52 protein-coding genes, 4 tRNA genes, 1 other RNA gene and 1 riboswitch (2 of these 58 only partly in view) are annotated in these 57,671 nt (G+C 31.7%); of the genes, 24 read left to right on the top strand and 33 right to left on the bottom strand.

Annotated elements, in window-relative coordinates; genetic code table 11:
• The 3 genes from B3578_RS04615 to B3578_RS04605 all read right to left on the bottom strand — a co-directional run.
• Window positions 1-391, bottom strand: partial view of an adenosylcobinamide-GDP ribazoletransferase gene (locus tag B3578_RS04615; RefSeq protein WP_221854148.1) — the 5' portion only. The gene continues 386 nt to the left of window position 1, outside the view; 391 of the gene's 777 nt are visible here — the first part of the coding sequence; its start codon is at window positions 389-391; its stop codon lies beyond the left edge, outside the window.
• Window positions 385-1,404 (bottom strand): nicotinate-nucleotide--dimethylbenzimidazole phosphoribosyltransferase, encoded by a 1,020-nt coding sequence (gene cobT / locus B3578_RS04610; RefSeq protein WP_291047138.1) that lies wholly within the window; start codon window positions 1,402-1,404, stop codon window positions 385-387. Before cobT ends, B3578_RS04615 begins: the two co-directional genes overlap by 7 nt.
• A 102-nt stretch (window positions 1,405-1,506) precedes the next feature.
• Window positions 1,507-1,620, bottom strand: a riboswitch (cobalamin riboswitch).
• Window positions 1,616-2,035: a hypothetical protein gene (locus B3578_RS04605; protein ID WP_291047137.1), complete on the bottom strand. Its 420-nt coding sequence runs from the start codon at window positions 2,033-2,035 to the stop codon at window positions 1,616-1,618. Its footprint overlaps the riboswitch before it by 5 nt.
• Before the next feature lie 344 nt (window positions 2,036-2,379).
• On the opposite strand from B3578_RS04605, the gene B3578_RS04600 reads away from it, so the two are divergent.
• From B3578_RS04600 to B3578_RS04585, 4 genes are read left to right on the top strand one after another with little or no spacing between them, the layout of a single operon-like run.
• A complete protein-coding gene (locus tag B3578_RS04600) occupies window positions 2,380-6,303 on the top strand; it encodes a response regulator (RefSeq protein ID WP_291047136.1) in 3,924 nt (1,307 codons plus the stop codon).
• Window positions 6,304-6,314: 11 nt separating this feature from the next.
• Entirely contained in the window at window positions 6,315-6,671 is a 357-nt protein-coding gene (locus B3578_RS04595) for a response regulator transcription factor (protein ID WP_291047135.1), read from the top strand.
• Window positions 6,672-6,675: 4 nt separating this feature from the next.
• A complete protein-coding gene (locus B3578_RS04590; RefSeq protein WP_291047134.1) occupies window positions 6,676-7,740 on the top strand; it encodes a HEAT repeat domain-containing protein in 1,065 nt (354 codons plus the stop codon).
• A gap of 2 nt (window positions 7,741-7,742) precedes the next feature.
• Window positions 7,743-11,171 (top strand): sulfatase-like hydrolase/transferase, encoded by a 3,429-nt coding sequence (locus B3578_RS04585; RefSeq protein WP_291047133.1) that lies wholly within the window; start codon window positions 7,743-7,745, stop codon window positions 11,169-11,171.
• Here the strand turns inward: B3578_RS04585 and B3578_RS04580 are convergent.
• The 8 genes from B3578_RS04580 to B3578_RS04545 form a co-directional block, all read right to left on the bottom strand.
• Entirely contained in the window at window positions 11,168-12,415 is a 1,248-nt protein-coding gene (locus B3578_RS04580) for a YaiO family outer membrane beta-barrel protein (protein WP_291047132.1), read from the bottom strand. The two genes, B3578_RS04585 and B3578_RS04580, sit on opposite strands and share 4 nt — an antisense overlap.
• 89 nt (window positions 12,416-12,504) lie before the next feature.
• Window positions 12,505-12,588 (bottom strand) — tRNA-Leu (locus B3578_RS04575).
• Window positions 12,589-12,612: 24 nt separating this feature from the next.
• Window positions 12,613-12,685, bottom strand: a tRNA-Gly gene (locus tag B3578_RS04570).
• Between the two features lie 29 nt (window positions 12,686-12,714).
• Window positions 12,715-12,798 (bottom strand) — tRNA-Leu (locus tag B3578_RS04565).
• Window positions 12,799-12,833: 35 nt separating this feature from the next.
• Window positions 12,834-12,906: transfer RNA gene (locus B3578_RS04560), tRNA-Gly, on the bottom strand.
• Between the two features lie 88 nt (window positions 12,907-12,994).
• A complete protein-coding gene (gene accD / locus B3578_RS04555; protein WP_115001651.1) occupies window positions 12,995-13,843 on the bottom strand; it encodes an acetyl-CoA carboxylase, carboxyltransferase subunit beta in 849 nt (282 codons plus the stop codon).
• A gap of 43 nt (window positions 13,844-13,886) precedes the next feature.
• Window positions 13,887-14,954, bottom strand: a complete 1,068-nt coding sequence (gene fbaA / locus B3578_RS04550) for a class II fructose-bisphosphate aldolase (protein ID WP_115001650.1) — start codon at window positions 14,952-14,954, stop codon at window positions 13,887-13,889.
• 37 nt (window positions 14,955-14,991) lie between these two features.
• Window positions 14,992-17,595 (bottom strand): BamA/TamA family outer membrane protein, encoded by a 2,604-nt coding sequence (locus B3578_RS04545; protein WP_291047131.1) that lies wholly within the window; start codon window positions 17,593-17,595, stop codon window positions 14,992-14,994.
• A 4-nt stretch (window positions 17,596-17,599) separates the two neighbouring features.
• On the opposite strand from B3578_RS04545, the gene B3578_RS04540 reads away from it, so the two are divergent.
• The 4 genes from B3578_RS04540 to B3578_RS04525 all read left to right on the top strand — a co-directional run bounded on the left by B3578_RS04540 (window position 17,600) and on the right by B3578_RS04525 (window position 20,823).
• Complete coding sequence (locus B3578_RS04540; protein ID WP_291047130.1) at window positions 17,600-18,343, top strand: TrmH family RNA methyltransferase; 744 nt, start codon at window positions 17,600-17,602, stop codon at window positions 18,341-18,343.
• Between the two features lie 88 nt (window positions 18,344-18,431).
• Complete coding sequence (locus tag B3578_RS04535) at window positions 18,432-19,700, top strand: serine hydrolase domain-containing protein (RefSeq protein ID WP_291047129.1); 1,269 nt, start codon at window positions 18,432-18,434, stop codon at window positions 19,698-19,700.
• Window positions 19,701-19,845: 145 nt separating this feature from the next.
• On the top strand, window positions 19,846-20,229 hold the full coding sequence (locus B3578_RS04530) for an HU family DNA-binding protein (protein WP_280045253.1): 384 nt from the start codon (window positions 19,846-19,848) through the stop codon (window positions 20,227-20,229).
• 180 nt (window positions 20,230-20,409) lie between these two features.
• Entirely contained in the window at window positions 20,410-20,823 is a 414-nt protein-coding gene (locus B3578_RS04525) for a GxxExxY protein (RefSeq protein WP_286494745.1), read from the top strand.
• A 448-nt stretch (window positions 20,824-21,271) separates the two neighbouring features.
• On the opposite strand, the gene B3578_RS04520 is transcribed toward B3578_RS04525, so the two are convergent.
• Window positions 21,272-22,384, bottom strand: coding sequence for an ABC transporter permease (locus tag B3578_RS04520; protein ID WP_291047128.1), 1,113 nt, complete (start codon window positions 22,382-22,384; stop codon window positions 21,272-21,274).
• Window positions 22,384-24,456: a carboxy terminal-processing peptidase gene (locus B3578_RS04515; RefSeq protein ID WP_291047127.1), complete on the bottom strand. Its 2,073-nt coding sequence runs from the start codon at window positions 24,454-24,456 to the stop codon at window positions 22,384-22,386. The genes B3578_RS04520 and B3578_RS04515 overlap by 1 nt, the downstream gene beginning before the upstream one ends.
• A gap of 193 nt (window positions 24,457-24,649) precedes the next feature.
• On the opposite strand from B3578_RS04515, the gene surE reads away from it, so the two are divergent.
• The gene (gene surE, locus B3578_RS04510) at window positions 24,650-25,417 is read left to right on the top strand and encodes a 5'/3'-nucleotidase SurE (protein ID WP_219033704.1); all 768 of its coding nucleotides are present in this window, start codon (window positions 24,650-24,652) and stop codon (window positions 25,415-25,417) included.
• 82 nt (window positions 25,418-25,499) lie between these two features.
• Here the strand turns inward: surE and B3578_RS04505 are convergent, their stop codons facing one another.
• The gene (locus B3578_RS04505) at window positions 25,500-26,696 is read right to left on the bottom strand and encodes a tetratricopeptide repeat protein (protein ID WP_291047126.1); all 1,197 of its coding nucleotides are present in this window, start codon (window positions 26,694-26,696) and stop codon (window positions 25,500-25,502) included.
• A 3-nt stretch (window positions 26,697-26,699) separates the two neighbouring features.
• Complete coding sequence (gyrA, locus tag B3578_RS04500; protein WP_291047125.1) at window positions 26,700-29,273, bottom strand: DNA gyrase subunit A; 2,574 nt, start codon at window positions 29,271-29,273, stop codon at window positions 26,700-26,702.
• Window positions 29,274-29,637: 364 nt separating this feature from the next.
• Between gyrA and rpmH the strand changes: the two genes are divergently transcribed.
• From rpmH to B3578_RS04480, 4 genes are all read left to right on the top strand, one after another.
• Window positions 29,638-29,796 carry a 50S ribosomal protein L34 gene (rpmH, locus tag B3578_RS04495; protein WP_019974979.1) on the top strand — a complete coding sequence of 53 codons (159 nt, stop codon included), beginning with the start codon at window positions 29,638-29,640 and terminating at the stop codon, window positions 29,794-29,796.
• Window positions 29,797-29,879: 83 nt separating this feature from the next.
• Window positions 29,880-30,572: a cell division ATP-binding protein FtsE gene (locus B3578_RS04490; RefSeq protein ID WP_291047124.1), complete on the top strand. Its 693-nt coding sequence runs from the start codon at window positions 29,880-29,882 to the stop codon at window positions 30,570-30,572.
• A gap of 112 nt (window positions 30,573-30,684) precedes the next feature.
• Window positions 30,685-31,767: a glycosyltransferase gene (locus B3578_RS04485; protein WP_291047123.1), complete on the top strand. Its 1,083-nt coding sequence runs from the start codon at window positions 30,685-30,687 to the stop codon at window positions 31,765-31,767.
• 10 nt (window positions 31,768-31,777) lie between these two features.
• On the top strand, window positions 31,778-32,599 hold the full coding sequence (locus B3578_RS04480; protein ID WP_291047122.1) for a 2OG-Fe(II) oxygenase: 822 nt from the start codon (window positions 31,778-31,780) through the stop codon (window positions 32,597-32,599).
• A gap of 13 nt (window positions 32,600-32,612) precedes the next feature.
• Here the strand turns inward: B3578_RS04480 and B3578_RS04475 are convergent, their stop codons facing one another.
• Complete coding sequence (locus B3578_RS04475) at window positions 32,613-33,731, bottom strand: glycosyltransferase (RefSeq protein ID WP_291047121.1); 1,119 nt, start codon at window positions 33,729-33,731, stop codon at window positions 32,613-32,615.
• An 18-nt stretch (window positions 33,732-33,749) separates the two neighbouring features.
• Complete coding sequence (locus tag B3578_RS04470; RefSeq protein WP_052217635.1) at window positions 33,750-33,983, bottom strand: hypothetical protein; 234 nt, start codon at window positions 33,981-33,983, stop codon at window positions 33,750-33,752.
• Window positions 33,984-34,059: 76 nt separating this feature from the next.
• On the opposite strand from B3578_RS04470, the gene kdsA reads away from it, so the two are divergent.
• The 4 genes from kdsA (at window position 34,060) to B3578_RS04450 (ending at window position 37,486) form a co-directional block, all read left to right on the top strand.
• A complete protein-coding gene (gene kdsA / locus B3578_RS04465; RefSeq protein ID WP_115001635.1) occupies window positions 34,060-34,869 on the top strand; it encodes a 3-deoxy-8-phosphooctulonate synthase in 810 nt (269 codons plus the stop codon).
• Window positions 34,870-34,942: 73 nt separating this feature from the next.
• Window positions 34,943-36,304: an oxygen-independent coproporphyrinogen III oxidase gene (hemN, locus tag B3578_RS04460; RefSeq protein WP_291047120.1), complete on the top strand. Its 1,362-nt coding sequence runs from the start codon at window positions 34,943-34,945 to the stop codon at window positions 36,302-36,304.
• 60 nt (window positions 36,305-36,364) lie between these two features.
• On the top strand, window positions 36,365-36,901 hold the full coding sequence (gene hpt, locus B3578_RS04455) for a hypoxanthine phosphoribosyltransferase (protein ID WP_291047119.1): 537 nt from the start codon (window positions 36,365-36,367) through the stop codon (window positions 36,899-36,901).
• A gap of 6 nt (window positions 36,902-36,907) precedes the next feature.
• Complete coding sequence (locus tag B3578_RS04450) at window positions 36,908-37,486, top strand: adenylate kinase (RefSeq protein WP_246034222.1); 579 nt, start codon at window positions 36,908-36,910, stop codon at window positions 37,484-37,486.
• Between the two features lie 202 nt (window positions 37,487-37,688).
• On the opposite strand, the gene B3578_RS04445 is transcribed toward B3578_RS04450, so the two are convergent.
• From B3578_RS04445 to B3578_RS04435, 3 genes are read right to left on the bottom strand one after another with little or no spacing between them, the layout of a single operon-like run.
• Window positions 37,689-37,991, bottom strand: coding sequence for a hypothetical protein (locus tag B3578_RS04445; protein WP_291047118.1), 303 nt, complete (start codon window positions 37,989-37,991; stop codon window positions 37,689-37,691).
• Between the two features lie 7 nt (window positions 37,992-37,998).
• Window positions 37,999-39,030, bottom strand: coding sequence for a quinone-dependent dihydroorotate dehydrogenase (locus B3578_RS04440; protein WP_286494736.1), 1,032 nt, complete (start codon window positions 39,028-39,030; stop codon window positions 37,999-38,001).
• Between the two features lie 45 nt (window positions 39,031-39,075).
• Window positions 39,076-39,669, bottom strand: a complete 594-nt coding sequence (locus B3578_RS04435; RefSeq protein WP_286494735.1) for a hypothetical protein — start codon at window positions 39,667-39,669, stop codon at window positions 39,076-39,078.
• A gap of 398 nt (window positions 39,670-40,067) precedes the next feature.
• Between B3578_RS04435 and obgE the strand changes: the two genes are divergently transcribed.
• The gene (obgE, locus tag B3578_RS04430; protein WP_115001628.1) at window positions 40,068-41,054 is read left to right on the top strand and encodes a GTPase ObgE; all 987 of its coding nucleotides are present in this window, start codon (window positions 40,068-40,070) and stop codon (window positions 41,052-41,054) included.
• A gap of 23 nt (window positions 41,055-41,077) precedes the next feature.
• Window positions 41,078-41,398, top strand: coding sequence for a YbaB/EbfC family nucleoid-associated protein (locus B3578_RS04425; RefSeq protein WP_219033694.1), 321 nt, complete (start codon window positions 41,078-41,080; stop codon window positions 41,396-41,398).
• 32 nt (window positions 41,399-41,430) lie between these two features.
• Here the strand turns inward: B3578_RS04425 and B3578_RS04420 are convergent, their stop codons facing one another.
• The 3 genes from B3578_RS04420 to B3578_RS04410 form a co-directional block, all read right to left on the bottom strand.
• Complete coding sequence (locus B3578_RS04420) at window positions 41,431-42,210, bottom strand: rhomboid family intramembrane serine protease (RefSeq protein ID WP_291047117.1); 780 nt, start codon at window positions 42,208-42,210, stop codon at window positions 41,431-41,433.
• Window positions 42,211-42,283: 73 nt separating this feature from the next.
• Window positions 42,284-43,264, bottom strand: a complete 981-nt coding sequence (locus tag B3578_RS04415; RefSeq protein ID WP_291047116.1) for a D-alanine--D-alanine ligase — start codon at window positions 43,262-43,264, stop codon at window positions 42,284-42,286.
• On the bottom strand, window positions 43,261-43,758 hold the full coding sequence (locus B3578_RS04410) for a hypothetical protein (protein ID WP_125350525.1): 498 nt from the start codon (window positions 43,756-43,758) through the stop codon (window positions 43,261-43,263). The genes B3578_RS04415 and B3578_RS04410 overlap by 4 nt, the downstream gene beginning before the upstream one ends.
• 50 nt (window positions 43,759-43,808) lie before the next feature.
• Between B3578_RS04410 and B3578_RS04405 the strand changes: the two genes are divergently transcribed.
• The 3 genes from B3578_RS04405 to rnpB all read left to right on the top strand — a co-directional run bounded on the left by B3578_RS04405 (window position 43,809) and on the right by rnpB (window position 47,497).
• Window positions 43,809-44,459 carry an NRDE family protein gene (locus B3578_RS04405; protein ID WP_115001619.1) on the top strand — a complete coding sequence of 217 codons (651 nt, stop codon included), beginning with the start codon at window positions 43,809-43,811 and terminating at the stop codon, window positions 44,457-44,459.
• A gap of 119 nt (window positions 44,460-44,578) precedes the next feature.
• On the top strand, window positions 44,579-47,104 hold the full coding sequence (locus B3578_RS04400) for an ATP-dependent Clp protease ATP-binding subunit (RefSeq protein ID WP_291047115.1): 2,526 nt from the start codon (window positions 44,579-44,581) through the stop codon (window positions 47,102-47,104).
• 83 nt (window positions 47,105-47,187) lie between these two features.
• An RNA gene (gene rnpB, locus B3578_RS04395) (RNase P RNA component class A) lies at window positions 47,188-47,497 on the top strand.
• On the opposite strand, the gene B3578_RS04390 is transcribed toward rnpB, so the two are convergent.
• The 7 genes from B3578_RS04390 to B3578_RS04360 all read right to left on the bottom strand — a co-directional run bounded on the left by B3578_RS04390 (window position 47,497) and on the right by B3578_RS04360 (window position 54,524).
• The gene (locus B3578_RS04390) at window positions 47,497-48,270 is read right to left on the bottom strand and encodes a LuxR C-terminal-related transcriptional regulator (RefSeq protein ID WP_219033690.1); all 774 of its coding nucleotides are present in this window, start codon (window positions 48,268-48,270) and stop codon (window positions 47,497-47,499) included. The two genes, rnpB and B3578_RS04390, sit on opposite strands and share 1 nt — an antisense overlap.
• Before the next feature lie 185 nt (window positions 48,271-48,455).
• Window positions 48,456-49,397 carry a transketolase family protein gene (locus B3578_RS04385; protein WP_180906861.1) on the bottom strand — a complete coding sequence of 314 codons (942 nt, stop codon included), beginning with the start codon at window positions 49,395-49,397 and terminating at the stop codon, window positions 48,456-48,458.
• On the bottom strand, window positions 49,397-50,101 hold the full coding sequence (locus tag B3578_RS04380; protein ID WP_180905074.1) for a hypothetical protein: 705 nt from the start codon (window positions 50,099-50,101) through the stop codon (window positions 49,397-49,399). Before B3578_RS04380 ends, B3578_RS04385 begins: the two co-directional genes overlap by 1 nt.
• A gap of 22 nt (window positions 50,102-50,123) precedes the next feature.
• Window positions 50,124-51,590, bottom strand: a complete 1,467-nt coding sequence (locus B3578_RS04375) for a hypothetical protein (RefSeq protein ID WP_219033689.1) — start codon at window positions 51,588-51,590, stop codon at window positions 50,124-50,126.
• Between the two features lie 24 nt (window positions 51,591-51,614).
• Window positions 51,615-52,460 carry a transketolase gene (locus B3578_RS04370; RefSeq protein WP_125350518.1) on the bottom strand — a complete coding sequence of 282 codons (846 nt, stop codon included), beginning with the start codon at window positions 52,458-52,460 and terminating at the stop codon, window positions 51,615-51,617.
• A gap of 286 nt (window positions 52,461-52,746) precedes the next feature.
• Window positions 52,747-52,992, bottom strand: coding sequence for a hypothetical protein (locus B3578_RS04365; RefSeq protein WP_125350517.1), 246 nt, complete (start codon window positions 52,990-52,992; stop codon window positions 52,747-52,749).
• A gap of 2 nt (window positions 52,993-52,994) precedes the next feature.
• Window positions 52,995-54,524 (bottom strand): sodium:solute symporter, encoded by a 1,530-nt coding sequence (locus B3578_RS04360; protein ID WP_291047114.1) that lies wholly within the window; start codon window positions 54,522-54,524, stop codon window positions 52,995-52,997.
• A 107-nt stretch (window positions 54,525-54,631) separates the two neighbouring features.
• On the opposite strand from B3578_RS04360, the gene recR reads away from it, so the two are divergent.
• Together recR and B3578_RS04350 are read left to right on the top strand one after the other, a co-directional pair.
• Window positions 54,632-55,246, top strand: a complete 615-nt coding sequence (gene recR / locus B3578_RS04355; protein WP_180905071.1) for a recombination mediator RecR — start codon at window positions 54,632-54,634, stop codon at window positions 55,244-55,246.
• Window positions 55,247-56,317 carry a glycosyltransferase family 2 protein gene (locus tag B3578_RS04350; protein ID WP_291047113.1) on the top strand — a complete coding sequence of 357 codons (1,071 nt, stop codon included), beginning with the start codon at window positions 55,247-55,249 and terminating at the stop codon, window positions 56,315-56,317. It begins immediately after the preceding gene.
• Between the two features lie 19 nt (window positions 56,318-56,336).
• Here B3578_RS04350 and B3578_RS04345 read toward each other — a convergent pair whose 3' ends face one another.
• From B3578_RS04345 to B3578_RS04335, 3 genes are all read right to left on the bottom strand, one after another.
• On the bottom strand, window positions 56,337-56,600 hold the full coding sequence (locus B3578_RS04345) for a hypothetical protein (RefSeq protein ID WP_280062888.1): 264 nt from the start codon (window positions 56,598-56,600) through the stop codon (window positions 56,337-56,339).
• Window positions 56,601-56,683: 83 nt separating this feature from the next.
• Window positions 56,684-57,334 (bottom strand): phosphatidylserine decarboxylase family protein, encoded by a 651-nt coding sequence (locus B3578_RS04340; protein WP_038331813.1) that lies wholly within the window; start codon window positions 57,332-57,334, stop codon window positions 56,684-56,686.
• A protein-coding gene (locus tag B3578_RS04335) for a phosphatidate cytidylyltransferase (RefSeq protein WP_291047112.1) crosses the window boundary here: on the bottom strand, window positions 57,331-57,671 show its final stretch. Its footprint extends 508 nt past the window's final position; the window shows 341 of its 849 coding nt (coding positions 509-849); its start codon lies off the right edge, out of view; its stop codon occupies window positions 57,331-57,333. The genes B3578_RS04340 and B3578_RS04335 overlap by 4 nt, the downstream gene beginning before the upstream one ends.

Raw genomic sequence — 57,671 nt, 5'->3', positions numbered from 1 at the left:
GAAGTGATGTGAATTTCAATAACAACAATAAGATAACACCAATTACACCATAAGCTCCAATTCGGCTATCTTTCATAATTGTCAAGATTTTTTCTTTGCCATAACCACCTCCAAAACTATCGCAAACATCGGTGAAACCATCTTCGTGAAAGGCTCCAGTCAACAAAACGCTTGTAATCATTGTGATAATAATGGCGATATCAATAGGTAAAATAAATTGACAAATCATATAAATCAATGCATTAAAAGCGCCAACCAATAAACCAATCGCTGCATAGTATTTCTGTGATTGATTCATGATTTCGTTGCTATATGGAATTTTGAACGGAATCGGAATTCGCGTAAAAAACATCAATGCGGTTAAAAAATAAGTGATTTCTTTTTTTAGCATTTCACTTTAGTTTCTTTGTTACTCACGCCTGCAGAGTCGAAACTCGCCATATCATTGTAGAAATTTACCGCACTTTTGATAATTGGATAAGCCAACGCACACCCCGTTCCTTCACCAACTCGCAAATTGATGTTCAGAATTGGTTCTTCGTTGAAATAATTTAATAAATATTGATGTCCAGATTCATCACTTTGATGACAGAAAATTGTATTGTTTAAAATTTCTGGATTTAATTTAGACGCAACCAAAATCGCAGACGAAGCAATATATCCATCAATCATCAACAACATATTATGTTCATAAGCAGATAACATTGCAGCTGTCATTTGAGCAACTTCAAAACCTCCAAAAGTGGCTAAAATTTCTTTTGGATCAGTAATTTTCCCATGTGTATTCTTCGCTTCATTTAGAATATTGATTTTATTTTGTAATTGCTCATCATTCAAACCTGTTCCACGTCCTACACATTGTTCAAGCGGTAAATCGGTTAAATAGTGTACAAGCATCGATGCAGAAGAAGTGTTCCCAATTCCCATTTCGCCAAAACCAATAATATTTGTTCCATTTTGAGCGATTTCGTTCACAATTGTCTTCGAATAATCAAAACATTGTTCCAATTGATCTAAGGTCATTGCAGGTTCGTGCAAGAAATTTTTGGTTGATTTGGCTACTTTACAATTTTTCAAAACCGAATAATCCTCGAAATCATAATTTACACCAGCGTCAACAATCGTTAAATTAATCTCATTTTGATTACAAAAAACATTAATAGCTGCTCCATTATTTAGGAAATTTAAAACCATTTGAGGCGTAACTTCTGCTGGATACGCACTAACACCAGATTGTGCAATTCCGTGATCGCTTGCGAAAACGATTAGATGAGGTTTTATTAATTCTAAATGATTTTTTTGCTGAACCAAACCAATTTTAAGTGCGATTTTTTCTAATAAACCTAAAGCTCCAAGCGGTTTTGTTTTAAGATCAATAATGTGTTGAATTTCTTCTTTTTGCATTTTATACTAAACTAAATTTTAATAAAAAAATGCTTTCGAAATCAAGTGCAATCAATTCAACAAATAATAAAAATATATGTAGTTTTGATTGAGCTTCAATCGCGAAAGCATCATCTAAAAAGTGGTCTGGCTTATAGTTTTTCTCTACTTACAGTTGCGCGACAGCTCGAGATTTGCACTCGATTCCCTTTTGTGCAAGCAAGGTAATAAATTATTTTTCTGGGACAAAATTTTCATCAATCACTATATCTCCCATCAAAACGACTTGCTCTTCAAAATCAGAAGTGTTTAAATTAACTTTATTCGGAAAATTTTTAAATGAATAAGATTTATAAACTTCTGAATTTATTTCATTTGAAGCTAATCTTAGGTTAAGTTCAGTATTTTTTAAAGTCTCAAATTGTATTGTATATTCCTCGCCAACGTTTAATTTACTTTCTACTAATTCATCATTAATTAACAAACGATATGTTTTGATTTCTAAGTTAGAATTTCCAAAATTAACTTTTATTTTGAATTTTATTTTTTCTTTTTGAATCGAATCATTTTTTGCAACTAAAGGTTCTGTACAATTTGGTTTATCCTGTCCATTTGTACATGAATTTAATAACCCAAAAGCAGAAAAAATCATGACATTATAAATCGTTTTCTTAAAAAGATTTAGACCTAATTGACTTGGATGAAAAATACCACAATGAACGTTGTTTTTCTGAAATTCATTCTAAATTTCGTCATTTGTCAAATTAGAAAAGTCAGTGATTTTATGTTGACATTTTGTACAGAAATTTTTGTTTGTTAATTTCTTTTTGGAAGGAATTGGATTTTTCATATTTTTTAATGTTTAGAGTTATAATAGAGATGATTTTATGAATAAAAAGGTTGATTTTATTTTTAGAAATAATAGATTTAGAATATTTGGATTTATGTAATATCTTTAACCACCTCTACTTACCTTTTAAATAAGATCAATTTTTAATGGAAAATTTTCACATCCCAACGAACGAAAAGCAAAGATTGCAAGCCGTTTACGATTATAATTTGCAAGGACATGATAAAGACGAAGAGTTGGAGGTTTTTGCAAATGCTGCGAGTTTGATTTGTAATGCGCCAATTGCGTTAATTTCTATTTTTGATGAAAATTATCAAGTGATTAAAGCAAATTGTGGAATAGATGTAGATATTGTTCCACGTCAACAAACTATTTGTCAATTTTCTTTAATGGAAGAAGAAATTTTGGTGATTGATGATGTGACGAAATTTGAACCTGCAAAAAATATTGCTGGAGTAAAAGCTGCAAATATTAAGTTTTATGCTGGTGTTCCGTTGATTGATGACAATGGAAATGTTTTGGGGACATTATGTGTAAACGATCATTATCCAAGAACGTTAGACGAAAAACAACGCAATTTATTGATTCAATTAGGGAAAAATATTACAAAATTATTGGTCAGTAAAAAACGAAAAAAAGACGCTGCTTACTTTCAAAATATCTATAAAATTTCGAATAATTTAATTGGAGTTGCTGATATTAATGGTGTATTGAAATCAATTAACCCAGCTTTTAAAAAAGTTTTAGAAGTTAAAAATGACCAATTAATTCGTTCAAAAAATTTCTTAGACTTTGTTTCGGAAAAGGATAAGAAAAGAGTTCAAATGTTTTTGGCTGATTTGAAAACTAATTCAGGTTCTATTGACTTCAAATGTTTGATGTGTTCAATAGAAACGAAAGAAGAAAAAATGGTTGAATGGTATACTAAATTAAACACTTCGTATGATAACGAGATTTTCTTATTTGGACGAGATATTACACTTGAAAACTCTAAAAAGGAGGAACTAGAAAACAGTGAACGTAAGTTTAGAAATTTTTTCAATTCTTCGCTTGGTTTAATGACGATTCACGATTTGGATGGTAATATTTTATCCATTAACAAAAAAGGTTTAGAATCGATAGGTTATACTGAAGAAGAATCGAAAGATTTGGATCTTAAAAAATTAATCCCAAAATCTAATCAAAAAGAATATCAAATCTATATAGAGACGATTTTAAGTAAAAAGCAAGATTCTGGTTTAATGAGCTTGATTAAGAAAGATGGTTCGTTAACATATTGGTTATACAATAATATTTTGGACAAAGATAACGAAGGAAATCCTGTTGTAATGAGTACTGCAGTTGATATGACACAAAGGACTTTGTTGGAAAGAGATCTTAATCGTGTTCGTCAGTTACTAGATCATACGTACGAAGTTGCCAATGTTGGAGGTTGGAAATACGATTTAGTTAAGCAAAAATTAATTTGGACTGATATAACGAAAAAAATCCATGAAGTTGAACTAGATTATGAACCAAATGTAGAAACTTCACTCAATTTTTATGAAGCAAAAAGTAGTTATCCAAAAATAAAGAAAGCTTTTAGAGATGCGGTAGAAAAAGGAATCGGATATGATATGGAGTTGCAAATAGTTACCCAAAAAGGAAAAACAATTTGGGTAAGATGTAAAGGAATTCCAGAGTTCGTAAATGGAAAATGTGTTAGCGTTTTTGGAACTTTTCAGGATATTGATGAGAGAAAACGTTATACGTTAGAGTTGGCTCGACAAAAAGCTATTTTCGAAACATTTATTAATCATGTACCTGCATCTGTTGCAATGTTTGATAAGGATATGAATTATCTAACTTTGAGTAATCAATGGTGTGATGAATTTGTAGTAAAAAAGAAAAATGTGATCGGAAAATCTCATTATGAAATGTACAATGTTCCAGAAGAAAGAAAAGCGATTTATGACGCTTGTTTGCAAGGTGAAAGTTATTCGGATGAAGATATGATTTATCGCACACCAAAATATGATACGGATCAACACTATTCCTGGGCGATTCATCCGTGGTATATCAACAAAAAACAGATTGGTGGTCTGATTATGTTTTCGCAAAATATAACAGAATCTGTCAAGAAAAATAAAGAACTTAAAAAAGCTAAAAAGAATGCTGATCTCGCTAGTAAGGCAAAGTCTGAATTTTTAGCAAATATGAGCCACGAGATTCGAACGCCGTTAAATGGTGTGATTGGTTTCTCTGATTTATTGTTGAAAACGCCACTTAATCCGACTCAAAAACAATATTTGAATTTTATTAATGATTCTGCAAATTCATTATTGTCAATAATAAATGATATTTTAGATTTCTCTAAAATTGAATCCGGTCGAATGGATGTTTTGATAGAAAAAAATAATTTGTTCGAGTTAGGAAATCAAGTAATCAATGTGATTCTTTATCAAGCCGAAAACAAAAAAATTGAATTATTGTTGAATATAGATAATAATTTACCTCAATTTATTTGGATTGATGAAGTTCGTCTAAAACAAGTTTTGATTAATCTACTTGGAAACGCTGTGAAATTTACGGATAGTGGAGAAATAGAACTAAAAATTAGTCAAGTTGAACCAATTGTAAAAGGAGAAAAAGTAAAATTGAGATTTTCTGTTCGTGATACAGGAATTGGTATAAAACCAGAAAAACAAGTCAAGATTTTTGATGCATTTACTCAAGAGGATAGCACTGTTAGTAAACGTTTCGGAGGAACTGGTTTAGGTTTAACAATTTCAAATAAGTTGCTAAATTATTTCGGAAGTCATCTAGAATTGCAAAGCGAAATAGATAAAGGTTCTACATTTTTCTTTGATTTAGAAGTTGATTACGAATATAATATTGAGCAACAATTTGATCATTTGGAAGAAATAAATCATGTGTTGATTGTAGATGATAATCAAAGTAATCAAATGATTTTGCAGCATATGTTGCAGTTCAAAAATATAACGTCTGATATTGCGAACAATGGAATGGAAGCGCTTCAGAAAGTTTTGAATGGCAATGTTTACGATGTTATTTTGATGGATTATCACATGCCAGTTTTGAATGGTTTAGAAACAATTCAGAAAATAAAAGAGTATTTTGTAACTAAGAATACAAAAATTCCTTTAGTATTATTGCATAGTTCTTCTGAGGATGAATATCTAATTCAGAAAGCAAAAGAATTGGGAATTACTTCGCGATTATTGAAACCAATTAAGTCTGAAGAATTGTTTGATACGCTGCGTAAAACGATTATTGATTCGAAAGAAATTCAAACCATAGAAATTGAAAATCAAGAAGAAATTTCGCAAGATTTTTCGAAACAATTTCACATTTTAATTGCAGATGATAATTTAGTTAATATGGCTTTAAATCAGCAGATTATCAAAAATATTGCACCAAATTCTATTTTGTATACGGCTGCGAATGGAGCGGAAGCCGTATCAATTTGTCAAGAAAATAAGATCGATTTAATTTTGATGGATATTCAAATGCCAGAAATGAATGGTATTGAAGCAACTAAGGTTATTCGTTTATTAAACAATTTTCAAGAAACTCCGATTATAGCAGTGACAGCGGGAAATGTAAAAGGCGAAAAGGAAAAATGTCTTGATGCTGGATTGAATGATTTTTTAGCAAAACCAATTCGAGAAAAAGATATTTTTGATGTTTTAGAAAAATGGTTAGATTTTTCTAAAAAAGAAAAGAATGAAACCAACGATTTTGGAAATCACCTTGATCTTTCTATGATAAATAATTATACGAAAGATGATGAATCATTTAGAAAAATGTTTATAGAAATAATTATTAATGAGTTAGAAAAATCTATACTAGAATTTGAAACTTATTCCAACAAACAAAATTTAGAAGGATTAAATCAATTAGGTCATAAAGTAAAAGGAACAGCAAAAACTGCTGGACTTACAATTTTGGCTGATTTAACCGAACAAATAGAAAAATCGACTTCAATCAATTACCTACAAGAAAACCAGCTGATTATTAAAGTAAAAACCGAAATAGAATTAGTTATTAACTATTTAAAAATTATTTAAAAACCAATATTATGCAGATTTTAATTGCCGAAGACGATGAATTGATTTTAAAAACAATAGAACACAAACTGAAAAAAGAAGGTTACAAAGTTGTTTTAACAAGAAATGGAAAAGAAGCTATCAGTAAGATTGAGGCTGAAGATATTGATTTGATTATTACCGATATTATGATGCCTTTTGCGTCTGGTTTGGAGATTATTAGTGCTGTTAGAAAAAGTAAGAATTCCGAAACACCAATGATTATTTTGTCTTCTTTAGGGCAAGAAGATGTGGTGGTGGAAGCATTTAATTTGGGTGCAAATGATTTTATGGTGAAACCATTTAGCCCTATTGAATTGTCTGTTCGCGTCAAGAAATTATTAAAATAAAAGCATGATTATCCTACAAATTATAACCTATACCGAGTTAATAGTAGGAATTTACATTCTACTTATTTTACTTTTTTTGATAATTATTTATACGTTATTGACAAGTATAATTGAAAATAAAATCATTACAAAGAAAAATAAGTGGAATGCTATTATTGATCAAGAAATTTATGAAACAATTTTGGATGATCAATCCAATTCGAATACTGATTTTACGGATTATTTGAAATCAAGTTCATTCAAACATTATTTTATCAAAAAATTACTAAAAGCGGAACAAAATTTTTCTGGAAATTCAAAAGAAAGTATTCAAAATTTATTTGACCATTATCAATTAAAAAAAATATCCTTACAGAAATTAAATAGTCAAAAAAATCATGAAATTGCTGAAGCAATACAGGAAGTTACGGCGATGAATAATGATGAAACTTTACCGAAAATCAAAAGTATGTTACAACATAAAAATGATTTAGTTCGATCTGAAGCTCAATATGGTTTAGCAAAATTTTCTGGTTTCGAAGGTTTATTTTTTTTAGACAATTTACATGAACAATTGACGGATTGGCAACAGTTGAAATTGTTGGATGCAATTACAATTTTACCAAATATTGATGAGGTTGATACGATAATTTCAAATTGGTTAAAATCACCTAATCAAAGTGTGAAAATTCTAACAATGAAATTAATTCGCAAGTTTCAATTGTTGCAAATGCACGATTTGGTTGCAGATAATTTGCACGATTCTGATGAAAAAGTTGTGGAAGAAACGATTAAAACATTAGTCAGAATCGAAGATGATTCAACTTCAAAATTATTGATTGAGCAATATGAAACATGTAACGAAAAGTTTCAAATTCAAATTTTAAAAGCTTTAGAAAAAATCTCAAATCCAGAAAATAACACATTTTTAGAAACTCAAGCAAAGGAAAATCCATCATTTTCTGTCAAAAAAGCAAGTGTAAGAGCGTTAAATAATTGTTGTTCAAAAACCAATTTACAAAAACTTGCACATCAATCAAACTCTCCTGAATTAAAACAAATTATTAATCAAATTATCCAAGAAAACTAATCATGAATTGGCTAGAAACGGCTTTCGATTTTTTTATTTACGGCTTCCTTTTTTATTCAATCCTATTAATTTTAGTCTATGGATGGATAGGTTTTTATGCAAAAGGAGCGATAAAATCTTATATCCGAAAAAACAGTTTTACGGATTATTCGATTATTGCAACATCACCAAATGCACCTACTTTTAGCCTTATTGCACCCGCTTATAACGAAGGTGCAACGATTGTGGAGAACGTACGTTCTTTATTGTCGTTGTATTATAATCAGCTCGAAATTATTATTGTAAATGATGGTTCCAAAGATGATTCATTGCAACGATTAATTGAAGCGTATGATTTGATTAAAATTGATTATTTCGTTGAAGGAAATATCGAAACAAAACCAATTAATTCGATTTATAAAAGTACAAATCCTGTTTTCAAGAAATTAATTATTGTTGACAAAATAAATGGAGGAAAATCGGATGCGCTAAATGTCGGAATTAACATTGCAACAAACGATTATATTGTTTGTATTGATGTCGATTGTATTTTAGAACAAGATGCGATTCTGAAGCTTGCGAAACCTTTTATGGATGAAGCAAAAGCAAAAGTAATTGCATGTGGAGGCGTAATTCGTTTGGCGAATAATTGTACCATTGTTGACGGAAAAATTGTCGATGTTAATTTACCAAAAACTCGTTTAGGAAGAGCACAAGCGTTAGAATATATTCGTGCATTTCTTTTGGGAAGAATGGCGTGGTCGCGCGCCAATGGTTTGATGCTGATTTCGGGTGCTTTTGGTGCTTTTGATCGTGAAACTGTACTCCAGTGTGGCGGTTATGATCACGATACAGTTGGTGAAGATATGGAGCTTATTGTGCGAATGCGACGTTATATGCACGAGCAAAAATTGGCCTATAAAGTAGTAAATATTCCCGATCCGCTTTGTTGGACAGAAGTGCCAGAAAGTAAAGAAATTTTAACCAAACAACGCAATCGTTGGATGCGTGGAACGATAGAAACATTGTGGAAACATCGTATTTTATTTTTCAATCCGAAATATGGAAAACTTGGAATGATGAGTTATCCGTATTGGTTTTTCTTCGAATTTTTAGGACCGATTATCGAATATATTGGTTGGATCATTTTCGTTGTTTTATTCTTTTTAGGTTTAATTAATTGGCATATTTTCTTTCCTTTAATGGCTTTTGTATTGCTTTATGGAATTTTATATTCGATTTATGCTATTCTGATTGATTTAATGACGTATAACGTTTATTACAAGAATGGTGATATTCCGAAGTTATTTTTTACGGCGTTTATAGAGCCTTTTACATTTCATCCGTTGGTTGTGTTGTCAGGAGTGAAAGGCGTGAAGGATTTCTTTCTGAAAAATAATTCGTGGGGAGAAATGACGCGACAAGGGTTTGGTAGAAATCAAGCGAAAGAATTGTCTATTTGGCAAAAAATGAGACTTGGATTCATGAATCTAGTTCAGCAAACTACGTTTATTTCGTTGGTTTATTTGTTGCTTTTTGGATTGTCATCAATTCTTGAATTTTATCTTTATCAAGAAAATCTCTCAACAACTTCTAATCAAACTTTATTTTTTGACTTATTCGTACATAATATCGATTTTGCTTTAGATAGTATTTTTGTGGTAAGTTTTAAATATTTTTTATTGCAATTTTATTCGATAAGTTGGGCAAAAAAATGGATCATTTTTACGTATTCTTTTTTAATTATTTCGAATATTTTATTGATTAAATATTTTCAAACAACACTCAATTTATTAGGTTCAGATTTTTTTTCTTATACGTTAGAAGAATTGAAATTAATTATTGGTGCGTCAGGTGTTGTAAATGTTACAAACATTCTTTTATCAATTGCTGTAATTGCTATTTTAACAACGATATTTATTTACAGTTATCGATTAAAAATCAATCAAAAAATTCTTCAATTACCATTAATAATTTTGAGTTTTTTATCGCTTATTATTCCAATTAATTTGTATTTAAAAAGTACTCAAAATGATGAGTTTTCATCTAATTTAATTTTGAGTAAATCCTCTTATTTTTTTTCAAATTCGATTGAACAATATGCAGAAGATAAACTTTCGGAAATTGACTTTTTAAATTCAAATTCGAGTTCAAATAAAGAAGATAATCTACATTATTTTGATAAAACTAATTATCCATTTTTGTATCAAGATGAGAATAAAAATTTCTTCGCGGATCAATTTAATCTAACAACAGAAAAACCGAATGTTGTTTTTATTGTGATTGAAGGTTTGGGACGAGCTTTTAGTAACGATAGAGCATATTTAGGTTCTTTTACACCATATATCGATCAGCTTTCAAAAAAGAGTTTGTATTGGGAAAATGGATTAAGTACGACTGGAAGAACATATGGAGTTTTACCTGGATTGACTGGTTCTTTGCCGTTTTCTGAAAATGGTTTTATGGAACAAAAAAACTTACCTCAACATTTCAATTTGTATAATTTGTTAAAAAATAATGGTTATAAAACTGGTTATTTTTACGGTGGCGATGCTGATTTCGATTTTATGTCAAAATACTTGAATTATTCGGGGGTTGAAACAATTATTGATGAAAATGATTACGAAAATAATTATGCAAAAATTCCGTCGAATAATGGATTCTCTTGGGGATTTGACGATCATTCAGTGTTTAAAAAATATTTAGCAACGCAAAAAGAAAATAATCAACCATACTTTAATGTTTTGATGACGTTAGCGACGCATAGTCCTTTCTTAATAAACAATGTTGAGAAATATAATAAACAGTTTGAAACTTTGATTAAATCTCGAAATTATGATGCGACAACTTTGACGACAGTAAAAAAATATAAACAACAATTGGTGACTTTTTTGAGTGTTGATGAAGCTGTAAAAAACTTTTTCGAAGCTTATCAAAAACGTTCAGATTTTAATCAAACTATTTTTGTGATTACTGGAGATCATCGAATGCCAGAAGTTCCGATGGAAACAAAGATTGATCGTTTTCATGTTCCGATTATTGTCTATTCTCCTTTGTTAAAGTCACCGAAAAAGATGTCAAATATTGTGACGCATTTTGATATTGCACCAACTTTTGTGACATATTTTAGAGATTCGTATAAACTGAAATTACCGAATTATGTGACTTGGATGGGACAGAATTTAGAAAACGGTAAAGTGAATTACAGAAAACAAGGTGTTCCGTTAATGCAGAATAAAAATATTTTAGACGATTATGTTTTTCAAAATTATCATTTGTCAGGAGGGAAGTTATATCGAATTGAAAAGAATTTAACAGAAGATGTTGAACAAAATTCGAAGATGGAAACAGAGTTGAAAAATCGATTGAAAAGCTTTAAAACAAAAAACCATTCTTTGAAAAATACTCAAAAAATGGTTCCTGATTCTATATTTAACCGTTATATCAATTAGAATTTTCGGCTGTACGAAACGCTTACATCAAATTGATTTCCTTTTTGATTTGGACGATATTCTTGATTGTAATAATTTGCACCAATTGAAATTAAGTTTAATTCATTGATCGAAAAATTATAATCTGCTCCAATTTTGAAAGACTTCAGTTTGTAAGTTGTATCTTCTAAAAGATTGTTGTTAAAATCCTCTGGTGAAATTCCTGTACCAATAGCTAAGCTTAAATAATTGTTTGCATCGCCTGTATAATAACGAGTTGTGAATGTATACGAATGCGAAATATTGTTGTTGCTTGGCGTTACAAATGCACGTAAATTGAACCAATAATTTTTATAATATTTACTAATAGATCCAGTAAACATCCAAACATCATCCGAAAAATGAAGTTGACGATAACCTAATTCAGCTTCGAAACTTTTAGGTAAATTAGCGTAAAGAGAGGCTCCTGTGCGATATTTAGGAAAAATTCCGTCACTATCCGAATATCCACCGCCAACGTACATGTAAAATGTCTTAGAAAGTCTTGGATAAGCTTCTACTTCATATTGAACACCGTTATCTTTAAACTTGTTTGCGTAATTCACTTTAAAAATCAATGAACCAAACGAAGTTTGTCTTTTATAACTTACCGAAACTTGATGCCAATCATCTGCAAATTGTTTGTCAAAATGCGAGTAATTGTAATTAACACCAATTGCGTTTTTAGTATTATTGATTTCGATTCGATTTGCTAATTCGCGTACTTCTGTATTTTTAGGGTTAATTGCTAATAATTCTTTGATTGTTTTTGAAGCTTCTTTATAAGAATTGTTCCAATTAAGAACTTTAGCTTTTAACAGCAATAGTTCTTCATTTTTAGGATATTTAATTAATCCACGATCAATAATAGAAACAGCTTCTTTATAATTATCATTCCAATATTCAAGTGACGTGTAGGCTAAATAGAAATCGGGAGAGGGATCCATGTTTTTTTCGACATTCTGAAAAACTTTTCTCGCTTCTTCGGTTTCATCATTCCAAGTATATATTCGTCCCAAAAAAACAGCGATATCTGCATATTCTGGCGATTGATCTAAAGCCTGTAATGCAAGTTTCTTGGCAGTTGTATAATCTTTTTCTTCAAAAGCTTTGTGACGTGCTTCTTGAAATAAATCATCCGAACTTTTAAATTCCTGGCTATACGAAAATAAAGGTAAAAAGGTAAGAGCAAAGAGTGTCTTTCTTAGAAATGATTTTTGAATCATATGGTAAAAACGTGTTTTTTATGAGTATAAAGATATGATTATTTAGAGCATAAAAAAAGCTCAAGAAAATAAATTCTTGAGCTTTGTTGTACCTCAGGCGGGACTTGAACCCGCACGTCCTAATGGACACAGGATTTTAAGTCCTGCGTGTCTACCAATTCCACCACCAAGGCATCCACTTCTAAGAAAGAAGTTAGAGCGGGAAACGGGACTCGAACCCGCAACATTCAGCTTGGAAGGCTGACGCTCTACCAATTGAGCTATTCCCGCGTGTAAATTGTAAAAATCAAATTAAAAAGTACCTCAGGCGGGACTTGAACCCGCACGTCCTAATGGACACAGGATTTTAAGTCCTGCGTGTCTACCAATTCCACCACCAAGGCAAAATTTGATTTTTATGAATTTTTATATTTCAAAGAGCGGGAAACGGGGCTCGAACCCGCGACCTCAACCTTGGCAAGGTTGCGCTCTACCAGCTGAGCTATTCTCGCGATTGGAGTGCAAATATATAAAATCAATTTCTAATAATCCAAATCAAATTTGAATAAAATTTTAAAAATATATTTGCACTTATTTTAATTAGTTGATAGGCATTAACATATCAGCTACTTCTTTTATTTTATCTTTCATCTTTTTACGATGAACGATCATATCAACGAAGCCTTTTTCTAATAAAAATTCAGAAGTTTGGAATCCTTCTGGTAAATCTCTACCAATAGTTTCTTTGATAACACGTGGTCCAGCGAATCCAATTAATGCTCCTGGCTCTGCCATGATAACGTCACCAATTGATCCGAAAGATGCTGTAATTCCTCCAAAAGATGGATTTGTTAAGATTGTAATATAAGGAATGTTGTTATCTGCTAATTGAATTAATTTAGCTTCTACTTTAGCTAATTGCATCAACGAAATTGCAGCTTCCATCATACGTGCACCACCAGATTGTGTAATAATTACGAATGGAGTTTTGTTTTTGATAGAATAATCAATTGCACGTGCAATTTTTTCTCCCATTACAGATCCTAAAGAACCTCCAATAAATTTGAAGTCCATACAAGAAATTGTAATGTCACGTCCATGAATTTTTCCAGTCGCATTGCGAATAGAATCTGTCATTCCCGTTTTCTTTTTAATCTCTTTTAAACGATCTTTATAAGGTTTTGTATCTGTCCAATTTAATGGGTCTTTACTTTCTACTTTTGTATCTAATTCTGTGAATTTACTATCATCAAATAAGATATCGAAGTATTCTTGAGAACCAATTTGTACGTGATGATCATCCTCTGGACTTACATACGCATTTGCTTTTAGTTCTTCAGTTTCAATAATTTTTCCTGATGGTGTTTTGTACCATAAGCCTTTTTTAACGTCTTTTTTAGACTCTGTAGGCGTTGTAATATTTTTCTTGCTTCTAATAAACCAAGGCATATTCTCTGTTTTTATTTGGGTAAGAATAATCTTAATGAAAAGATTATCCTAAAGTATTAACATTATTTAAATCGTGGAAAGCTTGGATTAATCTATCTTTGAAAGTAACTTCTCCAGCTCTTAACCACACGCGTGGATCATAATATTTTTTGTTAGGAGATTCTGGACCTTCTGGGTTTCCAATTTGTCCTTGTAAATAAGCTGCATTTTCGTCAAAATATTTACGAATTCCTTCCATAAATGCATATTGTAAATCTGTATCAATATTCATTTTGATAACTCCGTAGCTAATAGCTTCTCTAATTTCTTCTAACGTAGAACCAGAACCTCCGTGGAATACGAAGTTTACAGCGTTGTCTACACCATACTTTTCGTTGATGTATTTTTGAGAGTTATCTAAAATTTTTGGAGTCAATACAACATTTCCTGGTTTGTAAACACCGTGTACATTACCAAATGCTGCTGCAATCCAGAAATTATCAGAAATAGATTTTAAGTTTTCGTAAACGTAAGCAACTTCTTCTGGTTGAGTGTATAATAATGAATTGTCAACATTAGAATTGTCAACACCATCTTCTTCACCACCTGTTATACCTAATTCCATCTCCAAAGTCATTCCAACTTTAGACATTCTTTCTAAGTATCTTTTGCACGTTTCTACGTTTTCTTCTAAAGGCTCTTCAGATAAATCTAACATGTGAGAACTAAATAAAGTCTTTCCGAATTTATTAAAATGTTCTTCGTTAGCGTCCATAATTCCATCAATCCAAGGCAATAATTTTTTTGCACAATGGTCTGTATGTAAAATTACAGTAGCTCCGTAAGACTCAGCTAAAGTGTGAATATGTTTTGCTCCCGCAATAGCACCTTTGATAGCAGAAAGTTGATTTTCTCCTTTTAATCCTTTTCCGGCATTAAAAGCAGCACCTCCGTTAGAAAATTGAATAATAACTGGAGAGTTTACTTCAACTGCAGCTTCCATTGCAGCGTTAATAGTATCTGAACCGATGACATTACACGCTGGTAAAGCGTATTGATTTGCTTTTGCATCATTGATAATATCTTGAACTAATGAACCGGTAGCAACACCGGCAGGAAATTTTCTGCTCATTATGTTAGTATTTTGTGAAACAAATATAGATGTTTTTTTAGAAAGGATAATTAATTCCGAAGTGGATTCTTGGTTTAAGCAAGTTAAGATTGTCAAATTGCCAGCGATCACCTAATTCATAAGAAGGGTCATAAATTTTGTAACCCAAATCAAATCTTACAATTGCAAACGTACCAATGTGATAACGGAAACCTAATCCAGAACCAATTCCGAATTCTTTGTAAAAATCTTTGAACTTAAATAATGTTTCTGGTCGATTTTTATTAACACCCCAAATATTACCAGCATCAAGAAAATATGCACCTTCCAAACTTCCAAAAAGATTGAAGCGATATTCAGCATTGAATAATAATTTCATGCTTTCAAATTCTAAACTTTGATTTTTAGAATCGATACGTGGTTTACTTCCAGGACCTAAAGTTAACGGTGCCCAACCACGAACATCATTTGCTCCTCCAGCCGAATAACTTCTTACGAAGGGTGCAATATCTGAGTTTCCATATGGTTGAATGATTCCGAATAAGAAACGTCCCGCTACGCTAGAATTTGAATTTAATTTGAATTTTCGTCTAACATCCACATCAAATTTTACGAATTGAGAATAAGGAATTCCAAAGATCAAACCTGCTTGATTTCCGTCTCGATCAGGTTCAGCTTTATTAAAGCCAAAAGCTTTGTCTAAACCTCTTAATAAATTTCCGGCTAATTCAATTCTCGCTTGAATAAACCAAGGATTACTTTTTGGTCGAAATGAATTTTCTTGATTAAATGTAAATTGATAGATAAAAGAGTTGATTAATACATTTTGGGAAATATTAGCTTTTCTATATAACATATTCTCAAAATCAACATACAACTTTGCGTTTTCTCCAGTTAATGAACTTTGGAATCCTTTGTCAGCCTCGATTGCATCTGTTAATTCATCGTCCGTTAGATAAATTGGTGCATTAGGATTGTATGCGTAGTATAAATCTTTTACTTCGTTTTTTGTATTATTATCTTTTGTAAACACTTCATAATAGCGATCTTTTTTTCGATTACTAATAAATTCTGTGTTAAACAAAGAAACTTTGTGTTGAAACTCCGAACTCGAAATATCCATATCAAAACCAAAACCATAAGTCGTTTTGTCTAAACCTACATTTTTCTGCGTACTTGCATTCATTCGAATAGCAGATTCGGCAGTAAAACGTTTTGGTAAAATATTATCAAGATTAATTGGTGTTAATAAATAAGGAAATTTCAACTTTGTTTCGATAGCGATTTCGTAAGCATTTAAGAATGCTTTATTCATTGAGAAATCTTTGTTGACAGAGCCTAAAGTTCCTTTCAAAGTTGTTTCTAAATTTTCTCCTCCTCCAAATAGATTTCTCGAAGTTAAAGTCATCCCGGGAGAAATTGCAAAGTTCATATAGCGAGAAGCATAACTTTCGACAAAGAGATTCAAGTCATATTTCTTTTTTGGTGTAAAGAAAACGTCTACATTTAAGATAGAGTCTTGTTTATTAATTCTGAATCCATGTAAGTTAATGTTTTCTTTCTTGAAAATATTACGTTTTGTCTGAATTTCTTGTCGTTGACGATATAGTTGACCCGGACGAATTACAAATGCATCTGTAAAATATTTTGGTCGATATTCTGGCTCTTTTGTATATAAAACGTTATAATCTTTATATTCTTCTTTGATTAATTTACTTTCATCATCAACAAAACTGCGAGAATCTGCATAAATATTTATCTTCCCAAAACGGTATTGCGTAAAAGGTGTAATACTATCCGTTTTCAAAGAATCTTGAATATATTTATCAATAAACATCGTTACATCAAGGCGTTTGTTACTTTTTAATGTATCCGCTTCAAAATATAAATCTTCGCCCGAATCATTAAAATCATAGTAACCTCTATTCTTTAACAAATCGATGATACGATCGCGTTCTTCCTCAAATTTGTCAAAATTATATTGATCTCCAGCATGCAAAACAGTTTGTTTTCCAAGAGGAGAATTAAGATACTCTTCTATTTTTTGATCAGATATTTTTTGATCATATGTTTCGATATAAGAAGGTTCACCTAACTTAATATCATAAATTGTTTCTGCTTTTTTTGCAATAGAATCTTTATCATAGGAAACTGCTACTTTCGAATCGAAATAACCTTTATCATGAAATAATCTATTTAAGTTCTTTGCCGAAAATTCTGATTGTTGTTCATCCAACAAAACTGGCGCTTCACCTTGACTATAATAAAGACGTTCTTTCCATAAACTGTGTCCAACATATTCGCTCAGGTTATTCTTCGTTAGTAAACTATCCAATAATTTCTGGTTACGAACCGAAGCATCTTGTCGATAATATTCCTGAAAAGTTTCATCAAATTTCGCAGGAGACCAATTGTAAACCCATTGCCAAAGAGGGAAAAAACCAAGAAACTTACCAGCTGGCTTTTGTTTCACATAATCACTTAAGTCTTTGTTGATTATAGTTTTTTTCTTCTTAATATCGGGATCTTCTTTATCGTATATAAATTTGTTCTTTACAAACAAATATTCTCCTTCAGGTACTTTTTTAGTTGTACTACAGCTATAAAAAAGTAAACCTAAACAAGAGATAAGTGTTATATTTGTTGTAATTTTTTTTTGCATAAATATGTTATCAAATAACGTTATTAAGATAATAACTTCTCTGGGTTCTAAAAAATATAGACAAAAATATAATTTGTTTGTCGTAGAAGGTGTTAAAAATATTGGGGAAGTTATAAAAAGTTCTATAAATATTAAAGAATTATTTATAATTGAAGACTTTTGGCCAGAAGCTACACACATCAAAAAGACTTTTATTGAAGAAAAAGATTTGAAAAAGATCAGTTTCTTAACGACTCCAAATGTAGGTTTAGCACTTTGTGAATTACCTAATTATAACGAAAACATCAAGTTGAATGGTTTAAGTATTGCTTTGGATGATATTCGAGATCCAGGTAATTTAGGAACAATTATCCGCTTGGCTGATTGGTTTGGTGTAGAGGATATTTTGTGTACCAAAGAATCTGTTGATATGTACAACCCAAAAGTTGTGATGTCGACAATGGGCTCTTTTACACGAGTGAAAGTTCATTATATTGATTTGGAGAAATACTTGTCTGACTATAAAGGAAACATTTTCGGGACTTTTATGGAAGGAGAATCTATTTATGAACAAATACTTCCACAAGAAGGTATCTTGGTAATGGGGAACGAAGCGAATGGAATTTCTCCAGAAATCGAGAAGTTAACGACAAACAAACTAAGTATTCCGTTCTTTGGGAAAAATGGTTCTACCGAAAGTCTCAACGTAGCTGTTGCAACAAGTGTCATCTTAGGCGAGTTTAAGTCTCAACTTTCGCACAAATCATAAAAAAAACTTAATGTTTCTAAACGGGTTATTATTCCACAAATAAATATATACTTTAGTGCGAACAAACAAATAGATTAAGAAAAAACACATGAAATATGTAGCGGTTGTTCTTGCTTCTGCCATGCTTTTTATGGGAAGTTGTAGCAAGAAAAACGAACAAAAAGAAGAACTTAGAAAGAAGGATCCACATGCTTTGCGCTTTGATTCGTTGGATTGGAAGGCAGATTTCAAGCCAATGCACTACACACAAGCAGAACTTAATGATTACAGAAATAAACTAAACACTTATTACAAAGACTTTTGGGTTGACGGAAAAGTGAGCGGAGGTTTGTTGGTTGTGAAGAATGGGCAAGTACTTTTAGAGCAATATCAAGGGATGGCAGACGAAAGACATAAGCGTCCAATCACTGCAGAAACACCTATTCACATCGCATCTATCTCGAAAGTTTTTACCTCAATGGCGGTTCTTAAGCTTGTAGAAAAAGGTAAAATCAAATTAGATCAAAAAGTAAATACAATATTAGAAGGTTTTCCTTACGATGATATCACGGTTCGTAATTTGCTAAATCACCGCAGTGGTTTGCCAAATTATGCCAACGTTTTGTGGAATAACAAGAAGGTAATGATGGATCGCGAGAAACCAATTTCTAATCAAGATGTGTTAGATATCTTTAGAGAATTTGACGTTAAACAAATTCGTCCCGCAGACAAAGGGTTTTATTACTCGAACACCAACTTCGCTTTCCTTGCTTTAGTAATCGAAAAGATTATGAAAATATCTTATCCGAAAGCAATGAAATACATGGTTTTTGACCCTCTTGAGATGAATAACACCTTTGTTTTTGAGTATGATCGCGATAAAGATACAGTAGCTCGTTCTTACAAATACAATGGTTACGAGTGGGCTTGGGATGATTTTGACCGCACGTATGGAGACAAAAATATCTACTCAACGCCAAGAGATCTGTATAAGTTAGATGTTGCCATGTATTCAGACGATTTCTTACCGAAGAAGATCAAGAAAGAAGCTTTCAAAGGATATAGTTACGAGCAGAAAGGTTTCAAAAATTATGGGCTTGGAATGCGCTTGTTAGAATATGACAATGGTAAAAAATTATTGTATCACAATGGTTGGTGGCACGGGAATAACACAGTTTTTGTACACGATGTTAACAATCAATTTACGGTAATTGCATTAGGAAACAAGCAGAATAAGAATATATATAGTGCATTTAAATTGGCTGGACTTACAGGAACTTATCCGCTAAAAGCACCAAATAAAGATTCGATGAGATTGCATCAAAAACCAATTGTACCAAAAACAACAGCAAAACTTTCGACCAAAGTTTCAAGATAATAGCAAGGCTTTCTTATATAAGAAAGCCTTTTTTATTTTTATGATATAATGTATTTTATTGATAATCAATAGTTTTATTTTGTTAATTAAATATAAAGTATTAACTTAGAGATAATTAACTATTAATATGTAAATACTTTTAATTATGGCTGTAAAATACAACGTTATTCAGAAGGCTTACCCAGGAGATCCTATGGCGCCTAAAAAGTTCTACGCAAATTCTATTGCAGATGGTGAAGTATCACTTCGAAATTTGAGTAAAGAAATTGCGCAAACCTCATCTATTAGTGAGAGTGATGTGTATGCAACATTGATTGATTTGGCTAAAATGTTATCGAAACATTTGTCTGATGGAAAGATTGTTCGCTTAGGAGATTTTGGTTCTTTTCAAATAAGTATAAGTAGCGAAGGAATGGATGCAATGAACAAAGTAAATTCTTCTTCTATAAAAAGTGCTAAAATACTTTTTAGACCTGGTCTAGATTTACGAGATACTTTAGCTACTTTAAAGTATGAGAAAAAGAAATAGTTGAGATAATTTTTCTAACTTCTAATTGAAGTAAATATAAAACGTCAAGTGGTTTTCATTAAAATCACTTGACGTTTTGTTTAAAACCTCCTTAGGTTTTATATAAAAGATAAGGAGGTTTTATAAAAAGTTTATTTATATCTCAATTGAATAATCATTAACAACATAGAAACATAGACTATGAAAACTAAAAAATATTTAGATGAATTAACTTATGAAATAATAGGTTCTGCTATAGATGTTCATAAAATAATGGGTAGAGGATTATTAGAAAGTGTTTATCATCAATGCTTAAAAGAAGAGTTAAATCATAGGAAAATAAATTTTCTCACAGAAATGAAGATTCCAGTTGTCTATAAAGAAAAACTACTTGATCTTGATTTTCGTTGTGACCTCTATGTAGAAAATAGTATAGTTGTTGAGTTAAAAGCTGTGCAAGATATTGTTCTTGCTTATGAAGCTCAATTATTAACTTATATGAAACTACTGAAATGTCCAAAAGGAATATTAATCAACTTCAATTGTTTTAACATATTTAATGAAGGACAAAAAACGTATGTTAATGAGTTTTTTACTCATCTTCCAAATTATTAAACCGATGTATTTATATTGTAAAAACAGATAGGTTTTAAATTTTGTTTTGGTAAAATATTAACCACATAGAAACATAGAAATTGATTAATTGTGATTTGTTTATAAATTTTCAGTTATTAACTTAATTAAAACTACAGTGAAAACTATAAGTCTATTCTAATCTTTATAAATATTTAACCTATTTATCTATGTGGTTAGAAAAGGAAAGTTTTATTTTTTATTTAGATATATTATTAACCACATAGAAATATAGACTTTGATTAATAATGATAAACTTCTATAAATCTATTGTGAAAATAAAATATCTATTTTAATCTTTATAAATATTTAACCTATGTCTCTATGTGGTTAAAAAAGATAAAATATTAACCACATAGAGACATAGATAAAGATATAACTTGTGTTTTAAAGTATAAAAAAGAGAAAAGTATAAAACTTTATAAGCTTCTTATTGTTTAATATCCATAATATCTCGCAATACATTCCCAAAGATATTAAACCCAAGAACCAATAACATAATAGCTAACCCTGGTAGAATTGCCAAATGTTGTTTCCCTAAAATAATATGATTATAATGTTCTTTTATGATATTTCCCCAAGACGGAGTAGGAGGTTGTGCACCAATTCCAAGAAAACTAAGACCACTTTCTACTAAAATTGCCGAAGCAAAATTGGCAGCAGATATAACGATAATAGGAGCAATGACATTAGGTAATATTTGGTTGAAGATAATTCTTGTGTCCGAAAATCCTAAAGCTTTTGATGCTTCTACGAATTCTTTTTCTCTGTACGATAGGAATTGTCCACGAACTACACGTGCAACTTCTACCCACATCGTTAGTCCAACTGCGATAAATATCTGCCAAAAACCTTTTCCAATAGCTAAGGTAATTGCAATAACCAATAGTAATGTTGGGATAGACCACACAACGTTTATCAACCACATTATAATGTTATCTGTTCGTCCCTTGTAATAACCTGCAAGAGCGCCCAAGGAGATTCCGACAACTAATGAAATGAAAACAGCGATAAACCCGATAAGAAAAGAAATTCTTGTCCCGATAATTAACCTTGAATAAAAGTCTCTTCCGTAAGAATCTGTTCCAAGTAAATAGGTTTTTGTGTAGATAAAATCTTTCTCTATATCTTGATTTTTGATGTTATGCTTTGTCCAAGTTGACAAATCTATCTTTACTGCTTCACCACTTAGTCCGTTCCCTATATATGGAACATAGGTAATGCTTTGTCCATCTCTTTTGTAAGATGTAATACTTATTTGTTCGGTATCGATCTCTTTCCCGAATATAAAATCAGAAAAGTTCGTTTTTCCAGAATAATTAGGTAAGGGGATTTCGATTGTTTTTTGCTGATAACCTATAGGTGAATATGCAATGGTTAGGTCTTGTCTGTTTGCATTTTCCGTTTTGTCGGATGCAAAGACATAAGCAAAAATAGAAATGATTGCAGCTAATACTATTACACTAAAAGAAAGAACACCAAGGGTGTTCTTTCTAAATTTATTGAATATGATTTGAGAAAATGAACCGTTTTCTTGTTCCATTATTTAATGTCTCTTAAAACGTTAACAGCTTCGTTTAAATAAAAGTCTTTTTGCATTCCTTTGAACCAATTGTTACGTTTAGCTTTCAGTACAGTATCTGTTTTTGTAGTTGCCAAATCGTTTTGATTCATTGTAAATTTGAAATTGTTTTTATACTTGTCTAAAGCTTCAAATTTCTTGATTTTATCTTCGCGTGTTTTACGGTACGTTTTGTAATCTTCTAAGTTCAAAGGAATCTCTTTTACATCTTCCATTGATTTGATGAACTTGAAACTTTCGTTCATTAATGCTAAGTGAGCATTGTTCGCTAAACGAGTTTTACTGTTCGCTTTAATCTTCGCTAAATCGAAAGCAGAAGGCCATTTTGCAATAACTAATGGTTTGATTTGATCCCAGTTCAAGGCTTCTGGACGAGAAGCTTCGCTGATATCTTCGTAAGTGAATTGATCAACTAATGCAATGTCCGACTGAACTCCTTTCAATTGTGTAGAACCTCCGTTTACTCGGTAGAATTTTTGTATTGTTAACTTAATAGCGCCTAACTCATCACTTCCCGACTGACGATCTAAAGGCAAGATTGTTTGTACAGTACCTTTACCAAAGGTTTGCGGAGAACCCACGATAACAGCGCGACCATAGTCTTGCATTGCTGCAGCAAAAATCTCTGACGCAGATGCAGAAAGCTCGTTAACCATTACTACTAAAGGTCCGTCGTATGCGATAGAATTATCTTTGTCTTCGTGAATTTTAAGCATTCCGTCCGAACGTCTCACCTGAACAATTGGTCCTTGATTGATGAACAATCCAGAGATTTTAACTACCTCTTCAAGAGAACCTCCTCCATTGTTTCTAACATCGAAGACAAGACCTTTGATGTTTTCTTTCTTCAAGATTTCAATTTCTTTCTTGATATCATCCGAAGGATAACGTCCGCCTTCTTTTCCCATTGGCGTGTAGAACTCAGGTAAATAGATGATTCCGTATTTATCTCCTTTCTCGTCCGTAATAACAGATGAGCGAGCAAACACTTCCTCTGATTCAATCACTTCACGAATCAAAGAGATTGTTTGTTGAGAACCGTCTTTTTTCTGAATAGTCAAGACAACTTCTGTTCCTTCCTTCCCTTTAATTAGGCGAATAGCATCGCTTAAAATCATCCCAACGATGTTTTTAGCTTCACCATTTTTCCCTTGTGCAACTTTAATGATCTTGTCACCAACTTCTAATTTATTGCTCTTCCAAGCTGGTCCGCCAACAATTAATTCAGCAATTGTAGCGTAACCTCTTTTGTCTTGTATTTTGGCTCCAATTCCTTCCATTTGTCCAGACATTTCGAATTCGAAATCCTCTTTACTTGTTGGAGAGAAGTATGTTGTGTGCGGATCGTATTGTTCTGTGAACGAGTTCATGTAAATAGAAAAATAGTTCTCGCGTTTTGTTTGTTTTATACGACGGAAATAGTCAGAAATCAAGTCTTTAACTTCTTCACGCGCCATCTTTTCTACTTCTGCAAAAGGCGTATCTTTTGTGATTTTCTTTTTCTCATCTGCCAAAGGATCTTTTATAGGTTTTATAGAAGAAGAGTTGTCTAATGTATCTTTCTTTTGACCTTTTAATTCGTCTTGCATTGAAATGATTTCTAACATCACGTTATATTTCAAATATTTGCGCCACAAATCTTTTGCTTCGTTCTTGTCTTTCGCGAATTTTGATGTTTTATAATCGATGTTGAAATTCTCTTTTTGATTAAAATCAAAAGGTTTTGACAAGGCATCCATCGAATATTTTTCAGCTTCAGCAATACGTTTGTAGATTGTATCAACAGTTGAATTGTAGAAACCTAAGTTTTCTGATTTGTAATAATCATCTAAATTGTGATAATCTTTTTTGAATAAATCATAATCAGATTGCAATAAAAAACGTTTGCTTGGATCAATGTATTCTAAATATTTGTTGAAAACATTTTCCGAAAATTTATCATCTACAGTAGCAGGTTTGTAATGTAGGTAAGTTAGAGTGTTTCGTGTATTTTTTACGATTAACTTTTCTCTTTCTTCATCTGTGTCTAACATGGGTTTGCAAAAGCAAAAAGCAAGCAAACTCATTGATAAAAACGATAGTAATACATACGTTTTTTTAATTAACATATTGCGTTGGTATTATATAAATTAATAATTTAAGACTCCTTCAAATATAAAACAAAAAAGAAATTAGAAGGAAGTTTTTTACATTTGTAAAAATGATGAATAAAAGTAAGAATAAAATATGGAAAGACCGCTAATTTTAGTTACAAATGATGATGGAGTAACTGCGCCTGGAATAAGAGCGTTGATAGAGATTGCAAAAGGATTTGGAGAAGTTTATGTTGTTGCGCCAGATAGTCCGCAAAGTGGAATGGGACATGCGGTGACAATAAATTCGACATTGTTTTGTGATGAAATAGAAGTTGATGAAGATGTAAAAGAGTATGCGTGTTCTGGAACGCCAGTGGATTGTGTGAAATTGGCTGTTTCGCAAATTTTGCCTCGTAAACCAGATTTATGTATTTCGGGAATTAATCACGGATCGAATTCGTCGGTGAATGTGATTTATTCGGGAACAATGTCTGCTGCTGTAGAAGCTGGAATAGAAGGGATTCCTGCGATTGGTTTTTCGTTGTGTGATTTTGCTTATAATGCTGATTTTAAAGCTGGAGAAGAATTTATTAAAACAATTATTGATCAAGTTTTAAAACATAAATTACCAAAAGGTGTAGTGTTGAATGTTAATATTCCGAAGTTGAAAGAACATGAAATAAAAGGAATAAAAGTTTGTCGCCAAGCTGATGCAAAATGGGAAGAAAAATTTGATAAACGTGAAGATCCTCGTGGAAGAACGTATTATTGGATGAGTGGAGAGTTTAAAAATCTTGATAAAGGTGAAGATACAGACGAACGTGCTTTAGAGGAAGGTTATGTTTCGGTTGTGCCAGTTCGTTATGATTTGACAGCGCATCATTTTTTACCAGATTTAAGAAATTGGGATTTGTTCTAAGTTCGTTAAATCTACATTCAGAATTATAAAGCATAAGAAAGGACTTCAATTGAAGTCCTTTCTTTTTAAAATATTGAAATAATTATTTTACTAATTTTTTCTCAGCGTCACGATAGAAATTTTCTTTTTGATCGTTTCCTAAAGTTTTGTAAGCTTGAATTAAGTTACGAATAACTTGACGATTTTCTGGTTGAATTTCGTACATTTTTTCAAGATAAGGAGCTGCTTCTGTAAACAAAGCTTTGCGTTTTACTTCGTTTGCATTGTAAATTTCTTTCTCTTTTTTAGATGTTCCTAAATTGTTGTTCATTGTTTCAACAATTTCTTTGTCTGGTTGTAAAATAGCTAAAACTAAATTGTTGTAAGACTCGAAATGTTTAGGATTTAATTCAATCGCTTTTTTGAACAAGTTTTTAGATTCTTCTGCTTTAGAAGCGTCATCTAAATATAAAACTCCTAAGTTGTAATAATTTTGTGCATCGTTTGGATTAATTTTAATCGCTTCTTCGATGCGTTTTATCATTTTATCAGAGTTTCCAGAAACTTGGTAAATTCCAGTTGCGATATTGTTGATATCAGCATCTTTTGGATATTTTGTAGTTGCTTCTTCTACGATAGCATCGTATTTTTTCGCATTGTACAATCCATTAAGTGCTAAAACATACATATCACGGTTGTAATCTTTTGTTTGATTAGCTGATTTCCCAGTGAATCCTTTTGCTGCTAATTCTTTCAAAATCGTTAACGATTTGTCATAATCAGCTGCGTTGTAAAAACAGATTGCTGCTTGATATTTGTAGATATCTTCTTTTGTACCTAAAGCTTCAACTAAGTTGAAAACATTTAAGAATTTTGTTCCAGCTTCAGCAAATTGTTTTGCGTCCATTGCTTTGTTTGCAGTGTCTAATTCTTTGTTTGCTAAATTAGAAACTTCAGATTGCAACAAAAAACCATATTTTGGTTGTAAAGCAACTTCTTTTGCTTTTGCGTAATTACCACCAGCTGTAGCTTTATCTAAATCGGCTTGAGAATAGTAAAATTCGTCTTTTTTAGAGTCTTTATTTTTGACTTGCCAAACTTTACCGTTTTCGTATTTAGATAATTTTGCTAAATCTTGACTTGCTTTTGTAACATCACCTTTTGCTAAGTTTTCTTTTGCTGATTTATTGTATTTTTCAGCTAAAACGGTAGGTTCTGTTGTTAATTCTTCTGTATTAGTTTGAGCAAATGACGTTGACATTGCTAAAACTAAACCTAAACTAAATAATAATTTTTTCATTGATTATTCATTATTTGGATCCTCGACAGTAGTTTCTTCTGTCTGAGTTTCGTTGTTTTCGTCTGTGTTTTCTATAACAATTGGATTTCCCTCTTCATCAAGTTCTACTTCGTCTTCCAATTCTTCTTCAACTTGTACTTTTGCAATTGCTGCGATTTCGTCGTTCTTTTTCAAGTTAATCAATCGAACACCTTGTGTTGCACGACCCATTACACGAATTTCATCTAAACCAGTTCTAATAGCAACTCCAGATTTATTAATGATCATTAAATCATCTTCGTCTGTAACAGCTTCAATCGCGATTAATTTTCCTGTTTTATCAGTAATATTAAGTGTTGTTACACCTTTACCTCCACGATTTGTTTCACGATAATCTTCGATAGAAGAACGTTTTCCGTAACCTTGTTCAGAAACAACTAATACAGTTTCTTTTTCTACATCAGTGACAACAATCATCCCAATAACCTCATTATCTGGTTGATCTCCTAAATTGATACCACGAACTCCAGAAGCAGTACGACCCATTGGACGAACTTTCTCGTCTTCGAAACGAATAGCTTTACCATATTTAGAAGCGATCATAATTTGAGATTTACCATCTGTTAATAAAGCTTCTAATAATGTATCACCTTCGCGAACTGTAATTGCGTTGATACCGTTAACACGTGGACGAGAATAAGCTTCTAAAGATGTTTTCTTGATGATACCATTTTTAGTTACCATAATTACGTAATTATTATTTACGTATTCTTCGTTCATTAAATCGTGTGTAAGGATATATGCTTTTACTTTATCATCTGGCTCGATGTTGATCAAATTCTGAATTGCACGACCTTTAGATGTTTTAGAACCTTCTGGAATTTCGTACACACGCATCCAATAACATTTTCCTTTTTCTGTAAAGAATAACATGTATTGGTGGTTAGATGCCGAAACCATATACTCTAAGAAATCTTCGTCACGTGTTGTAGCGGCTCTATTACCAACTCCTCCACGAGATTGTTTGCGGTATTCAGAAAGTGGTGTACGTTTGATGTAACCCATGTGAGAAATCGTTAAAACAACTTGCTCATCAGGAATTAAATCTTCGATATTTAAGTCTCCACCTGCGTAATCGATATCTGTACGACGTTCGTCACCATATTTTTTACGAATTTCTAATAACTCATCTTTGATAATTTGCATACGTAAATCTTCGTTTGCTAAAATATCTTTCAAATGGTTAATCATTTTCATGATTTCTTCGTACTCTTCACGAATTTTATCAATCTCAAGACCAGTCAATGTACGTAAACGTAAATCTAAGATTGCACGTGCTTGAATTTCTGATAACTCGAAAGCTTCCATTAACCCTGTGCGCGCTTCGTCTGGTGTTGCAGATTCGCGAATGATTTTAATTGCACGATCAAGATCATCTTGTGTTCCGATTACTTTCATGTAACCTTCTAAGATATGAGCTCTTTCTTGTGCTTTTCTCAATTCGTATTCCGTACGACGAACAATCACTTCGTGACGGTGTTCTACGAAATGATAAATCATGTCTTTCAAATTTAATTGCTCTGGTCTACCTTTTACCAACGCAATATTATTTACACTGAAAGATGATTGTAATTGAGTAAATTTATATAGTTTATTTAAAACGACGTTAGGAACCGCATCCATTTTAAGGACATAAACGATACGCATACCTTTACGGTCAGATTCGTCACGAATCTCAGAAATACCATCTAATTTACCATCTTTTACCAACTCAGCAGTTTTTGCAATCATATCTGCCTTGTTAACTTGGTAAGGAATTTCTGTAGCGATAATACAATCGCGACCATGTACTTCTTCGAAATTAGTTTTTGCACGTAAAACAACACGTCCACGTCCAGTTTCGAAAGCTTGTTTTACACCATCATAGCCATAGATAGTACCTCCTGTTGGGAAGTCTGGCGCTTTGATGTATTGTGTTAATTCGTCAATTGTAATCTCACGATTGTCGATGTATGCAATTGTTCCGTCAATAACTTCTATTAAGTTATGTGGCGCCATATTTGTTGCCATACCAACCGCAATACCAGATGCACCATTTACTAATAAGTTTGGAACACGAGTAGGTAATACAGTAGGTTCTTGGATAGTATCGTCAAAGTTTAGTTGAAAGTCAACTGTCTCTTTATCTAAATCAGCTAATAATTCGTCTGAAATTTTTTGAAGTCTTGCTTCAGTATAACGCATTGCAGCAGGTGGATCACCATCTACAGAACCGTAGTTACCTTGTCCGTCAACTAATAAGTAACGCAAAGACCAAGGTTGCGCCATACGTACCATTGTGTCGTAAACAGAACTGTCGCCGTGTGGGTGAAATTTACCTAAAACTTCCCCTACAATACGTGCCGACTTTTTGTAAGAACGATTAGAAAAAACACCTAATTCATACATTCCGAATAATACTCTACGGTGTACAGGTTTTAAGCCATCACGCACATCCGGAAGCGCACGAGATACGATTACCGACATCGAATAATCGATGTAAGCGGATTTCATTTCATCCTCAATGTTAATTGGGATTAGTCTTTCTCCTTCAGTCATATTGTTTTGTTATATAAGGTGGCTAATATACGAATTTTAAGCTAAAAAAAGATTGATAAAAACAAGATATTTGATGTTTTATGAAAGTTTTAAGGAAACTTTTCTAATCCTTCTAAAAATAGCTTTGTTTTATCCTCGTAAATGATATTGTTGATAAGTTTTAATTGTTATTGTTTTAATTTTCTCTTGCTTAACAAAAAAATGTTTTTATATTTGCACTTCGAAAATTACAAAGTGTAGAACGGAACGCGGTTTACTATTAATTCAGCTTTTTTGTAATTTTCTATCAATTTGATTTTTGAATTAATAATAATAACTGTATATTTGCAACCCATTCGAGTAATGGATTAGAAACTTAGTAAAGATGAGTAAAAGAACATTTCAACCAAGTAACAGAAAAAAAAGAAACAAACACGGATTCCGTGAGCGTATGGCTTCTAAAAACGGGCGCAAAGTATTAGCTGCTCGTAGAAAGAAAGGAAGAAAAGCATTAACTGTTAGTGAAGTAAGAGCTAAAAGATAATCGCTACAATTCATAAAAAATAAGCTTGAAGGTCGTTCTTTCAAGCTTTTTTTTTACATTTGTTTTAAAGACTGTAGAAAAGTATGGAAGCTAAAAATGTAATTGAGTTAAGTCAATCATCTATATATCAAAGAAATCATTTAGTATTATCTGACGTTAATTTTACACTTAATGAAGGAGAATTTGTCTACCTTATTGGAAAAACAGGAAGTGGAAAAAGTAGTTTGTTGAAAGTGCTTTATGGTGATTTACCACTTCAATCGGGACAAGGTTCTGTGGTTGGAATGGATTTGAAATCATTGAAAACAAGTAAAATTCCTGATCTTAGAAGACATTTAGGAATCGTTTTCCAAGATTTCCAATTATTAACAGATCGTACAGTTGAGCAAAATTTAACGTTCGTTTTGAAAGCAACAGGTTGGAAAGATAAGGCTACAATCGATAAACGTATTGATGAGGTTTTAGATTCGGTAGGGATGTTGTCAAAAAAGAAAATGATGCCTTTCCGTCTTTCTGGAGGAGAACAACAGCGTGTTTCTATTGCTCGTGCTTTATTAAATCATCCTGAATTAATTTTAGCAGATGAGCCTACAGGAAACCTAGATCCAGAAACGTCAAATGATATTATGGATTTATTGTTGTCGGTATCGAAAGATAATAATTGTGCAGTTTTGATGGCTACACACGATTATGAAATTATTCGTCGCTATCCTGCGCGTAAAGTGCGTTGTGAAGACGGAAGATTATTTGAAGTTGCGGAAGCGATATCAGAATAAGATAAATTACACAATATAATTTTGAAGAAAGAGTTTACTTAGTTGTAGACTCTTTTTTTGTTAAATAATTAACTGACTAATGTATCAAGGTAATAAGCTTCATTTTATAAGTATGGATGTTCCATTTCCTCCCAATTATGGAGGTGTTATAGATGTTTTTTATAAATTGAAAGCATTTCATCAACTTGGGGTTGAGATTCATTTACATCTGTTTGGGTTTAATGAAATAGAAAGCGATGTTTTAAGAAAATATGCTAAAGAAGTTTATTTTTATCCAATACATCAAAAGCCTTTTTATATTTTTCAGAAATATCCTATTTCAGTAAGATCGAGGGATAGCAAATTATTGTATGAACGAATTAAATCGTTGAAAGCTCCTATTTTTTTTGAAAGTCTAAAAACAACATTTATTTTGAATAAATATACTCTTGAAGGTTATTCTAAATATTTGAGACTACATAATATTGAGCAAAATTATTTTTCCGGATTGGCTGAAAGCGAAAAGAATCTAGTGAAAAAAGCATTGTTTTATATTGAGGCAAAAAAATATATCCAATACGAAAATATTATCCACCAGTTTGATGAAGTTTTTACACTTTCTAAATTTGAACAAAATTATATTCAAGAAAAATATAATAAAGGAAAATTTGTACCTGTTTTTCATGGAAATGAAACTTTTCAATCATTAAGTGAAAAAGGAGAATTTGCTTTGTATCACGGAGATTTGAGAGCTTCGGACAATTGTAAAGTAGTCGATTTCTTGATAGAAGTTTTTAAAGAAATTGATTATTCTTTCGTTATTGCGTCAGGATGCAGAGAGGATTGGGTAAAAGCAAAAATTAAAAATCATCCACATATACAATTTGTTAAATTGAAAGATTTTGATCATTTAAAAAATCTTTTCGAAAAAGCACATCTTAATATAGCCTGGTCTTTTCAGGAATCTGGAACAAAACTAAAAGTGATAAATGCATTATTTAATAGTCGTTTTTCGATAATAAATGAAAATGTGATAGATGATGAGAAAATTAGTGGACTTTGTGTTCAAGTTTCGAATAAATCAGAGCTGATAAAAGCTATTAATCATTTAAAAAATCAACCTTTTTTAGGGTCAAAAGAATATATTGATACGCTTGAATATGATTTGAATGATAAATTGAATGCCGAAATTATTTTGAAACAAATTTTTAATTAACTTTATGATTATGAACAGAAATCAATTCGCAGATATAATTTTACAACGATTAATCGATCAAAAGGAAAAAATAAGTCAACAATACAATAGTAGCAAAGATAAGATCGGTTATTTTTGGGTTGATGATCTATTACCAGAAGAATCAGTTTTGGAGATAAATCAAGTTTTTCCACAAGAAAAAGAAATGGTGTTGAAAAAAAGTTTGAAAGAAGATAAATATATTGCAGTTCAAATGAATCAATATCATCCTATTTTAGAGGAAATTATTTATGCTTTTCAAGATGAGAGAATCGTAAATTTGATTGCTGAGATTTGCGAAATAAAACAACCTATTCCAGATTCATCTTTGTATGCTGGAGGTTTGTCTATGATGGGAAATCGTCAATTTTTGCAGCCTCATCTGGATAATTCTCACGATGCGAAAAGAGAATTGTGGCGTGTGTTGAATTTATTGTATTATGTAACGCCAGACTGGAAAGAAGAATATGGTGGTAATTTAGAAGTTTGGCCAAATGGATTGAAAAATGATCAAATTACGATTTTTAGTAAATTCAATCGATTAGCGGTAATGGCAACGCATAATGATTCTTTGCATTCGGTTTCTCCAATAAAGTTTGAAGGTTTTAGAAAATGTGTTTCAAATTATTATTTTTCTAAAGAACCATTAAGAGAAACAGATTCTTTTCATGTGACTTCATTTAGAGGTCGTCCAGAGCAAAAGGTTTTGGATCAAGTTTTACAAGTTGATAACGCACTAAGAATGGGCGTTAGAAAAGTATTTAAAAAAGGAGTAGTGGAAAATCCACATATTTATAAAAAAGAAGAAAAGTAGATTAAATTTTAATCTACTTTTTTATTTTTTCAAAAATCTCCTTCAATTTCAATTCTTCATTTTCCCAACAAAGTTCGTTTGCAGCATTTGCAAGATTTTCTTGGTAACTTCTTTTTCCTTCGTCTAAGATTTCTTGTAGTTTTTCAGCCAAATGTTTTGGATAGTGGTTGTCAATCACTTTTCCAACTTTATACTCTTCGACTATTTTTTTTATTTCTGGTAAATTTGTTGCTAAAATTGGTACTCTAGCTTGAATAAAGTCAAATAATTTATTCGGTAGAGCGTAGCGATAGCTTAATCCTAAATCTTCTTCCATACTCATTCCTACATCAGCTAAAGGTGTTATAGTTTTTAAAGTTTTTGGGGGAATATTTCCTAAAAAATGAATGCGATTAGTTAAGTCTAAATCTTTTACCAATTGTTCGTATTCAGTTTTTTTAGGCCCTTCGCCAGCAATCCAAAATTGACAATTATCAATGTATTTGAAAGCTTTAATCATTCTGTCAATTCCTCGACTCATGTTAATTGCGCCTTGATACAATAATATTTTATCGTTTGTTGGATTTTCGGGTAAGCGAAAGAAAATTAAATCTTGTTTATCGTTAAGTTTTGTTCGGTTGGGAACATTTCTAATCACAGCCGGATTAGCACCATATTCCTTGCGAAACCAATTGGCATATCCATCACTTACGGTATAAAAATACTTGATTTTTGGAATAAGAGAACGTTCTAAAGTTTTCCAAACTTTTTTTGTTTTAGGACGATTGTGTAATGATGGTAATTCTGAATAAATTTCGTGACTATCAAAAACTAAAGGAATTTTTTTGATTTTACTAACCAAATAAAAAGGAAGTAAACTATCCAAATCATTCGCTAGTAAAATAGTTTGTTTATCCGCTTTTTTAAGCAAAGTGAAAAACAATTTGTAATTGAATTCAGCATACTTTTTCATTGTTGATTGATGCTTTTGTTCCATCAAAAATGTCTTGTACGGTTTATTCAATTTCGGTCTACCGTTTATAGTCGCGCCAATCAATTCTATATCGTATCCAAATTTTAACAAAGAATGGCAAACTTTATCTAATCTTTGATCAGTTTCAATATTATTTAGTACAGCAGATAGGATTTTCAATTTTATGGTTTTTTAAGATTATTTTCCAGGTTTGAAGACGATATAATACGCCTGAACTAAAAATAAAATCGCATTTGGAATAAGGACTGGCCAAGCCTCGATCATAGCAGCATAAATTACAAAACATACACAACCAATTGCATTGATAATGCGGATAATTGTAATCTTCGAAAAAAAGAATGCTAGTACAATAAAGACTGAAGCAAGATAGCCAAAAATATCAGCTATACCAATGTTAGATAAAAAATCCATAAAACGATAAATAAGAATGATAAAGTATAGGCAAAATTATGAAAAATAAGTCGATAACTTTGTGTAAATTTGCACAATGATAGAAACTTTATCAAAGATAAAACACAAAGATTCGCCAAACTTCTTTTTACTTGCTGGTCCATGTGCCATCGAAAGTGAAGATATGGCTTTGAGAATTGCTGAAAAAGTAGTAACAATTACTGATAAATTAGAGATTCCTTATGTTTTTAAAGGATCTTTCAAAAAAGCAAATCGTTCTCGTATTGATAGTTTTACAGGAATTGGAGATGAAAAAGCATTGAAAATTATTCAAAAAGTTGGAGAAACTTTTGATGTTCCAACAACTACAGATATCCATGAACCTTTTCATGCAGAAATGGCAGCGGCTTATGTAGATGTGTTACAAATTCCTGCTTTCTTGGTTCGTCAAACCGATTTAGTGGTTGCAGCTGCACAAACTGGAAAACATGTTACGTTGAAAAAAGGTCAATTTCTTTCGCCAGAAGCGATGAAATTTCCTGTAGAAAAAGTAACAGATTCTGGTAATAATAATGTAGCAATTATCGAGCGTGGAACTATGTTAGGTTACGGAGATTTAGTGGTAGATTATCGTGGAATTCCTGTGATGCAAAATTATGCACCAGTTATTTTAGATATCACACATTCTTTACAACAACCAAATCAGGCTTCAGGTGTAACAGGAGGAAAGCCAGAATTAATCGAAACGATTGCTAAAGCTGGAATTGCTGTTGGTGCTGATGGTATTTTTATCGAAACGCATCCAGATCCTAAAAATGCAAAAAGTGACGGTGCAAACATGTTACAATTAGATTTGTTAGAAGACTTATTAACTAAATTAGTTAGAGTTCGTCAGGCAATTCTATAAAAATAATTTTTAAAGAAAATTTATTAAATAATACTTAGTCAAGTTGATTAAGTATTTTTAATTTTTTTAGATAATGGATAATTTAATTCAGAAATATAATATTCCAGGACCTCGTTACACAAGTTATCCAACTGTTCCGTTTTGGGACAATGATGATTTTACTAAACAAGGTTGGATTGAAACTTTTCAACGATCTTTCGATGAAAGTAATGCAGAAGAGGGAATATCAGTTTATATTCATTTACCTTATTGCGAGTCGTTGTGTACGTTTTGTGCATGTAACAAACGTATTACGAAACAACATTCGGTAGAAGTTCCGTATATTGATACAGTTTTGAAAGAATGGAAATTATATGTGGATTTATTTTCATCTCGACCAAAAATTAAAGAAATTCATTTAGGAGGAGGAACACCAACGTTTTTTTCTCCAGAAAATTTGAAGAAATTAATTGATGGTATTTTTGAATATGCGGATGTTGCCGAAGGACACGAATTTAGTTTAGAAGGTCATCCAAATAACACAACAAAAGAGCATTTACAGGCTTTATACAATTTAGGTTTTAGACGTATTTCGTATGGTGTACAAGATTATGATCTAAAAGTTCAGGAAGCGATTAATCGTGTCCAACCTTTCGAGAATGTGAAAAGAGCAACAGAAGAAGCGCGCGAAATTGGTTTTACATCTATTTCTCACGATTTGATTTTTGGTCTTCCACATCAAACAATGGAAGGAATGATGGAAACAATTAATTTGACAAAAGAATTAAATCCAGATCGTATTTCGTTTTACAGTTATGCACATGTGCCGTGGATAAAAGGTGTCGGACAACGTGGTTTTCATGACGGAGATTTGCCTTCACCAGAATTGAAACGTGCATTATATGAAGAAGGAAAGAAAATGTTCGAGGAAATGAACTATTTCGAAGTTGGAATGGATCATTTTGCCTTAGAACAAGATTCGATGTATCAATCGATGAAAAACCATACATTACATCGTAATTTTATGGGATATTCTTCTTCGAAAACACAATTAATGGTTGGTTTAGGAGTTTCTTCTATCAGCGATTCTTGGTATAGTTTTGCACAAAACGAGAAGACAGTAGAAGAGTACGAAAAATCAATCAATAACGGAGAATTATCCGTTTTCAAAGGACATATATTATCAGAAGAAGATTTGATTATGCGTCGTCATATTCTAAATTTAATGTGTAATTTAGAAACTTCTTGGGCTGATGATAATATGAAATTTGATGATGTAGATCGTATTAAAACTATGTTGCAAGATATGGTTGACGATAATTTGATTGAATTTGTAGAGAATGGTTTGATCGTAAAAGAAGAAGGACGTCCATATGTTAGAAATGTGTGTATGACATTCGATAAGAGAATGATAGATAACGAGCCAGAAACACGTATTTTCTCAATGACAATCTAATAAAATAGATAAATGTTTTAAACTTTATCAAAAAAAGTATATATTTGAATATCTCAAACAATGAAAGAAATAGAAATTCACGGTAAAAAATTTATTCCGTACATCGCTTTTGAAGAAATAGAACACGCCATCAAAAATATGGCAAACGAAGTTTACGAAGAATACAAAGACGAAAGACCGATTTTTGTTGGTGTATTAAACGGAGTTGTAATGTTCTTCAGCGATTTCTTAAAACAATATCAAGGAGAATGTGAGATTTCATTCTTGAAATTAAAATCTTACGAAGGAACAGAATCAACAGGGAAAATTACTATTGAGATGGATATTCCGATGAATGTTGAAGGACGTCACGTAATTATTTTAGAAGATATTGTAGATACAGGTAATACGTTAATAGAGTTGCACCGAATCTTGAAAGAGAAAAAGGTAAAATCATTAAAAGTAGCAACTTTATTATTTAAGCCAGATGCTTACAAAAAAGATTTAAAAGTAGATCTAGTAGGAATCTCTATTCCTGATAAATTTGTAGTAGGTTATGGATTAGATTTTGACGGATTAGGAAGAAATTTACCAGATATTTATCAAATAAAACATTAAAACAAAATGCTAAACATTGTATTGTTCGGACCTCCTGGTAGTGGTAAAGGAACACAAGCTAAATTTTTAGAAGAAAAGTACCAAACTCCTCAAATTTCTACTGGAGACTTATTTCGTTTCAACCTTAAAAATGAAACAGAATTAGGCGCTCTTGTGAAATCTTATATGGACAAGGGACAATTAGTTCCAGATGAGGTAACAACAAATATGTTGGTTGATCATTTAGATAACAATCCAAATTCGTATGGATATATTTTTGATGGATATCCACGTACAACATCTCAGGCAGAAGCTTTAGATAAAATCTTAGCAGATAAATACGAAAGCGAAGTTTCGATTACATTAGCATTAGTTGTGGATGACGAAATTTTGGTTCAACGTTTATTAGAGCGCGGAAAAACTTCTGGTCGTGCTGATGATGTGGACGAAAAAATTATCCGTGATCGTATTACAGAATATTACGAAAAAACTGCAATTGTAGCAGAACACTACAAAGCGCAAGGAAAATGGATTGAGATTGATGGAGTAGGTTCTATTGAAGATATTACCGAAAAATTGAACGCAGCAATTAAAGAAGTTTTATAAGAACAACTTTTACATAATAAAATAAAAAGGATTCTCATTTTGAGAATCCTTTTTTATTATTGTCAAGCTGAATTTTTTTCAGTTTATCATTTTTCAAGAATTTTTTTAGATTTTCAGGAATTTTCTCCCAAATATGATTAGGAATACCAAATTCTAATTTTTCAAATAGTTTTTCTTTATTGTTCCAAATTATTACATTATCTCAGTACGTTATAAAAAAAGTAGATTTATCTAAATATTCAGACCTATTTATATAATCCATCCAACCTTCTGCAATTAAATTGTTAGAATTATCATATACATAAATTTCTGAGTAATTTTCTAAAGAGCTATTAAGATGGTTACTTAGATGACCTTCAATACAACTATTTGACCAATCAAATTTTAAATTATCAGATTTTACATCATAGTATTTTAAGTCAACAATTAATTGTTCTTCGACTAATTTTCTCAATTCAACACTCATAGGGGATGATAATCCTAAATCTATATAATTTGGAGTCATAAGTTTTCTATTTTCCTTCAACCAAGCCTTTACAAATGTTTTTTACAACAGCAGGACCTTCATAAATAAAACCTGTATAAACTTGTAACAAACTTGCACCAGCTTCCAGTTTTTCTTTCGCGTCCTCGGCTGTATGAATTCCTCCAACTCCAATGATAGGAAATGCTTTGTTCGATTTTTCAGAAAGATAACGAATCACTTCTGTTGAACGATTTTTAAGTGGTTTTCCCGAAACTCCACCAGTTTCTTTTACAATTTCTGGATCAGATTTTAATCCTTCTCTTGAAATGGTTGTATTTGTCGCAATCACTCCAGCAATTTTAGATTCTAATACAATATCTATAATATCATCTAATTGCGAATCCGTCAAATCTGGTGCGATTTTAAGTAAAATTGGTTTCGGTTTTTCGTTCTGATTATTGTATTGTTGCAAATAATTCAGAATGTACAATAAAGGTTCTTTTTCTTGCAAATCACGTAATCCAGGCGTGTTTGGAGAACTCACGTTAACTACAAAATAATCTACATAATCAAACAACGCATTGAAACATTTGATATAATCATCAACAGCATCTTCGTTTGGCGTTAATTTATTTTTACCAATATTTCCACCAATAATATAGTTTTCACGATTTTTTAGTTCTCTAATTTTCGAAACAGCAAAATCAACACCTTTGTTATTAAATCCCATTCGGTTGATAATCGCTTCATCTTCTACCAAACGAAACATACGCGGCGCATCATTCCCTGGTTGAGGTTTTGGTGTAACGGTTCCAATTTCGATGAAGCCAAATCCGAAGTGGTCCAATTCTTCAATATATTCAGCATTTTTATCAAAACCAGCAGCTAAACCAATTGGATTTTTGAATTTAATTCCAAAAACTTCTCGGTCTAAACTTGGATGATTGTATTGATAAAATTTATCTAATAATTTTCCAACTCCAGGAAATGCAGCATAATTTTTTAGATTTCGCGTAACAAAATGATGCGCATCTTCGGGCTGTAATTGGAATAAAATGTTTTTGAATTGTTTGTACATGTTGCAAAATTAATCAATCCTATTCATTATAAAAATATGTTTTGATTACTTATTTTTTGCGATTGATTGTATTGTGCCAATTGGCGAAATTTCAACAGTTTTTTGACCTTTTACAACATAAAAATAATAGAGACTATTCGTATTGACTAAATAAATTTCTTTTTTCTCACCAGAATTGAAAGTTAAGGTTTGCCCATATTTTTCGAATTTTAAATCTCCATTTTTTATTCGTTTTGACAGAAAATTACCATCACCAATTCCAAATCCTATAAAGAAACAAATCAGCATAACAAAAAAGAATCCAATTAAATTTTGATTAATTTTCTTAGTGAATTCTTCGTTCGTGAGGTTATCAGTTTCTTTAATCTTGTAATATTTCTTAATGAATTTTTTCTCTGGATGTTTCAATGAATACTGTTTAAAACTATAAAGTAGAAAAATAAGAATAATAAAAAAGATTAGTAGGAAAGGATGTGCGGTAATTTCAGAAATTGGACTTATTAAGATATTCATAATGCTCGAAAATTTCAGAATATTAATATCCAATTGATAATAGAAAATAGATTCTTTAATAATTCCCATGAAGACTAAATAAATATAACCAAAAGGAAGTAATCGTTGTAAATGTTCGTTATTCATAAATCTTCAATCTATTTTTTGCGTAGTTTAATCTCTTTATTAATCATGGAAAGTTTGGCGATTAGAGGCATTAATGAAACAGAAGTTCCACATCCAATAGCTATGAAGGCATAATTACTGGTTTTTATTGCGGTGTAGATAAAGAATATAAACGCAAGAAACATAAAAGATCCAAATATAATTACAATATTTTTTGTTTGTTTTTGCTTTTTCAGAAGTTCGTTATCAATATATTCGGACAAATTTTTTTTAGTATTCATATTAGTGTGTTAATTAATTGAATAAATATAAATAAAAATCTGAGTCATTATAAATTATTCATTCAAAATAGATAATACAAGATTTTAATAAACAAATTAGAAATTGTACTTTTGCAGACTAATTAAAAGAGAAAAATTATGCAATCAAATTTTGTTGACTACGTAAAAATAAATTGTAGAGCCGGACATGGAGGTGCGGGTTCAGCAAGTTTGCATCGCGAAAAATATATTGACAAAGGTGGACCAGATGGTGGAGATGGTGGACGTGGAGGAAATATCACGCTTCTTGGAAACTCAAATCTTTGGACCTTGTTAGAATTTCGATTCAAAAGACATTTCCGTGCGCAAAACGGTGGACGTGGAGGTAAATCTCGTTCTACTGGTGCTGACGGTGAAGATATTATTTTGGAAGTTCCGATCGGAACAATTGCCAAAGATGACGAAGGAAATATTATTGGCGAAGTAACAGAAAATGGGCAAGAATTAATTATTGCGCAAGGAGGAAAAGGGGGGCTAGGAAACTGGCATTTCCGTTCTGCAACGCGTCAAACGCCTCGTTATGCACAGCCAGGTTTGGATGGTGACGAGCGTCAAGTTACATTGGAGTTGAAAATTTTGGCAGATGTTGGTTTAGTTGGTTTTCCAAATGCAGGAAAATCTACTTTATTATCAGCTGTTTCGGCTGCTAAACCAAAAATTGCAGATTACGCATTTACAACGTTAACACCTAACTTGGGAATTGTAGAATACCGTAATCATCAGTCATTTATTATGGCAGATATTCCTGGAATTATCGAAGGTGCGGCAGAAGGAAAAGGTCTTGGACATCGTTTCTTGCGTCATATTGAGCGTAATTCTAACTTATTATTTTTAATTCCTGCCGATACAGAAGATTATAAAAAAGAATATGAAATTCTGTTGAATGAATTGAAAAAATTCAATCCTGAATTGTTAGATAAAGAACGAATTTTAGCTATTTCTAAGTCAGATATGTTAGATGATGAATTGGAAGCTGAGATTAAAGCACAATTACCAACTGATATTGATACGATATTTATTTCGTCTGTTTCTGGAAAAGGAATCACAGAATTGAAAGATTTATTGTGGAAAAAACTACACGAATAACTAATTATTAAAGATAAAGACAAATGTTTGGAAATTTTGGAGACATCATGGGAATGATGGGAAAAATCAATTCATTTAAAGATAAATTTTCTGATTTGAAAAATGAATTAGATGGAGAAATTTTTACAACGACTTCTAACGATGGAAAAGTAAAAATTACAATGTCTAAATTAGCAACAATAAAAGATATTGAACTTGCTGAAGGAATGGAAAAAGAAGAAATTGAAGATTTGTTAGTGATGACGTTAAACAAAGCGTTGGAACAAGTAAAAACAGAAGCAATTGACAGAGCGAAAAAAACAGCTCAAGAAAATTTACCAAACATTCCTGGAATGCCTTTCTAAGAAGAATTTGAAAAAATAAAACCCCCTGAAAATTAATTTTCAGGGGTTTTTGTTTGATAATTTGGTTCAATATTTTTATCATCTTCATTTTCCAACGATTCCAAATATTCTGTTTTCAAACGTTCTTGTTCTTGGTAAATATCCCATAAACGTTCAGCTTGCGGGTCATAATAATTTTCTTGATCCCATTTCGGAACTTCTTTTTGTGGACCAATATTTCTAAACAGATAAGCGAAAAATTCACCCGAAATAAATCCACTTAAATGTCCTTCCCAAGAAATAGAATTACTACTTGTATCTGTTTTTAATTGTGGTAAAATTTCTTGAGGAACCATTCCCCAAATCATTCCGCCGTATAATAAAATAATGATTAATGAAATCACCATTAAACCGCGTTCTTTTCTAATAATTCCACTGAAAAATATGAACGAAGCCAATAAATAAACGATAGAACTTGCTCCGATATGGCAACTTACATTATCATCTAAAAAAGGAGGATTTCCAATCATCCAAAGAATAATTCCTGATAAAATCCAACCAAAAAAAATAACATAATAAGCTAATCTATCGTACATCAATAGTGCGATAAAGCTAAGAAATGCTAACGGAAAGGTATTACTGATAATGTGTTTCCAACCCGAATGAAATAAAGGTGAGAGCAGAATTCCTTTCAATCCTACGAAAGTTCTCGGAATAACGCCGTAACAACCGTTTAAATTGTATCCGTTTTGTTGGAACAAAAAGATAATCCACATTGGTATAAGCAGTAGCAGAGGAATTATAATAGTTTTCTTCGGAAAAGGATAACTCATAAAATTGGTTTTGAAAACATCATTCAATCTTTATTCCTTTCCAGAAAATCTGCCAATTTTGGTCAAATTAAGTTTAATAGCGTTTTATTAATTCTCTCGCAAGCAATTTCCAATCTGTCCATTTCACGCCTAATTGATGATTTTGAACAGCAATTTTATGTTGGTAATTCAAATGCTTAATCACTTCCTTATAAGCTTTTATCAAATTAAAATTCGGATCATAAATATGAGTTGCTTCAGAATTTGCACCATTAATTTCAAGTATGACAAAATTTCCGTTCTGAAAATCTTCTAAACTTTTTGCTTTCAAATCGATACGACCATAATAAAAACCATCAATTTTTTGTGCGATTTGATCTATAGTTTCTTCTAATTTAGACGTTTTTAGAGAAGATCCATCTAAAAAAGTTGTTCCTCGACTATGATTTCCTATTGGTTCAACCAATAATTTTTCATCTTTTTGAAGAACTGAATTTAGTTCTTTTTGTAAACGTTTAAACAAATACTCTTTTCGGTAAAAAGCTCTTAAATTTTGTTCAATTAATTCTTTCAAAGTTGATTTTCCATCACCCGTAAACGTCAAAAAATCTTTTGCTGTTATCGACAGTATTTTACCATTTTTTTCTTTTGGTAATCTAACATAGAAAACACCAAACTCAAAGTTTGATTGAATATATTCTTGTAAAATTAAATCTCGATTATTTTGCTCTAAATAATTTTTCCAATCAATTTCATTTCTGATTAATTCTACACCAATTCCACGTTCACCAAGATTTGGTTTTGCAATAAAGGGAAAATTAAACGGAATTTCTTGTGTTGTAAATTCATCAAAAAAAATGGTTTTTGGCTTATAATTTTTATCAATTTGATTGAGTAAATCAATTTTAGAATAATCAATAAATCCGCCCCATTTCATTGTAGGATTTGCCGAGCAAAAGTAAGCTGGAGCGCCTGTTTGAAAGATTTTATAAATGTACCAAGGTGTCAATGGCGCATAAAATAACCAGAATGGCCAAAATTCGTATCGTGTCCATTTTGTTATTTTCGGATTCATTTTTCTTGATTTTGAAAAGCAATTGTAGAAGATGCAATTCCAAAATTTTGTGGAATTTTAATCGTTGAAAAATGAGTTTCGATCGCAATTTTAATCAACGCAAAATGATGAATGCTATGATCAAAACAATACATTAATTCGCGATAATTTGTGGTATTAATTGTGAAATTCTCTCCGTAATAATTCTGTTTTAGCTGAATTGTTTTTTCTAAATCTAAACGTTCTATTTGTGATTTTAGATGATTCAGCGTATTCAAACTTTCAACAACCGAATTTTCTAAAGCACGATTTCGCTCTCTATCATCATAACAAATACAATTGTTTTTTTGCGCTTGTAAAAAGCACGAATAAAACTCGATAATATGACGAAAATGTTGACCAACAGAAGCACCAGAAATGATTTCTAATTCCTTTTGAAAAGACAGATCGTCAAATTGCAAAAGAATCGATTTCATTTCATCAAAGGAATGCGCTATAGTTTTCTGAATACTCATAATTCTTTGCAAAGATAAATTTTTACATTTGAACTAAATTGAAAAATGAGATGTGTATAATCAGTTTTTACAGAAATGAGGATGAATTTGTGTTGACGCACAACCGAGATGAGGAAATAAATCGTTCTTCTTCTAAAGAGATTGTGGAGCAAAAGCGTTTTGATAAAACTTATTTTTCGCCTGTAGATGAGCGCGCAAATGGAACTTGGATTTTTTATTCGGAACAATATGTTGCGTGTATTTTGAATGGAGGAATCGAAAAACCAATGCATTTCAAAGAAAAATACAGAGAAAGTAGAGGAATTATCTTATTAGATTTATTGAAATATAATTCTGTAAATGAGTTTATTAATTCGGAAAATTTGTCAGGAATCGCACCTTTTACAATTTTTGTTTTTGAAAGACTAACTAAAAATGCTTACCTTTTGTTTTGGAATGAAAATAAACTGAGCGTAAAAGATATTTCGCAAGAAAAAATTGTGACATGGTGTTCGTCGACATTGTACAGTCCTGAAAGAAGAAATGAAATTGATGAAATTTTTAATCAAAATAATGATTTAAAATCCGAAGAAATTTTAGAACTTCACGATGATTTGAAAATGAAAAAAGGTGATTTGTACGATTTTTTAGCAACGACATCTATCTCTCAAATTATTATGAATTCTTTAAGAATTGATATGAAATATTGTCAGCTATTTTGAAATTAATAGACAATAATTCGTTATTTTAAGGAATCATCAAATCATTTCGGACATAGGCATAATTTATGCTATAGTCTATCAGAATAATTATATTTGTTAAAGACAGCTTAAATAATAAAATGAACGATAATTTCTCACAACAAGTAAAAGACGTTATTTCTTATAGTAAGGAAGAAGCGTTGAGATTAGGCCACGACCAAATAGGAACGGAACACCTTCTGTTGGGGATTATTCGCGACGGTGAAGGGAAAGCCATTTCTGTCTTAGAAGCATTGAATGTCGATTTAGACGAAATGCGTCAAAAAATAGAAAAGCTAAACCCAGCAAAAGAAACTCCAGGTAATAATATAAAAAATTTGAGTTTGACAAAACAAGCTGAAAGAGCGTTGAAAACAACATTCTTAGAAGCAAAATTGTTTAAAAGTCCGACTGTAAATACAATTCACTTATTATTGTGTATTCTTCGTAATGAAAACGATCCGATTACAAAATTGATGAATAAGTTGGATATTGATTACAATACAGTAAAGGAGGAATTCAAATTTCAATTTCAAGATGAGGAAATTCAATCTCCTCGTGCAGAAAATCCATCTTTTGATGGAGGTGATTCTGATAACGATTTTGAGCGTGCATCTACAAGTAAACCTACTTCGAAAAGTAAAACACCAGTTTTAGATAATTTCGGACGAGATTTGACAGCGATTGCGCAAGAAGGAAAATTAGATCCTGTAGTTGGACGCGAAAAAGAAATAGAACGTGTTTCGCAAATTCTTTCTCGTCGTAAAAAGAACAATCCATTGTTAATTGGAGAGCCAGGTGTTGGTAAATCTGCAATTGCAGAAGGTTTAGCGTTAAGAATTGTACAACGTAAAGTTTCGCGCGTATTGTTCAACAAACGTGTGGTAACATTAGATTTAGCATCATTAGTTGCTGGAACTAAATATCGTGGACAATTTGAAGAGCGTATGAAAGCAATCATGAATGAATTAGAGAAAAATGATGATATTATTCTTTTCATTGATGAGTTACATACAATTGTTGGAGCAGGAGGAGCTACGGGTTCTTTAGACGCTTCTAACATGTTCAAACCTGCTTTGGCGCGTGGTGAATTACAATGTATTGGAGCAACAACGTTGGACGAATATCGTCAATATATTGAAAAAGATGGTGCATTAGTTCGTCGTTTTCAAAATGTGATGGTTGAACCAACAACTCCAGAAGAAACATTACAGATTTTACATAATATCAAAGATAAGTATGAAGCGCATCATAATGTAAATTATACAGATGAAGCGTTGCAAGCTTGTGTAAATTTGACAACACGTTATATTACAGATCGTTTCTTGCCAGATAAAGCGATTGATGCTTTAGATGAAGCGGGTTCTCGCGTGCATATCAAGAATATAAAAGTTCCTCAAGAAATTTTAGATCTTGAAGCAAAATTAGAAGAAGTTCGCGAAGAGAAAACGAAAGTTGTAAAATCTCAAAAATACGAAGAAGCTGCTCGTTTACGTGATTCAGAGAAACAAATAGAAAGTGATTTGAAACGTGAGCAAGCAAAATGGGTACAAGAATCGAAAGAGAATCGTGAAACAGTTACAGAAGAAAATGTAGCGGAAGTTGTTTCGTTGATGTCTGGCGTTCCTGTACATCGTGTAGCTGAAAAAGAATTGAAAAAATTGGCTCAGATGAATGAGTTAATGAAAGGAAAAGTAATTGGTCAAGATGAAGCGGTAACGAAAGTTGTAAAAGCAATTCAACGTAATCGTGCAGGATTGAAAGATCCGAACAAACCAATTGGTTCATTCATTTTTTTAGGAACTACGGGTGTTGGTAAAACACAATTAGCGAAAGTTTTGGCGAAAGAAATCTTTGATTCGAATGATGCGTTAATTCGTATCGATATGTCAGAATACATGGAGAAATTTGCCGTTTCTCGCTTAGTTGGAGCACCTCCGGGCTACGTTGGTTACGAAGAAGGTGGACAATTGACAGAAGCAGTTCGTCGTAAACCATATGCGGTAATTTTGTTAGATGAGATTGAGAAAGCGCATCCAGATGTATTCAATATCTTGTTACAAATTTTGGATGATGGTCATGTAACAGATAGTTTAGGTCGTAAAGTTGATTTCCGTAATACGATTATCATTTTAACGTCTAACATTGGTACAAGACAATTGAAAGAGTTTGGAGATGGTGTTGGATTTGGAACTTCATCTAAGAAAGATTCTGCTGATGAACGCGCAAAATCAACAATTGAAACAGCTTTAAAACGTGCTTTCGCGCCAGAATTTTTGAATCGTATTGATGATATTATTTTCTTTAATTCATTGACAAAAGAAGACATCATGAAAATCATCGATATTGAATTAGCAAGTTTAATCGAGCGTTTAATAGCTTTGAATTATCATATTGAATTAACAGAGGAAGCGAAGAATTTTATCGCAGACAAAGGATTTGATAAAGATTATGGAGCTCGTCCGTTGAAACGTGCTATTCAGAAATACATCGAAGATCCAATGGCAGAAGAAATTATCAATGCTGTAATTAGTGAAGGAGATGAATTAACTCTTGATTTAAATGAAGCAAAAGATGGTGTTAAAATTTCTGTAAAAGGAAAAACGAAAGAAGAAAAATCAGAATAATTTCTAAGTTTCTATAATAGAAAGGCTTGAACATTTTTGTTCAAGCCTTTTTTATTTCGGTAACTTTTGCCGTACATTTGCGCTCAGCAAGCCACTTTGTCGCTTCATGTATGTGAAGAGGAAAGTCCGGGCTCCAAAGAGTAAGCATAGCGGGTAACGCCCGTCCGTCGAGAGGCGAGGACAAGTGCAACAGAAAGTATGTACAGTTCGGCTGTAGTGAAACCAGGTAAACTCTATGCGGAGCAATGCCATGTATACCAGCAGTTAAGAGCTACTCGTTCGTTGCTGGGGGGTAGGCAGATTGATATTTTAGGTAACTAAAATACTAGATAAATGACAAAGCATCTTGATTTATTAAGGTGACAGAACCCGGCTTATCGGCTTGCTTTTTTCTATTTTTTGAAGTAAAGACTAAATAATTCTGAAGTATTAGAACAGTTGTTCTTTTTCAAAATATTTCTTCGATGCGTGTCAATAGTATGTTTACTTAAATCTATAGCGTTTGCTATATCCTGACTTGTGTAGCCTTTAATCAGAAATTCGATAATCTCCGTTTCTTTTTTTGTAAGTTGTAAAGATGAATTTGTTTTTGAATTAAGAAGATTATTCAATCCATCTTTGATGTTGTAAATATGCATAATAGGCTTTCCTCCAACCTTTATTTGTGTGATGTCAGTCGCTAAACAAAAAACTCGATTTGGTAAAAAATTTTTACTTAATTCGTAAAAGAAATGTTGCAAATGAATTTGATGAATTTCTCCTTTTTTATCTATCACACGAAAATCATAAGTAAATTTATAATTCATTCTTTCTTCAGGGACAATTTCCATACTAAAATTTGCAATTCGTTGCTGAATATCAATCACATGTTGCAAATCATCGGGATGTACCATTTGAACACATAATTCAGCTGTATATTCGTCAGGAAGATAACCCAAAATATCTTCGCATTGAGGAGAAACATATTCGAATGTTGCAGAATTAGGATTGATGAAATACATAAAAGATTCACCAAGAGCAAGACTTCTTAAAGTTTGTAAATAATCATTAATCGATTGAAAACTCTCATTTTTTTCGTTTAAGGTTCTACGATCTGTATTTTCACTCCATAGTTTTTTTACAATACTTGCATATTCAGTAATAGATTTTTGATTTGCTTTTTTCATATGCTTACAAGTAAAAGTTAATAAAATACCATTAAATGAGTATTTTTTAAGTTAGTAATATAAACTAATTTTGCAAAATATATATAGGATTAAAGCAGTTTTGCTTTTTCAACCAACCTATTTTATATTTAACCTATAAAAAAAGGAGCTAAATTTTTTAGCTCCTTTTTAATATTATGATGGAATTAAAGTAAAGATTTTACTTTCTCGATTACAGCAGTAGAATCGATTCCATATTTTTTCATTAAATCTGAAGGTGTTCCAGATTCACCGAATTTATCATTAACCGCAACAAAAGCTTGTTTTGTTGGTAATTTTTGAGCTAAAACTCTTGCAACAGATTCACCTAAACCACCTAAAATATTATGTTCTTCAGCTGTTACAATTTTTCCTGTTTTCTTTACAGAGTTTAAGATAATTTCTTCATCCAATGGTTTGATTGTATGAATATTGATCACCTCACAAGAAATTCCTTCTTTTTCTAACTCAGCAGCAGCAACCAAAGATTCCCAAACTAAGTGACCTGTCGCAACAATTGTTACATCAGAACCTTCGTTCATTAAGATACCTTTACCAATTTCAAATTTTTGGTCAGCTGGTGTGAAAACTGGAACAGCAGGACGACCGAAACGTAAGTAAACAGGACCTTCATATTCAGCTGCAGCAATTGTAGCCGCTTTAGTTTGATTGTAATCACAAGGATTGATAACCACCATTCCTGGTAACATTTTCATCAAACCAATATCTTCTAATGTTTGATGAGTTGCACCATCTTCTCCTAACGTTAAACCAGCGTGCGATGCAGCGATTTTTACATTTTTGTTAGAGTAAGCGATAGATTGACGAATTTGATCGTACACACGAGCTGTAGAAAATTCAGCGAAAGTTCCTGTGAAAGGAATTTTACCTCCAATTGTCAAACCTGCAGCAATTCCCATCATGTTTGCTTCAGCAATACCAATTTGGAAAAAACGCTCTGGGTTTTCTTTGATAAATTGATCCATTTTCAATGAACCAATCAAGTCAGCACACAATGCAACAACGTTAGGATTTGTTCTTCCTAACTCTGTCAATCCATCTCCGAATCCACTACGTGTATCTTTTTTTTCTGTGTATGTTAAGTCTATCATTGTTTTTGTTTTTTGTATTCGTTTTTGTATTTTTCTACTTCTGTTTTTTCATCAAATTGATAAATAAAATCATTTGGCGAAACATTAATTTCTTCTTCCTCTTCGGCGCTCTTTTTTATCCAATTTTCTAAGATTTCAACATTTTCTAACACAATATTATGTCCAACTCGATAAATCAAGCCTTTCAAATTTAGTTCAGAATTGATAAACGGAACGGTGTTGATGTTAGAATTTGTATCGATGCAAATTTCTGTACCATTGTCGTTGTCATTATCTTTTCTGAAAATGTTATACACTTCACATTGTTTATTTAGAATCGTTTCTTTTTGACCAGTTCTATTCGCAACATAACTATTTCCGATTGCGGAATTTGTTAAACTTGGATTATTAGTCGCTAAAAAAGAATTTCCTAATAAATCTTTTGTGCCTTCGAAATCAATTTTAAAAACCTTCGGATTTTCTTCTTCGCTGTAAACAGAATACATATTGTCGTTTACTTTTAATGAAGCGAAGTTTCCCATCGGTGTTCGCGTAATCATCAAATGTGCTTTGTAATCTTTGGTTGATAAAATGTCCAAAAAATCTGAATAGAAATCACTTTTGATACGATATTGAATAACGTTTTCGAATTTATACGATTGCATTTGAGCGAAAGTTAAACATGTAAAAAGCGTTAATATAAAACTGATTGATTTTTTCATTATCGAATTGATTTGATAAGTATTAATCCAAAGAATTCAAGAAAGTAGTTAACTTATCTTTGTCTTCTTTTTTCAGTTTATCATATTTGTTATTGATTTCTAAAACACTTTTTCTTATTGCATCAATTGTTCCCGAAAGAGCAACACTTCCGCTTTGATAAATGTACATATCGCACACTTGTCCTGCGTAATTGTAAACCAAATTTCCTAAATCTTTATCTGTAAAAGTCGGAATTTTAGCTTTCAAATTTTTGCAATGTTCTGGTGCAACTTTCATGAAATCTTGAATGTCTGGATTGTCGATTGCCAAATCGATTTTGCTAATATCTGTCGTTTTGTAAGCAGATGTATAAGGATCATAATATTCGGCTAAACTAACTTCTGTTGCAGCAACAGCAGAATCTACTGCTACAGCCGCTTCATCATAATCTGTTGAAACTTCTGTTAATTTAAACTTTTTAGCATCATCGAAATACGTTTTGAAAAGGTTATTTAATTCTTTTACTTCGCTTTTGTTTGCTAATTTATTCTTTTTGAATTGTTTTACCAATTGATTTGTAGAACCTTGCGCAGTTGCCAAAGCTTTAGAACGCTCTATATCAGGATTTCCATCATAATCACTATCATTATAAATCAAGCTATAATTTAATGAAGCAACAGTTCCAAAAAGACTATTTACGTTATCACTTTCTGATGTTTGATAATTGTAATAATTAATAATAGGATCCTCGTAACGATTGTCTGGTGAATAAGCTACTGCTTCGGCTGCATAAGCCGTATCTACAGACGACATCATGTTATCGTATTCTTGTTTCTTTTTTGCCAATTCGTTAGTAAAACTTTCGATTTCTTTTTTCTCATCAAAAGTTACTTTTACGTTAGAATTTGCAATATTTTGAATCGTTAATCCATTAAAATCTCCTGCGTCATATCTAATTAAAAGCCCTTTCAATTTTGTTTGAGGAAACATAATCGCAACGTTATTAATTGCATTTTTTTCATCAACACATAATGTAGAAGATTTTGTTTCGAAATCTGTTTTAGATGTTAATTCGTATTCATTACACTTATATCCATTGATCGTTGTAGATGAATTTAGATTTTTAACTGAAATAAATTTCTCGAACAAGTTATCTGAATAAGGTTTTAAACTATCATCCGATATACCTTCGTAATAATAAGGGGCTTTTATCGATAATTGATTTTCTAATGAATTGGCATATACTTCGAAAAACTTGCTGTTGTTGATAAAGAAAGCATCTTTATTAAAGCTTCCTGAAGTATAAGGACCTCCTTCCGAAGTTCCTAAAACAGCGTCTTTAGAAATATAGGTTACAAAAAATAAATCTTTTTGACCATCTAAATAAGTCTGATATTCTTCTGGTAAATTGATTTTATACGATACTTTTTTGTCAAAAGAATATGTTTTTTCCTGCCCAAAGGCTGTTAAAGAACAAAGCGTAAGTATAGAATAAAATAACGTTTTCATAGTATTTTGATTGTGTTGAAATTATTAATAATCTGTCAATTCAGTTTCAGGATTTTGCTCTAATGCAGAAGCTAATTGCTCGTCGTTAGGCGCTTTTCCGTGCCAAGAGTGGCTTCCCATCATGTAATCAACTCCATTACCCATTTCTGTGTGTAATAAAATTGAAACTGGTTTTCCGTTTCCTGTTAATGTTTTAGCTTCTTCTAAAATAGCAATTACTTTTTCTAAGTTATTTCCATCTTTTTCTTCTAAAACAATCCATCCAAAAGCTTCTAATTTAGCTTTCAAATCTCCTAATGGTAAAACGTGGTCTGTATCACCATCAATTTGACGACCATTGTAGTCAATCGTTGCAATTACATTATCCACTTTTTTACCAGCAGCATACATAAAAGCTTCCCAGACTTGACCTTCTTGTAATTCACCGTCACCATGTAATGTGTAAACTAATTTATCGTCGTTGTTTAATTTTTTTGCTTGAGCAGCACCTAAAGCAACTGATAAACCTTGTCCTAAAGATCCAGAAGCGATACGAATTCCAGGTAAACCTTCGTGTGTTGTTGGGTGACCTTGTAAACGAGAATCTAATTTTCTGAATGTAGCTAATTCGCTAACAGGGAAGAATCCTGAACGAGCTAATGTGCTGTAGAAAACTGGTGAAATGTGACCGTTTGATAAGAAGAATAAATCTTCTCCTTTTCCGTCCATAGAGAAGTCTGTAGAGTAAGTCATGATTTTACCGTATAATGCAGCAAAATATTCTGCACAACCTAATGATCCACCTGGGTGTCCACTATTTACGGCATGTACCATTCTCAAAATATCTCTCCTTGTTTGTTGTACTTGTGTTTGAAGTTCTTGAAGTGTCATTGTTTGTTTATAAAAATTTGAACAAAAATAATTCTTTTTTGTAGGGCAAAAAAATCGTAGAACATAAATCACTACAATTGGGGAGAATAATCGGTAATAATAGCTAACCTACTTATGAGACTATAAAAACCAGCGCTGAAGTTTATAAAGAAGAAGCTTGAAGTTAGTTAATAAGAAGGCAAGAGTTTTACAACGTTTATTTATCTTTTTGTAATCTTCTAATTGTAAAGGGTACAGAGAGATGTTTTTTAATAAAAAAGACGAAGCAAAACTTCGTCTTTTTTATTTATTCCTCTTCCACATGCCATTCGCCACGATGAGGTATCAAAGCGTCACGGACTTGTATCATTTCAGATTCTACCACCACCAAATAAGCAACTGCATATTCTGGTTCAACCTCTACAAATTCAGAAAATGTACTTTGTAACTTTTCTTTTTCTGCATATTGTTTCAAGTGAATTGCATGATGTTTTGCAGTTGGTATAGCATCGGGACCATAAAAATCCCAGATTAATTTTAATTTCTTTTCCATTTTTAATTTAATTCTTTTTGACGATTAGAGCTTACCAACCATAAACCGATGAAGGTTAATAAACCATTTAAAATGATTAATTCAACACCAATTTTGTAATCGGTAAAATTAATCACTAATTCGTTGATGATATAGGTGAAAATAGGCGCTAAAATCGCAACTGTAATAATTGAATATTTTTTGTAAATGTTACGTTTCGTTAAAATACCGAAAGCAAACAATCCTAATAACGGTCCGTATGTATAACCTGCAATTTCCATCACAAGATAAACAATTGATTTGTTGTTAATCGTTTTAAAAACCATAATCAAGATAAAGAAAACTACCGTGAAAATTAAGTGAACACGAATACGAATCTTTTTCTTTTCTTTTTCTGATTTTTCTTTGTCTTCGTTGATGTTTAATAAATCGACACAATATGAACTTGTAACCGCCGTTAAAGCTCCGTCGGCAGAAGGAAATAAAGCAGAAATTAATCCGATAATAAAAATTACAGAAATAATCATTGGGAAATGATGTCCTAAAAGCGAAAGCGCAGGAAACATATCATCACCCATAATATTTTGTCCGCCTTGTTCCATAAAGAAACCATCAGCAGTATAAAAACCACCTTCACTCATTGCGTATAAATAAAGCAATCCACCCAAAAATAGGAATGCTAAATTAACAATCAATAATGTTCCAGCAAACGTCAACATATTCTTTTTTGAGTTTTGAAGATTATCAACAGAAATATTTTTTTGCATCATTTCTTGGTCAAGACCAGTCATCGCAATTGTGATAAACATTCCGCCCAAAATTGTTTTTAAGAAATAAGTTTTCGAATTTGGATCAAGATTAATGAAATGGGTATAGTTTTTGGCTTGCATCCTATCGTAAGCTTCACCAACAGATAAATTAAGATGCGAAAGGATAAACCAAATACAAGCAATCAAGCTAATGATCATAAATGATGTTTGCAAGGTGTCGGTTACGACAATTGTTTTTACTCCACCTTCGAACGTGTATAATAATATCATCAATAATAAGACAAATGTTGTTGCCCAAAATGGTACGCCTAAATTGTCTAATAAAAATATTTGTAACACATTTACAACTAAATATAAACGTGCTGTTGCGCCAATTCCACGAGAAATAATAAAGAAAACCGATCCCATTTTATGTGCTTCAACATTGAAACGTTTTCCTAAATAGGTGTAAATTGAGGTTAGATTCATTCGGTAATAGAGTGGAAGTAATACCCCCGCGACGATAAAATAACCAAGAAAAAATCCGATAACCATCATATAATACTCGAATCCTCCGTAAATATATTCGGAACCAGTTAATTTTCCGACCGTACCCGGAACCGAAATAAAAGTAACGCCACTAAGGCTTGTCCCAATCATTCCGAAAGCCACCAACCACCATTTACTTTTTTTGTTTCCGTTAAAAAAAGATTGATTGTCAGAATTTCGACTGGTGAAGTAAGAGATCACTAAAAGTCCTACAAAGTATACGATAACACAAAGTAGTAAAATTGTTGAGTTCATAATTTATTTAGTAAATAAGCCCAAATTTAATATTTTTGAGTGAATGATGATAGATTAATTTTCCGAAGATAAAATTGTAAATTTGTTGTCTATAATTTTTTGAACGAATGAATTACCCAAGCAAGGTTTTAGAGCGAGCTGTAGAAGAGATGTCAAATTTGCCAGGAATAGGAAAGAGAACAGCTTTGCGACTTGTTTTACATATGTTAAATCGTCCCAAATCTCAAACGACGGCTTTGTCCGAAGCGCTTTCTCATTTGGTAGATGATGTTAAATATTGTCAACATTGTCATACAATTTCTGATGATGAGGTTTGTGATATTTGCAACAACCCATTGAGAGAAGAAACTATAATTTGTGTCGTGGAAGATGTGCGTGATGTGATGGCGATTGAAAATACAGGACAATTTAAAGGACAATATCACGTTTTAGGAGGAAAGATTTCTCCAATGGAAGGTATTGGACCTGGTCAATTGAATATCCAAACGTTGGTTGATCGTGTTCAAAATGAAAATGTGAAGGAAATAATTTTTGCTTTAAGTTCGACAATGGAAGGAGATACAACTGTTTTCTATTTGTACCGACAATTAAAGAATGCCGAAATTATTTTTTCTACTATTGCGCGAGGTCTTGGTGTAGGAGATGAGTTAGAATATGCGGACGAAGCAACGCTAGTTCGTTCTATACAACATCGAATCCCATATTCAGAAAATAAATTTTAGATGAAATTATCGATAATTATTGTTAGTTATAATGCGCCAAAACATTTAGAGCTTTGTCTTGATTCGTGTCAGGAAGCTTTAAAAAATGTAGATGGCGAAATAATTGTAATTGATAATGATTCATCGGAAATTGATTTTATATTCCTAAAAAAAACTTTTCCTACTGTAAATTTTTTACTTCAGAATGAAAATCTTGGTTTTGCAAAAGCGAATAATATTGGGGTTGAGAATGCTTTGGGAGAATATATTCTGATTCTTAATCCAGATACAATTATTCCAGAGAATTTATTCGAATCTTTGATTGAATTTCATCAGTCAAAAGAAAAAATAGGTTTTGTGGGAGTACGAATGATAGATACAAACGGAAATTTTCATCCAGAATCAAAACGTAATATTCCGACAGCTAAAAATTCATTTTCTAAGTTGTATAGTCGATTTAATCATTCAAAAAAAAATAATTATTACAAATTAGAAGTTGATGAATTTGAAATTGCTCCTTGCGAAATTTTAGTTGGTGCTTTTATGTTCACCACGAAGAAAATCTATCAGGAAATTGGAGGATTTGATCCACGTTATTTTATGTATGGAGAAGATATAGATTTGTCTTTTAGTGCAGAATTGGCTGGTTATAAAAATTATTATAAAGGAGATATAACGGTTTTACATTACAAGGGAGAAAGTACGAAAAAAGATAAAAAATATTATAAACATTTTTTTGAAGCCATGATGATTTTCTTAGCAAAATATTATCAAAAAAATTGGTTGCATTATCAACTTTTACGTTCGGGAATTTTGATTAAATATTTAATTCAATTATTTAAATTTTCTTTACATTCACCTAATAATACTTCTAAAATAGAAGTAAAAGCAGAAAATTTATTTTGGATTGATAAGAAATCAGATTTCAAATCTTTATCAAATAATGAAATTGCAATTGATGCAAGTTTTTTTACTTATCAAGAGATATTATCAATCATTTCTGAAAACAACTCTTCTTCACGTTTATTTTATATTCGTCCTAAAAATAAAAATTATTTAATAGGTGATAATAAGCAGATTATAAATCTATAAAAACAAAAAAAGCTGAATCTTAATGACCAGCTTTTACAGTATCTTTTTTCTCAACTTTCGGAGTTTCTGCCGTTTTTGTAGAATCTTTCACTTCTTCGTGTTTTTCTTCAACAGCTTCCTCATGTTTTCCGTGACCTTCGTGAGTAGCTTCAGATTTGTGGTGCATTTCTTCTGCAGTAGCTGGTTCGTGAACAACTGGAAGAACTCCGTGATTTACACTTGCTTTAGAGTTACAAGAAGTAGCGAATGCTGCAACAGCTACTAAAAGAATTAATTTTTTCATGTCTTACAAAATTTATTGTATGGGTATATTATTATAATTGTTTTGACAAAATTAGTTAAAAACATTGAGTTCAACTAACTGATTTATTTCAATTGTGCAATTTTCTGAATTCCACCTTTTGTTTTATCTCCAACCTTTACATTAATCTCAGTATCAAGTGGTAAAAAGATATCAACACGCGATCCGAACTTGATGAAGCCATATTCTTTACCCGCAACAGCATCGTCATTCTCTTTACTGTAACAAACAATTCTTCGTGCAACTGCACCTGCAATTTGTCTGAAAAGAACTTTTGTATGATCTGCATTCTCTACAACAACAGTTGTTCTTTCATTCAATTCTGATGATTTTGGATGAAATGCAACCAAAAACTTTCCTGGATGATATTTCGAATAAATCACTTTTCCATTCACAGGATAACGCGTTACATGTACGTTAAGAGGCGTCATGAAAATTGATAATTGAATACATTTTTGATTCAAAAATTCGCTTTCAAATACTTCTTCTAATACAACAACTTTTCCATCAACTGGTGCGATTACGCAATTTTCTGACGAATCTGATTCACGAATTGGGTTTCTGAAAAACCAAACGATAAATCCGTAAAGTATCCATAATGGTAAGGCAAAGTAAAAACCATATACAGGAAAAAAGTAATGTAATACTCCTGTAGCGATTGCAAATAAAATTAAGCAACCTATCAAAATTGCTGTTCCTTCTCTGTGAAGTTTCATAAAGTATATACTAATAAATAATATAAATAAACAAATGGTACGACAAATATAAAACTATCTAATCGATCTAAAAAACCGCCATGTCCTGGAATAAGGTTAGAGCTGTCTTTTACATTGAAAAATCGTTTTAATTTAGATTCTGTCAAATCTCCCAATGGACCTAATGCTGCAACGATCAAACCAATAATCATCCAGTTTCCGTGCAAGTTCTCTCCAAAATATTTCTGAATTAAGAATCCAGCGATAATGGTGAAAATAATTCCTCCAAAAAAACCTTCCCACGTTTTTGCTCCCGAAATTTTAGGTGCTAATTTATGTTTTCCAATTAAGTTTCCTG

Origin of the sequence: Empedobacter sp. UBA1574, from assembly GCF_002322895.1 — a bacterium.
GTDB classification, from domain to species: domain Bacteria; phylum Bacteroidota; class Bacteroidia; order Flavobacteriales; family Weeksellaceae; genus Empedobacter; species Empedobacter falsenii_B.
This window is presented reverse-complemented; position numbering and strand designations above follow the sequence as displayed.

Excerpts from the sequence above, each read along its gene's own strand:
- cobT (WP_291047138.1), bottom strand. The coding sequence starts at position 1,404 with ATGCAAAAAGAAGAAATTCAACACATTATTGATCTTAAAACAAAACCG.
- B3578_RS04605 (WP_291047137.1), bottom strand. The coding sequence starts at position 2,035 with ATGATTTTTTCTGCTTTTGGGTTATTAAATTCATGTACAAATGGACAG.
- B3578_RS04600 (WP_291047136.1), top strand. The coding sequence starts at position 2,380 with ATGGAAAATTTTCACATCCCAACGAACGAAAAGCAAAGATTGCAAGCC.
- B3578_RS04595 (WP_291047135.1), top strand. The coding sequence starts at position 6,315 with ATGCAGATTTTAATTGCCGAAGACGATGAATTGATTTTAAAAACAATA.
- B3578_RS04590 (WP_291047134.1), top strand. The coding sequence starts at position 6,676 with ATGATTATCCTACAAATTATAACCTATACCGAGTTAATAGTAGGAATT.
- B3578_RS04585 (WP_291047133.1), top strand. The coding sequence starts at position 7,743 with ATGAATTGGCTAGAAACGGCTTTCGATTTTTTTATTTACGGCTTCCTT.
- B3578_RS04580 (WP_291047132.1), bottom strand. The coding sequence starts at position 12,415 with ATGATTCAAAAATCATTTCTAAGAAAGACACTCTTTGCTCTTACCTTT.
- accD (WP_115001651.1), bottom strand. The coding sequence starts at position 13,843 with ATGCCTTGGTTTATTAGAAGCAAGAAAAATATTACAACGCCTACAGAG.
- fbaA (WP_115001650.1), bottom strand. The coding sequence starts at position 14,954 with ATGAGCAGAAAATTTCCTGCCGGTGTTGCTACCGGTTCATTAGTTCAA.
- B3578_RS04545 (WP_291047131.1), bottom strand. The coding sequence starts at position 17,595 with ATGCAAAAAAAAATTACAACAAATATAACACTTATCTCTTGTTTAGGT.
- B3578_RS04540 (WP_291047130.1), top strand. The coding sequence starts at position 17,600 with ATGTTATCAAATAACGTTATTAAGATAATAACTTCTCTGGGTTCTAAA.
- B3578_RS04535 (WP_291047129.1), top strand. The coding sequence starts at position 18,432 with ATGAAATATGTAGCGGTTGTTCTTGCTTCTGCCATGCTTTTTATGGGA.
- B3578_RS04530 (WP_280045253.1), top strand. The coding sequence starts at position 19,846 with ATGGCTGTAAAATACAACGTTATTCAGAAGGCTTACCCAGGAGATCCT.
- B3578_RS04525 (WP_286494745.1), top strand. The coding sequence starts at position 20,410 with ATGAAAACTAAAAAATATTTAGATGAATTAACTTATGAAATAATAGGT.
- B3578_RS04520 (WP_291047128.1), bottom strand. The coding sequence starts at position 22,384 with ATGGAACAAGAAAACGGTTCATTTTCTCAAATCATATTCAATAAATTT.
- B3578_RS04515 (WP_291047127.1), bottom strand. The coding sequence starts at position 24,456 with ATGTTAGACACAGATGAAGAAAGAGAAAAGTTAATCGTAAAAAATACA.
- surE (WP_219033704.1), top strand. The coding sequence starts at position 24,650 with ATGGAAAGACCGCTAATTTTAGTTACAAATGATGATGGAGTAACTGCG.
- B3578_RS04505 (WP_291047126.1), bottom strand. The coding sequence starts at position 26,696 with ATGAAAAAATTATTATTTAGTTTAGGTTTAGTTTTAGCAATGTCAACG.
- gyrA (WP_291047125.1), bottom strand. The coding sequence starts at position 29,273 with ATGACTGAAGGAGAAAGACTAATCCCAATTAACATTGAGGATGAAATG.
- rpmH (WP_019974979.1), top strand. The coding sequence starts at position 29,638 with ATGAGTAAAAGAACATTTCAACCAAGTAACAGAAAAAAAAGAAACAAA.
- B3578_RS04490 (WP_291047124.1), top strand. The coding sequence starts at position 29,880 with ATGGAAGCTAAAAATGTAATTGAGTTAAGTCAATCATCTATATATCAA.
- B3578_RS04485 (WP_291047123.1), top strand. The coding sequence starts at position 30,685 with ATGGATGTTCCATTTCCTCCCAATTATGGAGGTGTTATAGATGTTTTT.
- B3578_RS04480 (WP_291047122.1), top strand. The coding sequence starts at position 31,778 with ATGAACAGAAATCAATTCGCAGATATAATTTTACAACGATTAATCGAT.
- B3578_RS04470 (WP_052217635.1), bottom strand. The coding sequence starts at position 33,983 with ATGGATTTTTTATCTAACATTGGTATAGCTGATATTTTTGGCTATCTT.
- kdsA (WP_115001635.1), top strand. The coding sequence starts at position 34,060 with ATGATAGAAACTTTATCAAAGATAAAACACAAAGATTCGCCAAACTTC.
- hemN (WP_291047120.1), top strand. The coding sequence starts at position 34,943 with ATGGATAATTTAATTCAGAAATATAATATTCCAGGACCTCGTTACACA.
- hpt (WP_291047119.1), top strand. The coding sequence starts at position 36,365 with ATGAAAGAAATAGAAATTCACGGTAAAAAATTTATTCCGTACATCGCT.
- B3578_RS04450 (WP_246034222.1), top strand. The coding sequence starts at position 36,908 with ATGCTAAACATTGTATTGTTCGGACCTCCTGGTAGTGGTAAAGGAACA.
- B3578_RS04445 (WP_291047118.1), bottom strand. The coding sequence starts at position 37,991 with ATGACTCCAAATTATATAGATTTAGGATTATCATCCCCTATGAGTGTT.
- B3578_RS04440 (WP_286494736.1), bottom strand. The coding sequence starts at position 39,030 with ATGTACAAACAATTCAAAAACATTTTATTCCAATTACAGCCCGAAGAT.
- B3578_RS04435 (WP_286494735.1), bottom strand. The coding sequence starts at position 39,669 with ATGAATAACGAACATTTACAACGATTACTTCCTTTTGGTTATATTTAT.
- obgE (WP_115001628.1), top strand. The coding sequence starts at position 40,068 with ATGCAATCAAATTTTGTTGACTACGTAAAAATAAATTGTAGAGCCGGA.
- B3578_RS04425 (WP_219033694.1), top strand. The coding sequence starts at position 41,078 with ATGTTTGGAAATTTTGGAGACATCATGGGAATGATGGGAAAAATCAAT.
- B3578_RS04420 (WP_291047117.1), bottom strand. The coding sequence starts at position 42,210 with ATGAGTTATCCTTTTCCGAAGAAAACTATTATAATTCCTCTGCTACTG.
- B3578_RS04415 (WP_291047116.1), bottom strand. The coding sequence starts at position 43,264 with ATGAATCCGAAAATAACAAAATGGACACGATACGAATTTTGGCCATTC.
- B3578_RS04410 (WP_125350525.1), bottom strand. The coding sequence starts at position 43,758 with ATGAGTATTCAGAAAACTATAGCGCATTCCTTTGATGAAATGAAATCG.
- B3578_RS04405 (WP_115001619.1), top strand. The coding sequence starts at position 43,809 with ATGTGTATAATCAGTTTTTACAGAAATGAGGATGAATTTGTGTTGACG.
- B3578_RS04400 (WP_291047115.1), top strand. The coding sequence starts at position 44,579 with ATGAACGATAATTTCTCACAACAAGTAAAAGACGTTATTTCTTATAGT.
- B3578_RS04390 (WP_219033690.1), bottom strand. The coding sequence starts at position 48,270 with ATGAAAAAAGCAAATCAAAAATCTATTACTGAATATGCAAGTATTGTA.
- B3578_RS04380 (WP_180905074.1), bottom strand. The coding sequence starts at position 50,101 with ATGAAAAAATCAATCAGTTTTATATTAACGCTTTTTACATGTTTAACT.
- B3578_RS04375 (WP_219033689.1), bottom strand. The coding sequence starts at position 51,590 with ATGAAAACGTTATTTTATTCTATACTTACGCTTTGTTCTTTAACAGCC.
- B3578_RS04370 (WP_125350518.1), bottom strand. The coding sequence starts at position 52,460 with ATGACACTTCAAGAACTTCAAACACAAGTACAACAAACAAGGAGAGAT.
- B3578_RS04365 (WP_125350517.1), bottom strand. The coding sequence starts at position 52,992 with ATGGAAAAGAAATTAAAATTAATCTGGGATTTTTATGGTCCCGATGCT.
- B3578_RS04360 (WP_291047114.1), bottom strand. The coding sequence starts at position 54,524 with ATGAACTCAACAATTTTACTACTTTGTGTTATCGTATACTTTGTAGGA.
- recR (WP_180905071.1), top strand. The coding sequence starts at position 54,632 with ATGAATTACCCAAGCAAGGTTTTAGAGCGAGCTGTAGAAGAGATGTCA.
- B3578_RS04350 (WP_291047113.1), top strand. The coding sequence starts at position 55,247 with ATGAAATTATCGATAATTATTGTTAGTTATAATGCGCCAAAACATTTA.
- B3578_RS04345 (WP_280062888.1), bottom strand. The coding sequence starts at position 56,600 with ATGAAAAAATTAATTCTTTTAGTAGCTGTTGCAGCATTCGCTACTTCT.
- B3578_RS04340 (WP_038331813.1), bottom strand. The coding sequence starts at position 57,334 with ATGAAACTTCACAGAGAAGGAACAGCAATTTTGATAGGTTGCTTAATT.